The following is a 57,671-nucleotide window of genomic DNA, read 5'->3' on the forward strand; positions in this document are numbered from 1 at the left end:
GGACCACCAACCTGCGGGGCTTCCATACGCCTTGAACTCTAGGACCGCCCCGGAACCCCGGCCAGAGCATCGGAGTCAACTATGTGGGTATCCGCAGGATCCATGTGGGTCCGCCATGTGCCGCCCACCCCCGCACTGACCTGCCGTTACGCCCGTCTATTAGGCCGGCGTGCGGAAGAACGTCCGGGTGACCGTGGCCAGCCGGTGCGGGTCCTCGACCCCGCACAGCTCGCGCGCCGAGTGCATCGAGAGCAGGGGCACCCCGACGTCGACCGTCCGGATCCCCAGCCGGGTGGCCGTCAGGGGGCCGATCGTGGAGCCGCACGGCATCACGTTGTTGGAGACGAATTCCTGGTACGGGATGCCGGCGTCGGTGCACAGCCGCGCCCAGAGGGCGGCCCCGGCGGCGTCGGTGGCATAGCGCTGGTTAGCGTTGATCTTCAGTAAGGGGCCGCCGTTCAGGACCGGCCGGTTGGCGGGGTCGTGCCGTTCCGGGTAGTTCGGGTGGACGGCATGGCCGGCGTCCGCGGAGACACAGAACGACGCCGCAAAGGCCTGCCGCCGCTGGCTCGCCGAAGCCCCGAGCCCGTCGGAGATCCGCACCAGAATGTCTTCAAGGACCGGGCCGCAGGCGCCGGAGCGTGATGCGGAGCCGATCTCTTCGTGGTCGAAAGCTGCCAGCACGGCGATCGGTGCACCCTCCGGCAGGGGCGTGCCGGAGTGGGCGATCAGCGCCGTGAGCCCGGCGTGCGTCGCGGAGAGGTTATCGAGCCGGCCGGAGGCGAAGAATTCGCGTTTCGCGCCGAACACCGCGGGGGCCTGGGTGTCCGCGATGACGACGTCGTACCCGCCGATCTGCGCCGGATCCACTGCGGCATCCGTGACCTTCGCCGCGAGGAGGCCAAGCAAGTCCTCGGCGGCGGGATCGCCCAGCCCGAACACCGGATTCATGTGCTGCTGCTTGTCCAGGGCCAGTCCTTCGTTCACGGCCCGGTCCAGGTGGATGGCGAGCTGCGGGAAGCGCAGCAGCGGACCGGTGGCCGTAAGGTGCTGCGTGCCGTCGCGCATGACGAGCCGGCCGGCGAGCTGGAGTTCGCGGTCCAGCCAGGAGTTCAGGAGGGGGCCGCCGTAGACCTCGACGCCGGCCTGCAGCCAGCCGAACTTGCCCGTGGTGGGCTTGGGCTTGAGTTTGAACGACGGCGAATCCGTGTGGGCGCCGAGGATATTGAATCCCGTGGTCGGTCCGGCGCCCGGGGGCACCACCCAGGCGATGAGGGCGCCGTCGCGCATCACGTAGAACTTGCCGGCCGTGGCGGCGGGTGCCGCCCAGGGCTGCAGCTCGTCGAGGCCGGTGAAGCCTGCCTCGTCCAGCCGGCGCGCGGCCTCGTGGACGGCGTGGAAGCTCGACGGCGACGCGCTGACGTAGGCGCCGAGGTCCTGGATGTGGTCTGCGGCAGAGCTCGGTGTTGGCATGGTTTCGAGTCTAGCCCGAGCTGCGCGGGGCGCTGGGGCGACCGCGTTGGTGCACACGGACATGCCCTCCCTTAGCGCCAAGGAATGGACATGAAGGCATTATGTCCACTGATGGGCGCCGGGGGAGGGCATGTCCGGTGGTCCGGGACCGCTGCGGGAGCGGGGGGAGCCTACGACGTCGGGCGGGCGCCCACTGTTGCTTCCTCGGTCGCAGCTCCGGCAGGAGCCGATGATTCCCCGGCAGGAGTCCCGGCAAGATTCACCGTGGCGTTGTCGGCCGGGACCTCGGCTATGCCGGGGACGGTGGCCTTGGCGCCGTTCTTGCGGTAGCGGAAGACTCCGAGTCCCACGACGACGGCGGCGAGTGCCAGCGAGAGGACCAGTGATTCCCGCGTGGATTCCAGGATTACCATGCCGATCAGGAGCGCGACGATGCTGACGATGGCCGCCCAGGTCAGGTACGGGAAGAGCCACATCTTCAGCTGGAGGTCCTTGACGGCGGCGCCCATGCGGCGGCGCAGGATCAGCTGGGAGACGGCGATCACGAGCCACACGAACAGTGCGATGGCGCCGGAGGTGTTAACCAGGAACAGGAAGACAGTGTCCGGGGCGATGTAGTTCAGGCCGACTGTGACGAAGCCGACCACCGTGGAGGCCAGCACGGCGGAGGAGGGCACGCCGGTCTTGGAGATCCGCATCCAGGACCGGGGCGCGTCCCCGCGCCGCGACAGCGAGAACAGCATGCGGCTGGCGGTGTAGAGGCCCGAGTTCAGGCAGGAGAGTACCGAGGTCAGCACCACGATGTCCATGATGGTGCCGGCTCCGGGGATCCCGAACAGTTCGATGACTGCAACGTAGGGGCTCTTGGCGACGGAGGCGGAGTTCCAGGGAAGCAGGGTGACCACGATCGCGATGGATCCGATGTAGAAGACGAGGATGCGCCAGACGGTGGATTTCACGGCCTTCTTGACGGCGTCGACCGGGTTCTCGGATTCGCCGGCGGCGATGGTGGCAATTTCAGCCCCGAAGAAGGAGAAGACGACGACGAGGATGCCGGCCAGGACGGCGCCGGGTCCGTTGGGCATAAACCCGCCGTGACCGATCAGGTTGTCCAGCCCGGGTGCCGGGACGCCCGGGATGAGGCCCAGGATCGCGGCGACACCGAAGAGCAGGAAGAGCACGATTGCCGCGACTTTGATGGACGCGAACCAGAATTCGAACTCGCCGTAAGACTTCACGGAGCCGAGGTTGGTTAGCGTCAGCAGCACCATCAGGGCAAGCGCCCAAACCCACTGGTCAATACCGGGTACCCAGCGGTGCATGATGGCCGCCCCCGCCGTGGCTTCGATGCCGAGGACAATGATCCAGAACCATGCGTAGAGCCAGCCGATGCTGAACCCTGCCCACCGGCCCAGCGCCTTGTCCGCGTAGGTCGAGAATGAGCCGGTTTCCGGGTTGGCCGCAGCCATTTCGCCGAGCATGCGCATGACGAGGATGACGACGAGTCCCGCCGCGGCGTAGGCCACCAGGATGCCGGGGCCGGCCTGCTGGATCGCGGCGCCCGAACCGACAAACAGTCCGGCGCCGATCACGCCGGCGATGGCGATCATGGATAGATGCCTGGGTTTCAGTGATTTTGAGAGCTGCTGGTCAGCGTGCATGGAAGCGCCGTCCTTCGTGGGGGGTCCGGGCCCGTTCTTATGCCGGCAATGCATGGGTTCCATACTGTGCGGCGGGCCACAATGTCGTTTCACCCTAGACCGCCTCGCGGACGGCCCGTCTTGTGCAGTCCTACAAATGACGCGGGGTCGGACCGGGCCATGACCCAACAAAGAGGTGTAAGAAGCAACCAAAGTTGCCTCAAGGGCAATTTGGTAATGTGCCTGAAACCACTGCTTCAAAACTACCGGCCGGTAACCAGGTCGACTGTCCCGCCAGCCGTCGGGCAGGCGCCCGTCCGAGGGGGTGCTTCCGCCAGTCGTCCGCTTCGGCTAGCAGTCGCTAGTAATCCGCGTTGCTCGGCACCACGAGCCCGGTCTCGTAGGCGTACACAACCGCCTGGACGCGGTCGCGGAGGTGCAGCTTGGTCAGGATCCGGCGCACGTGAGTCTTGACCGTGGCCTCGGACAGGAAGTACCTGTGCGCGATTTCGGCGTTGGAGAGACCCTCCGCCATCGCCCCGAGCATCTCGGTTTCGCGCGGGGTCAGACCCTCCAGCAGGGGATCCCTGGCGGGACGCGCCGGATTACCGGCCGGGCCGCCGCCGTCCACCCCGGACGGGGCCGCCCCCGCCGGGGCGGCGCCGCGGACATAGGTCTCCAGCAGCCGCTGCGTGACACGCGGAGCCACCACGGCGTCGCCGCTGGCCACGACCCGCACGGCACTGATCAGTTCGGCAGGGGCGACGTCCTTGAGCAGGAACGCCGAGGCCCCGGCCTGCAGCCCGGCAAAGGCGTATTCATCGAGGTCAAAGGTGGTCAGGATGATGATCTTGGCGCGGGGCGCCGAGGCCGCAATGGCCCGGGTCGCCTCGATCCCGTCCAGCACCGGCATCCGGACGTCCATCAGGACGACGTCGGGCACGAGCTCCCGGGCTTGCCGCACCGCTTCGGCGCCGTCGGACGCCTCGCCGACGATGCACAAGTCATCTTCGCCCTCGAGGATGAGACGGAACCCCATCCGAAGCAGCGGCTGGTCATCCACCAGCAGAACGCGTATGGGTTCTTTGTCGGCCACTGTTTCCCCTTGTTTGTGTTGCGGCTGTTGGTATTAGAGCTGTTGGTGTTGCGGCTGGTGGAGTTGCCGTGTCTTCATTGCAGTTCAGTTCAGCGTGCACCCGCCAGCCGCCGTTGCCGGTGCGCCCCGCCTGCACCGTGCCTGCGTAGATCTTGGCCCGCTCCCGCATCCCGGCAATTCCCTGGCCGGTGCCGAGCGATTCCCGTGAATCGGCGTGCGCGCCGGCCCCCGGACCGCCGAATTCCACGGTTCCGCGGCCGTCGTCGGCCACGTCAATGGTCACGAGCGAACCGTTCCGGACGATGCCCACGTCCACGCGGCTCAGCGCACGCCCGTAGCGCAGCACATTTGTCAGCGACTCCTGCACGATCCTGTAGACGGTCAGCTGGAACGCTGCATCGCCGGGCAGCGCCGGACCGGTGTGCGTGTAATGCAGCGGCAGGCCTGCGGTGCGGAAGCCTTCAAGCAGTTTGGCGAGGCTGCCGCCGTCCACGAGCGGTTCCCGCGGAGCATGTCCCGCGCCGGAATCGTCGCGCAGCACGCCGAGGACGCGCCGCATGTCGGCCAGCGCGGTCCGCCCTGTCCGGGAGAGTTCCTCCAAAACGCCGGCGGCGCGCTGCGGATCCTTCTTGACCACGACGGCGGCGCCATCCGACAGGCTGATCATGACGGTCAGCGAGTGCGCCACGACGTCGTGCATTTCGCGTGCGATCCGGTTGCGTTCGGTGGCCGAGCCGAGCTGCTGGGCGCGGGCCGCCCAGGCGGCTATCTCGTGCTCGTGCTCGCGCCGTTGCCGCACCGAGATCCCGATCCCCGTGGCGATCACGTTGGAAAGGGTGATGCTGATGGCGGCCGCGATGCTCGTGATCAGCTGGAAGTTCTCCGGCGTGCTGACGGCCATGTCCGGGAGCCGCCCATCCAGCGGGCCAACCGCGAGCATGAAGTACAGGAGCACGAGCGGGGCCGTCGTCACGGCGAGGGCCGCCAGGGCGAAACGCCGGTTGCGGACCACCGCCACCGCGTACAGCGCAAACCAGAGCCCGGCGGAGACATTGGAACCCCACGGATGCAGGAACGTGACGGCCAGTTCCAGCGCCCCCACGGCCGCCGTTACCTGCACCGGGCGGGAGCGCCGGAAAAGCAGGACGGGAGCGGCCGCCGCGAGCAGCACGGTGACCTGCCATTCGCCGTGAACGAGTGACTCGACCGCCGTGGGCGTGACCAGGAGCAGGTAGCAGAGCACCACCAGGACATCCATGACCCGCGGACGGGCCAACAGGTAGCGGCGGAGCCAACCGCGCCGGCGTGCGGTGATTTCGGCGAAGGACGCGTCGGCCGGAGCGGCTGACGCGTCCTTCACGGGCACAGCATCGATCATGCTCTGAGCCTAGACTGTGGGATCTGCAGGCCTAGACATCCCGCCTCTTGAGCATGACGCCGGCGAGGAGCACGGGAACAACAACCCAGGCGCCCAGGACCAGGCCGGCCTGCCAGGCTTCCAGGGTGTCCGGGACGTGGTCCAAAGCTGTGAGCGGATCCACCGTGTTGCCCGGCAGGTACTTGCGGGCCTCCACGAAGAAGTCACCCGGAATGAGCTGGAAGGCGATGGGTGCCACGAAGAACAGGCCCACCAGGCTCATGATGCCGCCCGCCGAGTTGCGGATCAGGGTTCCCAGGGCCAGGCCGATCGCCGCGACGGCTGCCACGTAGATGCTGTTGACGATGAGCATCTTGACCGACTGCGAGCTGCCCAGGTCAAGGCCAAGGCCGTAGTTGTCCAGGATCGGCACCGAGACGAAACCGGCGGCCAAGGTGGACGCGGCCGTGACCACGAAGGACGTCAGCACTACCACCACGAGCTTGGCCGCGAACGCCGGGATGCGCTTGGGCACGGCCGCGAACGTGGACCGGGCCATGCCGGTGGTGAATTCCGAGCTCATCAGCAGCACGCCGAGGGAGCCGAGGATGAGCTGGGCGAAGGCGATGCCGGAGGTGGGGACGCCGACGGCGAGGTCCCCTCCCTGCGCCGCGATCCTGGCGGCCGCCTGCGGGTCCCGCGCCGCGGCCTCGGAGAACTGCCCCGTTCCCCAGGCTGAGAGTGCCCCAAACCCCACCATCACCACAATCGTGGACCCGAGCAGGATCAGGGTGGAGAGCAGGGTGCGGAACTTGATGAATTCGGAGTTGAGGACCCGCGGGAAGCTGGGTCCGGGCCCGGAACTGGTGCCGTCTCCGGACCGCTGGGGGCCGGCGTCGGCACCGCGGGGCGAGGGCGTGGATTCAACGGTAGTGGAACTCATGGCTTACTTGCCTCCGGCTTCGACGGGATCGGCGCCCGTGGTGATCAGCGAGTGGTATTCGACCTCATCCTTGGTCAGTTCCATGTAGGCCTCCTCGAGGCTGGCCTGGAGCGGCGTGAGTTCGTAGATCATGACCTGGTGTTCCAGCGCGGCGGTGGCGATCTGCCGGGGGTCCAGCCCCTTGACTTCCAGGAGCTCGCGTTCCTGGACCTCCACCGAGACGCCGGTTCCGGCCAGCAGCTGCATGAGCCGGTCCGGCTGGTCGGTCCGGACCCGCGTGCGGCCCTGGCCCTTGCCGGTGATGATCTCCTGGATCGGGGCGTCGGCGATGATCCTCCCGCGGCCGATCACGATCAGGTGGTCCGCCGTGACGGCCATTTCACTCATGAGGTGGCTGGAGAGGAAGACCGTGCGCCCCTCGGAGGCCAGGTACTTCACCAGGTTGCGGACCCACACCACCCCCTCCGGGTCGAGACCGTTGACGGGCTCGTCGAGGATGACGGTCTGCGGGTCACCCAGGAGGGCCGCGGCGATGCCCAGCCGCTGGCCCATGCCGAGCGAGAAGCCGCCGACCTTTTTCCTGGCCACTTCGGCCAGTCCGGTCATCTCGATCACGTCGTGGACGCGCTTCTTGGGGATGCTGTGCGTCGCGGCCATGGCCAGCAGGTGGTTGTAGGCGGAGCGGCTCGTGTGGACGGCTTTGGCGTCCAGCAGCGCGCCGACGTCCCGCAGCGGGGCGGCGTGCTTGGTGAGCGGCGATCCGTTGACGGTCACGGAGCCCGACGTCGGCCGGTCCAGTCCCATGATCATGCGCATGGTGGTGGATTTTCCGGCCCCGTTCGGGCCCAGGAAGCCGGTGACCCGGCCGGCTTCGACGGTGAAGTTGACGCCGGCGACGGCGGTCTTGTCGCCGTAAACCTTGGTCAGGCCTCGTGCTTCGATCATGGAAGCGTTCCTTTACGTAGCGGGCTGTTGTCCGGGGCGCCGCAGTCACGGGCCCGTCTGCACACCACGCTACCGACGCCGGGGGCGTATTTCGCCGGTCTCAGGGATGATTCAGGGGCGAATCAGGGTAGTCCGGGAGGATGACAAGGCCGCCCGCGGGCAGGGGCGGCACGAGCGTGATTCAGTCGAGCGGCGAATAGTACGTCAGCGCGCCGCGGCGGACCGCGAACTCCACGCTCCGCACGCCGGGCATGACCTCACCGTCAACGGCCAGGACCATGGGCCCGTCCCCTGGTTCCACCGTGATCCGGTCCGTTTCGGTGAGGTGGGTGATCCCGGAGGTGGCCACGGTGCCGGTCAGCACGGCCCAGAGCAGCCGCAGCCGGGCGAACGGCTCGTCGGCGGTGATCATCCGCAGGTCCAGGACTCCGTCGGCCAGCACGGGGCGTACCAGCGGCGCGTGGTCGCGGGGGTAGTAGCGGCCGCGGCCGATGTAGAGGATCCACAGCCGGTGCCGCACCCCGTTGACGATCAGCGTGGTGGGGGTGCCGGCCGCGAAGGTCCGGAACATGGCCACCACACCGGCAAGGGGTTTGCCGAGTGCCGGCTGGAGCTGTTCGCGCCGGCGGACCAGGTTCGGGTAGAGGCCGATGCTGGCGGTGTTGAGCATGCTCAGTTCGAGGTGCTCGGGGCTGTCGGGGAGCCCTCGCTCAACGCTCACGTGGCCGACGTCGGCCACGGCCGCCTCGCCGCGCGATGCCGCCCGGACGGCCGCCTCCAGGGTGGGTGTCCCGGCGTCGCGGGCGAAGTGATTGAGCGTTCCGCCGGGAAGCACCAGCAGCGGGAGCGAATGTTCGACAGCGGTGGCCGCCGCGGTGCCGACGGTTCCGTCACCGCCCCAGACGCCGAGGGCCACAATCCCCGGGCGGGTCGCGACGCCGGCTATTTCCGCCGCGATGTCCTCGCCCTGGCCGATTTCCTGTATATACGCTTTGGGGAATATTTTCTGGAGGGCGTCTGCGGTCTCGTCGGCATAGGAGCCGCCGAGGGCGTTAATCGCGATGCCGAGGCCATGACCCTCCGGAAGGTCAGGAGCCCGGAGGGCGCTGCGGCGGGTCTCCGGGAACGGCGGCCGGACAGGCCACCATTTCCGCGTCACCATGGCCGCCCCGGCGCCGATCGCGGAGCCGAACAGCACGTCCGAGGGCCAGTGGGCCCCCGTGTGGACCCGCGAGTAGGCCACCCCGGCCGCGACAGGGGCCAGCGCCGCTCCGAGTCCCGGCCGGACCATGCCGACGCCCAGCGCAAAGGCAACCGCGGAGGCCGAGTGGCCCGACGGCATCGACGAACTCGTGGGCTGGGGGTTGACGAAGCGGAAGACCGGCAGGTGTTCGGGCAGGGGGCGCCTCCGGGGCAGGAGCGTCTTGAACACCACGTTGGTGACGGCCGACGCCACGCCTTGCGCAATGAGCCCGTGCACGGCTGCCCGCCGCGTCTTTCCAGGCACGAGGGCCATGACTCCGGCGATGCCGAACCAGAGCTTGCCTTTGTTGGCGGCTGCGGACAAGCCGCGGAAAAACTCATCGTGGCCACCGCCCGGCAGCTTGGACACGGCGCGCACAAGTTTGCGGTCGAGGCTCGACAGGCGGCCGGGAGCTTTCCTCAGCATGGTTCGCATCTGACCACCATACTGCCGGACCCGGAGCGCCGCAGGCAGGGCCCCGCGGCAGGCTATCAGCCTCGCAGGGCTCCCTACTTGGCGGGCAGCGGCTTCGCGGCGCCGGCGAGCAGCAGGGCCACGAGAATGGGAATCCCGATCGCCAGCAGTGCGGTCCTGATCCCCGTCGCATCGCCCAGGAAGCCCAGCAGGGGCGGCCCGGCGAGGAACGCGATGTAGCCCAGCGTGGACACCACGGACACCCGTGCGGCCGCCTTCCGGGGGTCATCCGCCGCGGCGGACATCCCGATCGGAAACGCAAGGGCAGCCCCCACGCCCCAGAGCACGGCACCGGCCGCGGCCAGCCAGATGGTGCCGGCGAACACGAAGAGGCAGAGGCCCGCAGCCGCTGCGGCCATGCTGGCGCGGAGTACGGCCACACGGCCGTAGGCGTCGATCGCGCGGCCGCCGAAGAAACGCATGGCCGTCATGGCGAGCACGAAGGCGGCGAACATGAGCGCGCCCGTGGACTGTTCAGCGCCGAGACCGTCGACCGCAGCCTTGGCAATCCAGTCGTTGCCGGCGCCTTCGGTCAGGGTGGCGCCCAGAACGACGACGCCGATCAGGAGCGTGCGGCCGTCCCGCCAGGCGGAGACGGCCTTGCCACGGCCCGTTTCTCCGGCGGCGGACCCGGCGTCGGCCTGATGGGGCAGGAAGTAGCGCGGGGCCACGGTGGTCAGGACGGCGACGATCGCGGCGACGACCAGCAGGTGCTCCGGAAGCCCGACCCCCAGGGTGGACAGTCCGGCGCCGATGAGGGCTCCGACGAACGCTCCGCCGCTGTAGGCGGCGTGGAACTGCGGCATGATGGTGCGCCCAAGCCGGTGTTCGACGTCAGCGCCTTCGATGTTCTGCGAAACATCCCACAACCCGACGCCGATCCCGAAGAGGAACAGGGAAGCGGCAGTCCCCGGCACGGAGGCCGCCATCAGGGACAGCGCCACGCCGACACCGGCCGCCGCGGCAAACAGCCCTGCACTGCGGACCGTATTGGCGGTGCCGATCCGGCCCACGACGAATCCGGCCGTGGGCAGGGCGATCAGCGAGCCGACCGCCAGGCACAGCAGTAGTGTTCCCATCTGCCCCGAGGTAATGTGCAGGATTTCCGTCACCGCGGGGATGCGGGCGGCCCAACTGGCGAAGACCAGTCCGTTGATCCCGAAGACCAGGAACGTGGCCCCGGCGGCGGCCTTCAGTTGCGGCTGGGTTGCGGTGCTGGTCATACGATCACTGCTTCCACTGAGTGTTGCGCGAGTTGGGCATGTTCTTCCTGACTGAGCCGCCGGTCCGTCACGATGGCATCCACGGCGTCCAGGGATGCCACGAGGGCGACGGCGCTGGCATCCCACTTGGATCCTGCGCAGGCGACGATCACCCTGCCGGCGGATTCGAGGCCGGCGCGCTTCACGGCGGCGTCGTCAAGATCGTGAGCCAACAGCCCGTCCTTGAAGTTCAGGGCGCAGGGAGTGACCACGGCGGTGTCGAAGCGCAGCGAGCGGATGTTCGATTCCGTCATCGGTCCGCGGAAGGACATCTCGCCGGGGATGAGGCTGCCGCCGGGCATCAGGAGCTCGGGACGCCGACCCGCGGGCGCATCCTCAGGGGACAGTATGCTGACGGCCCGCAACGACATGGGCATGATGGTCATGTCGCGCTGGCGCAGCTGGCGGGCGATCTCGGTCGCCGTGGTGCCACTGTCCAGCCAGATGTGGCCCCGGTCCTGGAGCATGGCCGCCACGCCGGCGGCAATCCGGACCTTGACGGCGTGGTCCTCCAGCTCGCGCTGGCCGTAGGCAGGGTTTTCTCCCCGCAGCACCAGGCTTCGGGCGCCGCCGTGCACCCTGCGGAGGACGCCATGGAGCGCCAGGACGTCGAGATCGCGCCGGATGGTGGCCCCGGACGCGCCGCAGGCGGTCATCAGTTCGTCCACGGTCATCTGGTCCCGATGCCTCAGCAGCTCGCCGATCAGGCGATGCCGCTCATCAGTATTCATGAAGAAATGATAGCACTCGGTGATCATTTGATCATCGAAATGCGCAAATGCGATCACACCGTATGGGACGGGAGGGCAGCTATGTCCCTACGGCAACGTGGGGAAGTGCAGGACGTGAGGGAGGGTCTACCTTAGCGGGCGCGCTCGACGCGCTTTTCGTCCCAGACCGGCTCGGCCGATTCATAGACCTTGCCGTCCGAGCCAAAGACCAGGAAGCGGTCGAAGGTGCGGGCGAACCAGCGGTCGTGGGTGACCGCCAGGACGGTGCCCTCGAAGTGGTCGATCGCCCGTTCCAGGGCCTCGGCCGAATGCAGGTCCAGGTTGTCCGTCGGCTCGTCGAGCAGCAGCAGCGTGGCGCCGGAGAGCTGGAGGAGCAGGATCTGGAAGCGGGCCTGCTGGCCACCGGAGAGCGATTCGTACTTCTGCTCGGACTGCCCGGCGAGGCCGTAGCCGTCCAGGGCGCCGGCGGCGGCTTCGCGGCCGAGCCCGGAGCGGTGCTCGTCGCCGCGATGCAGGATCTCCAGCAGGGTTTTGCCCAACAGATCGGGCCGGACGTGGGTCTGGGCGAAGAAGCCAGGCCGGATCCGGGCGCCGAGTTTCACGGTGCCTTCGTGCGGAACCTCCGCAATCTCGACGTCGGACACCGGCAGGTGCTCCCGTTCGGGGTCGGTGCCGCCGGTGGCGAGCAGGCGCAGGAAGTGACTCTTGCCCGAACCGTTGGACCCGAGGACGCCCACGCGGTCTCCGAACCAGATCTCCGTCGAGAAGGGCTTCATGAGGCCGGTCAGCTCAAGCTTTTCGGCCACGATGGCGCGCTTGGCGGTGCGTCCGCCCTTGAGCCGCATCTGCACGTTTTGCTCGATCGGCAGAGCCTCGGGCGGGCCGGCCTCGAGGAACTTCGCCAGGCGGGTCTGCGCGGCGTGGTACCGGTTGGCCATGTCTGAGCGGAATGCCGCCTTGTTCTTGTACATGTTGACGAGTTCCTTGAGCTTCACGTGCTCCTCATCCCAGCGCTTGCGCAGCTCCTCAAAGCGTGCGTTCCGGTCCGCGCGGGCGTCCACGTAGGACCCGAAGCCGCCGCCGTGGATCCACGCACCGGCACCGTTGATGCCCGGTTCCAGCGTGACGATGCGTCCCGCGGCGTTGTTGAGCAGTTCACGGTCGTGGCTGATGAAGAACACGGTCTTCTTCGAGTCATTCAGCTTCGCTTCGAGCCAGCGCTTGCCCGGGACATCGAGGTAGTTGTCGGGTTCGTCGAGGAGCAGCAGTTCATCGGGGCCGGCAAAAAGAGCCTCGAGCACCAGCCGCTTCTGCTCGCCTCCGGAGAGGCTCGACGCCGGGCGGTGCTGCGCACGGTCAAACGGCAGGCCGAGGGCCGCCATGCACACCTCGTCCCAGACGGTCTCGACGTCGTAGCCGCCGGCATCGCCCCAGTCCACGATGGCCTGGGCATAGTTCATCTGCGTGGGCTCGTCGTCGTGCTCCAACATGGCCAATTCTGCCTCGTCCACGGCGCGCGCAGCAGCCGCCAGCGCCGGCGGGGCGGCTGACACCAGGAGGTCCCGGACCGTGGAGTCGTCGCGGACTTGGCCCACGAACTGGCGCATGATGCCCATGTTCCCGGAGCGGCCAATCACGCCTTCGTCCGGGACGAGGTCACCGGAAATGATCCGGAACAGCGTGGTCTTACCGGTTCCGTTCGGCCCGATCAGCGCGGTCTTGGTGCCGTCCGGGACCTTGAAGGTCACCCCGTTGAGCAGCTGGGTGCCGTCGGAGAGGAAGTAATCGATGCCGGAAACGTCAATATGAGCCACGCCTTCAATCTTCCCACGGCCGCGCGGGACTCCCGGCGGACGCCCCCGCAGGACGTGAGGGAGCGGCCGGGTCAGCTGGCCCGGGTGAGGAACTCCTTGAGCAGCGGACCCGACGTGGTGGCCCCGAGGCCGCCGTCCTCCACGAAGACGGCGACGGCCAGATCACCGTGCACGGCGACGATCCAGGCGTGGGTCTTGGGCGGGGTGTCATTGCCGAACTCGGCCGTTCCGGTCTTTGCTCCGACGGGCTCGCCCGGGACGGACGCCAGGAACCCGGCGTGCCCGCTGGTCACGACGGCGCGCATCATGTCAGCCAGTGACGCCGCCTCCGCCGCAGTAATCGGCGCCCCGGCGGCCGTGGCCGGTGCCGCAGCAGCGGATGTCGTCGCGTCACCGGACGGCGGCGCTGCCGGCGCCGTGCCGGAGGCTCCGGTGCCGGCCGTGGGCGTGCTCCCGGCGCCCGGTGAAGTGACGCCCGCATTTGGATTCAGCACCAGCTGGGCTGCCACCGGGGCACCCTTGGCCACGGAGCCGGCCATGATGGCGGCGGCCAGCGGGGACAGGAGTACCTTGCCCTGGCCGATCATGGACGCGGCGTGCTCGGTGCCGGCGGCTTCACCGGGGACTGAGCCAAGGAACGCGGCCGCTCCCAGCGCGGGCGCATCGACGGCCACGCCGAGGGAGGTCGCGGCCGATTCGAGCTGCGCCTGGCTCACGGAGTCCCGGGCGTTGATGAAGGCGGTGTTGCAGGAGTGCGCGAAGGCATCGCGCAGCGTCACGGAACCCAGGGAGGACGCGGGGTACCCCTCGGCGTTCTTGAAGGTGCGGCCGTCCACCGTGAGGGTGGGCGGGCAGTCCACCTTGGAGTCCGGGGTCATTCCGTTGCGGAACATGGCCAGGGAATCGACCATCTTGAAGATCGAGCCGGGGGCGTACTGGCCCAGCATTGCCGTGTCATAGCCGTTGCTGCCCGGGCCGGAGGCCGCTGCCAGGACGGCGCCGCTGGAGGGCCGGAGCGCCACGATGGCCGACGCCGGGCCGACGTTGCCGAGGATGTCCTCCGCGAGCTGCTGTAACTTCGGGTCCAGGGTGGTTTTCAGCGCGGTTCCGGGCTTCATCCCGGTCTGGAAGAGCACCCGCCGCGGATCCGGGGAGGTCGCCTGGATTTCCGCGGCGGTAAGGCCGGCTTTCTGCGCGCGGATCACGATGCCGTCGGTTCCCCGCAGCTGCGCGTCATACTGCTGTTGCAGGCCTCCGTTTCCGGTGGTGTCGCCGGGCTTGAGTGCGCCGCCGGACTTTTCGATCTGCTCCGCGTTGGCCTCGGAGACGGTACCCAGCAGGGCCCGTGCAAACGTCCGGGTGGGGGCCAGCGGCAAGGTGTCCGGGATGGTTCGGGCGCCCGGGATGGCCGAGATTTGCTCGTCGGTGACGGTCCGGGAGCCGTCTTCGCGCAGGGTGATGGCCGGGACGAATGCCTCAGGACCTGTCGCGGCGACCTGCTGGGCGTAGGCGGCCGGGTCGACGCCGACGAGTTGGGCAAGCTTCGTGGCGGAGTCAGCGGGGTCCGCGCCGCCGAGTGCGGGCTTGTCGATGCCAATGTTGACCACGGGCCGGTACGTGACCAGAGGGACGTCGCCGGCGCCCAGAATGTCGGCCCGCTGCGGCGTCTCGGTGGCGCGGGTGACAACCTCCCCGTCAGCGAGGTCCGGGACAAGGATGGCCGGTTTCCATACGGTGAGCCATTTGTCGCCGGACTTCTTTAGCTGCGCGGAAACGGTATATTTCCATTCCTCCGCCCCGACCTTCCAGATGTAGTTGAGCGGAAATGTGGCCGTGTCCGCGTCGAATGCAAGATCTCCGGCCTGCACGGCCGGTTTGTCCGGATCAAGTCCCTTGAAAATTTCCTTGAGCTGGTCGTTTGCGGCGCCCGAGTCCTTGCCCTCAAAGGCGACGGATCCGACGTCGAGCGCGGATACTGCGGTGGCCAGCTGCTTGGCAGCATCTTGCGCGCCGGTCCGGCCGTCGCCGCAGGCGGCCAGCGAGCCGCTAAGAACAAGGCCCACAAGGGCCAGTGCAAGTTTTGGTGAGTTCCCCATGGCGACATTATGCCCCGGGCCACGGACAACGCCCTTGTCACACAACGCAGTCACACAACGCGATCGCACCGCAGGACCGCACCGCACAGCCGCTCAACTTCCCCGCATGACGCCGGCTAGGGCCTCCGGATGATGCGCCGCTGCGTGGCCACGGCGATTGCGGCGGTGCGGTTGTCCACGCCGAGCTTGCCGTAGATGTGGACCAGGTGGGTCTTGACCGTTGCCTCGGAGATGAAGAGCTGCTTCGCGATCGCCCGGTTTCCCATGCCCGTGGCCAGCAGTTCCAGCAACTGGATCTCGCGGGCGGACAGGGCCGGCTCCGGGTTCCGGATCCGGCCCATCAGCCGGGCCGCGACCTCGGGGGCCAGCGCCGTTCCGCCCGCGGCGGCGGACAGTACCGCCTGGCGGATCTGCTCGGGCGGGGCGTCCTTGAGCATGTAGCCGCTGGCGCCGGCCTCGACGGCGGCGAGGATGTCGGCATCGGAGTCGTAGGTGGTAAGGATGAGCACCGGCGGCGCGGGCTGGCCGGTTTCTCCGGCCTTGATCCTGCCGGTGGCGGTGACCCCGTCCATGCCCGCGCCCATCTGCAGATCCATGAGCACCACGTCCGCGGGCTCGCCCAGGGTGTGGAGCCTGGCCAGTCCGGCCAGGGCGGCGCCGCCGTCTGCTGCCTCGGCCACGACGGTGATGCCCTCCAGATCACCGAGCATGGCGCGCAGCCCGGCACGGACCACGGGGTGGTCGTCCACGAGGAACACGCGGATGTTGTTCACTGCCATCGCTCCTTGACGGGCGCGGGCCCGGCGGCGGAACGGTTGGCTTCGCCCAGGGGCAGCCGGATGGCCACCACGGTTCCCTCTCCCGGGGCGGATTCGATGTCCAACCGGCCGTGCAGGGCCGCCACGCGCTCCCGCAGCGACGTCAATCCATAGCCGGAACCGTCCGGGCGGGCGGTCAGCGCCGCGGGATCGAACCCGGTGCCGTCGTCGTAGATGTCCATGGCCACGTCCGATCCCAGGAAGGACAGGGTGACGACGGCGGTACTCGCCTTCGCATGAACCCCGACATTGGCCAGGCTCGCTTGTGCGGCGCGGAGCAGGGCGGTCTGCAGCGCTGCGGGAAGGTCCACAGGCGCACCCTCGACGTCGAGGCGGCAGGACAGGCTCGCGCCGCGGGCGGCGGCTTCCGCTTCAGTCTTTTCACACAGCCGAAGGAGACTGGCCACGAGGGAACCGTCCTCAAGATCGGGGGATTGGAGGGCCCGGACGAAGTTGCGGGCCTCTGCAAGGTTGGCAGCGGCCGTGTCCTGGACTATACGGAGCCTTTCCCGGGCCACGGCGGGTTCGCCGTCGTCCAGGGCCTTCTCGGCCGCGCGCCCCATCAGCACGATGCTCGACAGGCCCTGGGCGAGGGTGTCATGGATTTCGCGGGCGAGCCGGCCGCGCTCGGCGAGCGTGCCGGCATCGTGCTGGGTCCGGGCAAGTTCGGCGCGCGTGCGGCGGAGCTCCTCCGCCGCCTGCCGCTGGTTATCCGCCTCCAGGAACAGCGCCCGGTAGGCCAGGCCCGTGACCACAGCGAAGGCTGCGCCGAACGCCGGCCCGAGCACCATGGGCAGCTGCAGCGCCATGCCGGCCGGCTCCGCACCGGCCTGCTCCGAAGGTGCGATACCGCCGTTGTGGAACCAGAGCGCCGCAATGACCAGAAGGGTGCTTAGGGCGATCGCCGGCAGCGCCAGCCGCCGCCGGAGCACGTGCAGTTGCAGGAAGAACAGCGGGAAAGCCAACCAGACGAAGTCGGCGCTGGTCCAGATCAGCAGGAGCCACAGGAGGCTGACACCGCCCAGCCACCAGCCGGAATAGGGCCTCGGATCGAACCGGGAACGCCCGGCGGCATGCCGCTTCTCCAGGATGGTACCCACGAGATAGAAAGCGGCGAGCAACAGGGCCAGCAGCAGGGTGATCCAGCCCGGGCCCGTGATTCCGCCGGCCACCAGCCGGACCAGCGCCACCAGGAGCAGCACAGCGAAACCGACGTGAAGGCTCACCCGCAGAACGCGCAGAATGACGGCCGCCCCGGTGGACTCGGTCTGACCGCTGTGACGTGTGCCGTCGTGGACCGTGTTGCCGGCGTCGCCCTCCATGCTTCCAGCCTAGTGCCGGGCGGGCGGCCAGCCTGCGGAAAACGGCGCGGCGACGGCGGAATCAACCATTTGGTTGATCGCAGAGCCGTCCTCACGGTGCGGCCGGTCCAGCCGGGCGGCCGATGTCCGGGAGCCGGGCGAAGGGAAGGCTGGAAGCAACGCCTCCTTCCTCACGAAAAAGGACAACCATGTATCTCGCCATCCGCGATATCCGCTTCGCCAAGGGGCGGTTTGCCCTCATGGGGGCGGTCGTCGCCCTCATCACGCTCCTGCTCGTCATGCTCTCCGGGCTCACCGCCGGACTCGGCAACCAGTCGACGTCGGCCCTCGCCGCCCTCCCGGCCGACCAGCTGGTCTTCGGCGCCCCGGCCGGGAGCGCACCCAAGGCCTCGTTCACCGAATCCGAAGTCACGCGCGCCCAACAGGCCGAGTGGGCGGCACGCGACGGCGTCGCCCGCGCCGACGCCGTGGGAATCAGCCAAAGCCGATTCCAGGCGCTGGGCGCAGGAGGCGTACCGGCACGCACAGCCAGTGTCGCGGTCTTCGGCACCGAGCCGGGCACCGGCCTGGCGCCCGCCGAACTGACGGAGGGAAGTGTCGCCGTCGGAGCCGTCCTGGCGAAGGAACTGGACCTCAGCGTCGGCAGCCGCGCCTCGTTGGGCGGCACCGAGCTCGTCGTGACGGCCGTCGTTCCGGAGCAGTGGTATTCGCACACCGGCGTCGTCTGGACCACGTTGGCCGACTGGCAGAAGCTCGCCCACGTCCCCGACCGGGGCGCCGCAACGGTGCTCGCCGTGACGTTTGGCCCAGGAAACTCTGCTGCCGGCGCCGGCGTGGATCTTGACGCCGCCAACGCGGCGGCGGGAACCGTCAGCACCACCGTGGACGGATCCTTCCAGGCCCTCGGCTCCTACAAGAGCGAGAACGGCTCGCTCCTGCTCATGCAGGCGTTCCTGTACGGCATCTCTGCCCTCGTGATTGTTGCCTTCCTGACGGTCTGGACGGTCCAGCGCACCCGGGATATCGCCGTCCTGAAAGCGCTGGGAGGGTCCGCCCGCTACATCCTCCGGGATGCCATGGCCCAGGCGGCCCTGGTGCTGCTGGCCGGCGCCGCGGCGGGAGGCCTGGCCGGGATGGCCGGCGGGGTCCTCGCATCCCGGGCCGCCCCGTTCCTCCTCACGCCGTGGACAACGCTGCTGCCGATCGCCGGAATCGTGCTCCTGGGCCTGGCCGGGGCTGCCCTCGCCGTCCGCAGCGTTGCGCGTGTGGATCCGCTCATCGCCCTCGGCGGCAACTGACCTGCCCACGCCCCGGCCCGTTATATTCCCAGAAAGGCATATCTGATGCATTCCACCCTGAACAACCCTGTCCGGAACAATACCGCCCTGAACCTTGTCAACGTCACACTGGAGTATCCGGACGGAGACGGCACCCTCAAGGCCCTGGATGATGTGAGCCTCAAGGTTCACGCGGGGGAGTTTGTCTCCTTGATTGGCCCGTCGGGGTCCGGCAAATCGTCCCTGCTGGCCGTCGCCGCCACCCTGGTCCGGCCCTCCGCCGGCCTGGTGGTGATCGACGGACAGGATGCGGGCGGGCTCTCCGACGCCGGACGGACGTCACTGCGCCGGGACAAGATCGGCATCGTCTTCCAGCAGCCCAATCTCCTGCCCTCCCTCACCGCGGTGGAACAACTGGTGATCACCCAGCGTCTCCGCGGCGGGGCCGCCCGCGCGGGGGCCGACCGCGCCGCGGGACTCCTGGAACGCGTCGGTCTCGGACAGGCCCTCGCGAAGCGGCCCCACCAGCTATCCGGCGGGCAGCGCCAGCGCGTCAACATTGCCCGGGCGCTCATGGGAAGCCCTGCCGTGTTGCTCGTAGACGAGCCGACGGCGGCCCTGGACCACGATCGCAGCGAGGCGATTGTCCGGCTGCTGCGGGAGGTTACGGACGAGTTCGGCGTGGCGACCGTCATGGTCACGCACGACACCGACTTCGTGCCGTTCACGGATGCCGTGGCGAGCATGCGCGACGGACGGCTTTCGGCCCCGCGCCCGGCGGCGGAAAACACGGCGACGAGTGTGGAGGACGCTGCGGCCGTGGAGGTGCCGCACTTGGGCTAGCGCCTCGTGTGGGCCGGGTTAACCGGGTTGGGGTTAGGGGACCCGGTGGCCGAGGTCCGGGACGCCTAGCCCGAACATGTCTTTCAGCGCATGGCTCGCCGCGTGGAAGCCGGGCATCCCGGTGACCCCGGGGCCCGGCGGGGTGGAAGACGAGCACAGGTACAGGCCGGGCAGCGGTGTCCGCCAGGGAACGCGGCTCAGCACGGGCCGGCGCAACATGCCGCGAAGGTCCATGCGGCCGGCACTGAAGTCCCCGCCGACGTAGTTCTCGTCATACGCTGCCAGCCCGGCGGCGGTCGTCACCTTGAACTGAATCACCAAGTCGCGGAATCCGGGCGCGAAGCGCTCCAGCTGCGCCATCACAGCCTCGCTCATGTCCACCGTGGAGCCCGACGGAACGTGGCAATAGGTCCAGAGGATGTGCCGGCCGGCCGGAGCGCGGCCGGCATCGAAGCGTGAGGGCTGGGAGACCAGCACGTACGGCCGGTCAGGATGCCGGCCGGACGCAACCTGGTTCTCCGCGTCGGCAGTCTCCGCCCGGGTGCCCCCCACATGGACCGTCCCGGCATCGGCAAGGCCGCCAGCCGCCCACGGAACCGGCCCGGAGAGAATGAAGTCCACCTTGCAGGCCGCGTTCCCGAAGCGGAAGGCCTCCAGGGCACGCCGGTAGCCCGCCGGGAACATGTCCCCGGCCAGGCCCAGCAGCGCGGGGGGCGCCACATCCAGCAGGGTGGCCCGGGCCGGGGGCAGCTCGGCGAGCGAACTGATCCGCGTCCCGGTCTCGATAACTCCGCCGTGGGCTTCGATGTCGGCGGTCAGCGCCCGGGCAATCGCGGCCGATCCGCCGCGCGGAACGGGCCAGCCGCCGACGTGCCCCAGGGCACCCAGCATCAGGCCGGCGCCGGCGGCGGTCACCGAGGGCAGCGGTGCCACGGCGTGCGCGGCGGCGCCGCTGAGCAGGGCCGGGGCCAGGTCCTCCCGGAACCTCGCATTCCACAGCCGCGACCCCTGTTCGAGCGTCCGGAAGCCGAACGCGGCGGCTGCCGCGGGGTGCCGCGGAATCCGCAGCAGCTGGTTCAGGGTCAGATCGGCCACTCCCTCCACCCCGCGCACAAGCGGGGCCATGAGGCGGCGGTAGGTGGCGCCGTCGCGGCCGAGTTCAGTAGCCGTGCGCTCCAAGGAGCGGTATGCCAGCGCCGCGCGGCCGCCGTCGAGCGGGGACCCGTAGGAGACGTCCGGTACCGCGAGGGTCACCCGCCGGGACAGCTCGAACCGGCGGAAGAACGGCGAGGCCAGGACCATCGGATGCACGGCCGAACAGACGTCATGGAAGTGGCCCGGTTCCATGAGTTCGGCGGTGCGCAGTCCGCCGCCGGGGGTGGGCGCGGCCTCGAACACCCGGACCTTGAGCCCGGCCCGCGCCATGGTCACCGCCGCTGCCAGCCCGTTAGGACCGGCACCGACGACGGCGACGTCAGTCACCTGCTGCGGCCTTCTGCCACGGCAGCAGGGACGCCGCGGGTCGGCGGAGATCCAGCCGCAGCCAGTCCGGGGCGCCGTTGAAGGGGCCGCCGTGGGGATCATCCACGCGAAGCCGCCGGATGACATCCGAGGACGGATCCCAGATGTCCCAAGCGACCCGAACCATCAGGTAACCGGTGGCAAGCATGTGGGCAACCACCGCCAGGACGTAGTACGGCATATCGATGTTGTGCTGGGTGGAGCCGCCGCTGGTGGCCTGCCCGAGGTACATCCAGATGGCGCCCCAGTGCAGGGCTTCGATGGCCTGCCAGATCAGGAAGTCCCGCCAGCGGGGCCGTGCGAGGGCGATCAGCGGGATCAGCCACAAAACGAACTGGGGCGAGTAGACCTTATTCGTAAGGATGAAGGCCGCCACGATCAGGAATGCCAGTTGCGCGATCCGCGGCCGCCGCGGTGCTGTCAGGGCAAGTACCGCGATCAGGACGCAGGCCACGAGGAACAGGTCCAATGCGAGGGAGTTGATGGCTTCGGCCTGTAGCTGGTTCCAGCCCAGGCGGCCGGCCACCAGGTTGAAGGCAAACCACGGTGAGCTGTAGCCGGCCGGACGCTCCTGCGTGAATTGGTAGAAGTATTTCCAGCCGTCCGGATTCGCGGCGGCCACGGGAACGTTGACCACCAGCCAGGCTGCGATCGCGGCACCGGCAGTGATCATGAGCGCCCGGATGCGCCCGGTCCGCAGTGCAAGCAGCAGGACGGCGCCGAGAATCAACACCGGGTAGAGCTTGGTGGCCGTGCCCAGGCCGATGAAGACTCCGGCGAGGATCAGCTTGTTGCGGGAAAAGAAATACATGCCAAGGGCCAGCAGGCACACGGCCCACATGTCCCAGTTGATGACGCCCGCCAGGACTATGCCGGGGGCCAGGGCAACCATCGCCGCGTCCCAGGACCGCCGCCGGTTCGTCCGTGCCGTGGCCAGGACCGTGATGATCCAGACGGCGGCGATCAGGGTGGCGTTGACGTCGAAGTACCCCAGGACCCTCGGGTTCCCCGTACCGGCGCCGGGTACCAGGAGCGCCGTGGCGCCTGCGATGAGTCCCATCAGCACGGGGTACTCAAAGAGAGCCCCCTGGGTGATGAACGGGAAAGCGCCGTCGCCAAGGCCCCGATTGCGGAACAGCTCCGGAAAATCCGAGTAGCACGTGGCGTAGAACTGTCCGGGGGTTTCCCAGCCGTTGGTGCGGCAGTAGTTCTTGAGGACAATGCCGGTCATGGCGGCGATGACGGTGAGGATCACGAGCACGCGGTCCACCGTGAAGAATCCGGGCGAAACGATCCCCGGCGCCGAGCGGTGGCCCAACGGGCCGCCTACCAGTTCCGTGAAGTTTCGGAGAAAAGGGTCGCTGCGGCTCGGGATGACCAATCGGACCCGTTTGCGGTGTTCCGGCGCCTTTGTCTCCTGCATGACCTTGAGCTTACCGGGGGCCGTTGCCGCTCGCCGCGCTCCGGCCCGGCCGGCACGTCGGTTCACTGCCAGAGCCGCGCCGGAGGCGCCCGCGGAGGGGCTTAAATGAGAGAGCCCGTGCGTCGCCGCACGGGCTCCCCGGGGTTGGGTTCCGATGTCAGCCATCAGCCCCTCCTTCGCTGCAGACAGTCCTGCCGGTCCGTGACTTCATCCCGGCGATTTCGTCCCTGTACGGGACCGCGGCGGAAGCGTCCGGTGTTCATCCGGGGCTTAGCGGAAGAGGCCGGCCTGGTGAATGGCGAGGAAGACGTCGTCGCGCTTCTGGTCAAGGAGTTGCCCGTTGAAGCGTGTTGACTCCTTGCGGGTCGGCTTCCTGGTCAGAAACAGGGCCTTGTAGAGCTTGGTCATCATGGTGGTCACCTCCTCTCGAGGGCTTGATCGGTGCGGCGGACTGGGGCGGTGGTTGCTGTGGTCACGGAGACCCTTCTGTCGGGGAACCGCCGGCCGGCCGGGGCGTCACGGAAATGACCGGGCCAAACTGACGGGCGGCAGTTCTTGGGCACAACAAATAAAGCCATATGTGCATTGAATTCGAATGGCACCGTCCGGGCACAACAATTAAGCGTGAAATTCCGGGGCTTTAATTTAAGTCGGAATTCCCCGGGTGCGGAGAGATATTCGATGGAGAATGGCCCTGGACGCGGTAGTGCCGCAACCCCAACAAGAAGCTGGGTTCCGAACTATGGGGGCGCTGCGCAACCGCGTGGTTCCGCCTGTTCAGGCTGAGGTCAAAAGGCTTCCCTCAGGGAAGCCCGCTGCCGCCGTCCCCAGGCTGCGTTACCTGGGAGGGATGGGCGGTTAGGAGACGGTCAGTCCAAAATTTGGGCGCGGTACAGCGAACGAGGCCGGGGTGGCGGTGGTGGAGTACATCCATCCGCTAGTCAAAGTAATCATCATTTTCCCAACCTCCTTTTCTGTCCTGCCGTGACTCCGGCTGACTGGCCGGGCGACGCGCGCCGTGACCCTGGCAAGTCGCTCTGGGGTCATGAATAAAAATACACTACGAATGCGGCAGTTGCCTACCGAATTCATAAAGTTTCTTGAAGTTTATTTTGTTAGGTGAATTTAGAGGCCCCAGCGCACGATTGCCGGCGTCTTCTTGTCCCATCCCAGCGTGCAAACTTTGGCGGTCCCCAACACGAAATGCCGTCCCTCGTGGGGGTCCAGTCCGAGCCAGCGGGCGGTCAGGATGCGGGAGAAGTGTCCGTGCGCGACGATCAGCACGTTATCCAGGCCCGATTCCAGCACGCGGGCCACGATCTTGTCCGCGCGGGCGGCGACGTCGTCAAGCGCCTCTCCGTTGGGGACGCCGTGCGTCCAGATCAGGTAGTCGGGGTTGTCCTTGCGGATGAGGTCCGAGCTGATGCCCTCGTAGTCGCCGTAGTCCCATTCGACCGCCAGCGGCTCCAGTTGGGCGTCGGGGTAGCCGGCGAGTTCGGCGGTCCGGCGTGCCCGGCGCAGCGGCGAGGTAAGCACGAGGTCAAAGTCGACAGTCTCGAGCACCCTGCGCGCCTCCACGGCCTGCTGCTCGCCTTCCACCGTGAGGGGCATGTCGGTGAGCCCGGTGTACTGACCGCTTTTGGACCACTCGGTTTCCCCGTGCCGCAGGATCCACAGTTGGGGGCGGGGGCCGTTGGAAGGTGCAATCACTTAGGACTCCTCGGTGGTGTAAGGTTCGGCGCCGGCGGGCGCCGCCTCGGGCTGGGCCGCCCACCATTCCCGCAAGCGGGATTCGGCGACGGCGGGATCGAGCGGACCGTGCTCCATGCGTTCTTCCAGCAGGAATTTGTAGGCGCGTCCCACAACCGGGCCGGGCCTGAGCCCGAGCAGGGCCATGATCTGGCCGCCGTCCAGGTCCGGGCGGACGGCGTCGAGGGATTCCTGTTCCCGCAGCGCCGCAATCCGGTCCTCGAGGTCGTCGTAGGCGAAGGACAGCCGGTCCGCCTTGCGCTGGTTCCGGGTGGTGACGTCGGAGCGGGTGAGCCGGTGCAGGCGTTCCAGCAGGGGCCCGGCGTCGGTGACATAGCGGCGGACGGCGGAATCGCTCCAGCCGGCCTCGCCGTAGCCGTAGAAGCGCATGTGCAGCTCGACGAGCCTGGCGACGGCCTTGATGGTGTCGTTGTCGAAGCGGAGCGCCTTCATGCGCTTGGCGGTCAGCTTGGCGCCCACCATGTCGTGGTGGCGGAAGCTCACGGCGCCGCCCGGTTCAAAACGGCGCGTGGCCGGTTTTCCGACGTCGTGCATGAGAGCGGCGAACCGCAGCACAAAATCCGGGCCGGGAACCGGGCCGTCTGTCCCCGTCTCCAAGGCTGCGGCCTGTTCCAGCACCTGGAGCGAGTGCTGGTAGACGTCCTTGTGGCGGTGGTGTTCGTCCGATTCAAGGCGCAGGGCCGCGACTTCAGGCAGCACGAGGTCGGCGAGTCCGGTGTCCACCAGCAGGTCCACGCCGGCCCGCGGGTGTGCCGCGCAAATGAGCTTGGTCAGTTCATCACGCACACGCTCGGCCGAGATGATGCTGATCCGCTCCGCCATCCGGGCCATCGCCTCGCGGACGTCCGGGTGCACCGAGACTCCGAGCTGGGCCGCGAACCTGGCGGCGCGCATCATGCGCAAGGGGTCGTCGGAGAAGGACGTTTCCGGGGGTCCCGGTGTGTCGAGGACGGAGGCGTGCAGGTCGCGGACGCCGCCGAACGGATCCACGAGCTCCAGCATGGGCAGCCGCAGCGCCATCGCGTTGATCGTGAAGTCCCGCCGCAGCAGGTCATCCGTGAGCGACGTTCCGAAGGCCACCACGGGCTTCCGGGATTCAGGATCGTAGGCGTCGGCCCGGTAGGTGGTGATTTCAATCTGGAAATCGCCCTTGCGCATTCCGATGGTGCCGAAGGCGCGCCCGATCTCCCAGTAGTTGTCTGCCCATTTCTTGATCAGGGCGACGGTCTGGTCCGGCGTGGCGTCGGTAGTGAAGTCCAGGTCGGGGGAGATCCGGCCGAGAAACAGGTCACGGACGGGCCCTCCCACGAGCGACAGTTCGTGGCCGGCGTCGACGAAGCGCTGCCCAAGCTCCAGAACCACCGGATCCACCTGGAAGGCAACGGTGTGGGAGTCAGTCTTGTGATGTGCGTGCGCCATAGTTACTTAAGCTTGTCAGAAATCCGCGCCAGCACCACACCGGAGCCTTCCGGGATCCGGCTGGTTCGTCACGATTGCGGACGAAGCACCGCAAGCCCAGTTTTCCGGCAGTCCATTTTCCGGCCATGTTTAGGTCATCAACAGCGGGCAAGAGTCGTTAGAGTGGACATCATGGCCCATCCCGTACCGAGCGCTCCCGGCAGGAGGACAAACGCACCGTTGCCGTCGGCAATAGGTGCCAATGTCGCGCCCGTCCAGCACTCGGGCCAGGCTTCCCTTCCCACCGTGGAGGAAATCTCCGCCGGCGGCGTCGTGGTGGACATGTCCGACGCCGAACTCCGGGTCGCGATTATCGCCCGCCTCAACCGCGGCGGCCGGCTCGAATGGTGCCTGCCCAAAGGGCACCCGGAAGGCAAGGAAAGCAACGAGGAAGCTGCCGTCCGCGAGATCGCCGAGGAAACCGGGATCGAAGGGAAAATTCTGGCGCCGCTGGGAAGCATCGACTACTGGTTCACCGTGAGCGGGCACCGTGTCCACAAGACTGTGCACCACTACCTCCTGCGCGCCACGGGCGGGGAACTGACCATAGAAAACGATCCGGACAAGGAAGCGGTGGACGTCGCCTGGGTTCCCATCCAGGAACTGGCGCGCAAGCTGTCCTTCCCTAATGAGCGCCGCATCGCGGATCTGGCCAGGGAAGTCCTCCCGGCGGACCGCTGAGGTTCCCGAGCGGCCGGTCACGGCCCCGGATAGCGACTAATGCCCCGCGCGGGTGAGACGATGAAGACGATGTCATCAGCCAAACCCGCCCCCGTTCCCTCCGGCCCCGCCGATTCCAAAGCTGTCCAGTCCGGAGAAGCCCGTTCCAGCGCCATCATGGCCGCGGGAACGCTCGTTTCGCGTTTTCTGGGCTTCGCCAAGACGTGGATGCTGGCGGCCGCCCTGGGTCTGGGTTCCACCGTCAATGACACCTTCATCAACGCCAACAATCTCCCCAACCTGATCTTCCTGCTGGTGGCGGGCGGGGTCTTCAACGCTGTTCTGGTGCCGCAGATCATCAAGGCCAGCAAGGCGCCGGACAAGGGAGCGGACTATATCAGCCGGCTGCTGACCCTGGCGGTGCTGGTGCTGCTGGTCCTCACGCTGGCGATCACGCTGCTGGCGCCGTCGGTCATTCAACTGACCACCCAGGGCTACTCGCCGCAGCAGAAGGCCCTCGCGGTGTCGTTCGCGTTCTGGTGCCTCCCGCAGATCTTCTTTTACGGCCTGTACGCCCTGCTGACCCAGGTCCTCAACGCGCACGGCGCCTTCGGGCCCGCGATGTGGGCGCCGATCGTTAACAACATCGTGGCGATCGCCGGGCTGGGCATGTTCATCGCCATCATGGGGGCGAACGCCGTCAACCCCCACACGGTCGACAACTGGGGGTCCTCCCAGACCTTGCTGGTGGCCGGGTTCTCCACCATCGGCGTCGTCGCGCAGACCGCCATCCTGCTCATTCCCGTGTTCCGGCTGCGCCTGGGCCTGCGGCCGCGCTTTGGCTGGCGCGGGGTCGGGCTGGGCCATGCCGCGAAGCTGAGCGTCTGGACCCTGGCGACGGCCGCCGTCGGGCAGTTGGCGTTCCTTTACGTCATGCGCATCGCAACGATTCCGGGCGGGGAACGGCTCCGCCTGGCACAGGCCGGGGACCCCGCGGCGGAAAGCATCCCCGGCAACGCCGTGCTGGAGGTGGCCAGCCAGCTGTATCTGCTGCCGCACTCCATCATTGCGCTGTCCCTTGCCACGGTGTTGTTCAACCGGATGACCCGGGCGTCGCAGGACGGCGACCGGGCTGCTTTGCGCAGCGCGCTCTCCCACGGTCTGCGGACCATGGCCGTGGCGACCGTCTTCGGCGCCCTGGCGCTCTTCGCGCTGGCCGGGCCGCTGGGCATGTTCTTCTCCGGCGGGGTGCGTCAGGACGGCGTCATGCTGGCCCAAACGCTCACCATCTTGGCTCTCAGCACCCCCTTCATGAGCGCCAACTTCATGATGTCGCGGGTCTTCTACGCCAACGAGGACGCCCGGACACCCTTCTTCATCCAGCTGGTCCTGGCGCTGGTCAACGTGGTGGCCGCGTTCGTTATCCAGTTCCTGCCGTTTGATCAGATCATCTTCGCCATCGCCATCCTCTATACCGGCGGCAATATCCTCTCGGTGATCGTCAGCGCGATCTTCCTGCGCCGGCTCCTGGGCCATCTGGACGGCCCCCGCATCGCCAGCTCCTACATCCGCATGGGCTACGCGGCCCTGGGGTCCGCCCTGGCCGGAGCCGTGGCCCTGTGGCTGCTGGGCAGTTACAACCCGGACGGCTTCGCCTGGAGCGACCGGATCGCCGCTCTGGTGACGATCGTCGTCGTCGGCCCCGTCATGCTGGCCGTATACTTCCTGTTGCTGAAAATGTTCCGTGTGACCGAGCTCCAGGACCTCCTGCAGCCGCTCCTTGGACGGCTCCGGCGCCGGGCAGCCCCGGCAGAGCAGGGCACCGAGCCCCGCGCCCAAGGGGCGGCGGAGGTGCGGAGGGTGCCGGAGCGGGCCACCGTCTCGGTGGACACCGGCCTGATTCCGCGAATTTCCGGCGAGTTCGATGCCGCGTCCTTCCGGGCCGGTCCCGACATCCCGGATGAAGATACGTTCCCCTACAGCCGCCAAGCCGGTCCGGAAGGCGGCTACCTGCCGGCCGAAGACCTGCCCAGCACCGCGCAAGGCGGTTTGGGCCGGGGCGACGTTCCCCTGCCGGGGCGCCGGACCTATCAGGGACCGGCCGGTCACAACCCCTATTTCCCGTTCAACCGGAAAAAGAAAAAATGAGCCCGGCTCCGTTTCAAACCGCCGTGCTCACGCGGCCCGGACAGAGCATCGGCTAGGATCGAAGACTAACAAGGGGAGTTGCGGACCAGCGGTCAACCGGCTTGCCGGAGGGCACAGGGTCGCTCACAGAGTGACCACGTCGGCAGGTCCCGGACAGTCTAGGAGGAGCCCGTGTCCCACCCGATCGATGTCGGATCAGTACTCGGTGGCCGCTACAAGGTCACTGCCACTGTACTGACCTCACATGACCAGGATCTGGTGCTGGACGGTGTGGACCAGGTGCTCAACCGTCCCGTGAGCATCCTCGTCGCCGGACCGGGCAACGCCGAGCAGGTGGCCCAGAGCGCCCGCGAAGTCGCCACGGGCGAACGGCCGGGCAGCGTTCAGATCCTTGACCTCGGCGTCAGCGATGCCACCACGTATCTGATCACCAACCACACCTCCGCGGCGGATCTGCTGGACCTTGTGGTGTCCTCCAACCCGCCGTACATCGAGCCCTTCTTCACCGATACCCTGGGCAGCGAGATCTTCGGGCAGGCACGCTCCCACGAACCCGAAACGTATGACGGACTCTACGACGACGAGGAAGTCGACGCCGGGTACATCAATTACGGGCACACCCAGCCGGTCGCAGGACACCAGCCGGCGCCCCCGGCCGCCCCGGCCGCCGGAATGCCGTCCCGCCCCGCGTCCGCACCCTCGTCCGGCGCTGCAGCAGCGGCAGCCGCCGGAGCCGCGGCCGCGGCTGCCAGGGCTCCCAAGGCCCCAAAGACTGCACCGCAGGAGACTGCTGCACACCACGCCAAAGAAACAACGGCGCCCCAGCCCGTCCAGGAGAGCGCAGCTCCCCGCCCGGCCGAGCCGGCAGCGCCGCAGCCCCCAACTGCCGCGGCTCCCAAGGTCTCCTTGTGGTCCGACGACGACTACGCCGGTACCGATCAGCAGGGCAACGGAATTCAGCAAGGCGTCGAAGACCACCAAGACAGCGGTGATCACCACGGCGCCGCCGCAGCCGCCTCCGCCGGACTGGCCGGATCCGGATTCAACAGCGCGGACCGCGCTCCTGGCAACTTCCCCGCCTCCGCCCGGTCCGCCGTGGACGAGGACGAGTACGTGGAGTACGACGACGAGCCGCGCCGGGAGCCTCGCTCCATGCGGTGGCTGGTTGGCGGCCTACTGGCTGTCGTCCTGGTGGTGGTACTCATCTTTGCGGTCACCAGTCTCGGCAGCCTTTTCAAGAGCAGCCCCCAGTCGAACGCCGGGTCCTCCTCCTCGTCGTCGACCAGCGCGCCGGAACAGTCAACGGGACAACCGTCGTCGACCGCCAGCGAGGCGCCCGCGGCCGGGCCGCCCGTCATTCAGGACGTGACGCGACTGGGCAACTTCGACTTCGCCGGAAACTACGACTCCGACCTCGTGAAAACCTTCGACGGGAACGGCGCGAGTTACTGGTCCGACATGGAATTCGCCACGGAGGACTGGGGTGGCCTTGCCTCCGAGGTTCCGCTCGTCGTCAAGCTGAAGGGCCCTTCCAAGGTCTCTTCCGTCACTCTGAGCCAGCTTGGTGCGTCCGGCGGCAACATCAGCGTCTACACCAACGACCGTCCTTCCCTGGATGGCGCGAAGCAGGTCGGCAGCAACAGCTTCACCTCGCCGGACCTGACGATGCCGCTGCCGGAACCGGTCACGGCGCAATACGTGATCGTGTCCATCAAGACGCTTCCCAAGCTCGCCGCTCCCAAGACCCGTTATGGCTACGGTCTCCGCCTGGCCGAGATCAAGGTGCAGTAGCGGACACTGTGCACTAGCGGGTGCAGTGCACTAGGGGACACCGTTCACTCGGGGACAGCGTGCAGTAGCGGGCCTGTCATCCGGGCGCCTTCTCCGGCCTCGGCCTCGCCAAACCGGTACCCTGAGTAGTGGCGTCGCTCCGTGACGCCCATGTCGGCCGGAATATTCAATGCCCGGCAATAGTTGTGCCATGTGGCCGGCCATCGAGGCGGGCGCATCGACAAAGGAAGAGGTTCACCGTTCAGTGAGCAACGCAGAAAACACTGCCTCCGAAGTACGTGATGTCATCATCGTCGGCTCCGGCCCGGCGGGCTACACCGCAGCGGTGTACACGGCGCGCGCGAACCTGAAGCCGCTGCTCCTGGCAGGCTCGGTCACCGCCGGCGGCGAACTGATGAACACCACGGACGTGGAGAACTACCCTGGATTCCCCGAAGGCATCATGGGCCCGGACCTCATGGAGAACTTCGAGAAGCAGGCTGCCCGCTTCGGCACGGAGATCCAGTTCGAGGACGTCACCGAGCTGGACCTCGACGGCGAGATCAAGACGGTGACCATCGGCACGGGGGAGACCTTCAAGGCCCGTTCCATCATCCTTTCCACCGGCTCCGCCTACCGCGAGCTCGGGCTGCCGAACGAGAAGCGGCTGTCCGGCCACGGCGTTAGCTGGTGTGCAACCTGCGACGGTTTCTTCTTCAAGGATCAGGACATCGCGGTCATCGGCGGCGGCGACTCCGCCATGGAAGAGGCTCTGTTCCTCACCAAGTTCGCCAAGTCCGTCACTGTGGTGCACCGCCGCGACGCCCTCCGCGCTTCAAAGATCATGGCCGACCGTGCCCTGGCCCACGAGAAGATCAACTTCGTGTGGAATACCGCAGTCGAAGACGTCCTTGGACAGGACAAAGTCACCGGATTGCGGTTGAAGAACCTGGTAGACGGCACGGAAACTGAACTGGCCGTGACCGGCGTGTTCGTGGCAATCGGGAACGACCCCCGAACGGACCTCGTCAAGGGCAAGCTCGAGTTGACCGGAGAGGGAACCATCGCCGTCGACGGCCGCACCTCGAAGACCAGCATCCAGGGTGTTTTCGCTGCCGGCGACGTCATTGACCCGACCTACCGCCAGGCCATCACCGCCTCGGGTTCCGGCTGTGTGGCGGCTCTCGACGTCGAGCACTACCTGGCAGATTTTCACGCCTAAGACGGCGCGCAGCAACCAACCGAAGAGAGAGACAAAGGTCATGAGCAACGCAAAAGACGTAACAGACGCCAGCTTCAGCACCGACGTACTGGCCTCCGACAAGCCGGTCATTGTGGACTTCTGGGCCGAATGGTGCGGCCCCTGCCGCAAGCTCGGCCCGATTCTCGACGAAATCTCTGTGGAGTACAGCGAAAAGGTTGATGTAGTCAAGGTAAACGTTGACGACAACCCAGCCATCGCCGCCGAGTACGGCATCACGTCAATCCCGGCTGTGTACCTGTTCCAGGGCGGCGAGGTCAAGAGCACCGTCATCGGCGCCCGACCCAAGCAGTTCTTCGAGAAGGAATTCGCGGACGTCCTGTCCTAATTCCGGCTCGGCTTCACCGGTAGTTTCGCAACTAGCTTTTTGATGGACTTGCTGAGGCCCGAGCATCTCGGGGCGTAGTGTCCGGTTGGCTGGTGGTGACCCCCGCTTCTGGCGGGGGTCACTTTTTTGCCCGGGTGCCGGTCACGGCTCTGGTCCCTTGCCATGGCTGCCGCTGGCCGAGGGGAGTGGGCTCGGAGGGACGAGTGGGTGCGCCCGGCCGATTGGGATGTTCTCGATTGAGAGAGGCGTCCGCCTTGGGGTTTCATCAGTCTTATTGAGTTGCCCAATCCTTTAGTTTTTCAGGAAGCGGGCCCTCTTCACCGGGGATCGGAAAACCGTGATCGAGAGGGGTCCGGTGGCGGAATTCCGGCCCATCATCGGCCACGCGAATTCTTGGAAACCGGCATTTCGGGGAACGTCGACGGGCCTCCTGGGAATGCGTCTGTGTTTCACGTGAAACATTGGCTGCGCGCGTGCCGGCGCGTGGCCATCGCATACTCCCTCGTGACTCCGTCCGCAGCGTCCTATACACTCACCAATCGCAACAGGTGATTCTGCCAAATTTCCAGCCACTCGGGACCCGGAACGGAAGCTCGTCAGGAGCGCGGCTGTTTCACGTGAAACGTCGAGTGCCCGCAAGAGGCTCCGAGTTGATCATCGTGGCCGGATTATGCCCACGGCCCGCATTCCACGAACGGCGATGTAGTGCATGTGGATGATGCCTTTGAACCTCGCCGAGTTTGGGCGATGTTCTCTGCGGAAAACAGATTCCCCCTGACAGCACCGGTTGAGGGCGATTTGCTCGAAGATGCGCCGCGGGGAAGGTGCACTGAGCGGCAGTGCGCCCGCTTCGGCAGTACAGCCACAACGTAGCCCTGACGGAGGCACAGCCGGCTCGTCAGGTGCTGCCCGCACAAACCGTGGCGCTAGGTACGACCGCCGGCGCGCCCGCAGGCGAGTTCGTCAGCCGTGACGACCCTCCTGGCCACCGCTAGCCAACCGCCACCCTTTCAATCGGTGCTGCCCTATCAGCCGGCGCTGACAGTGTTTCACGTGAAACATCCGTGAGGAAGGTTTCAGTCTCTCGAGGCAGGCTGTTCCGCCGTACTATTCAAGGGGCCGAATCCATCCGAGCGTATGGTCTGGACCGAATAGAGGCGCCAAGCTAAGAAGGGCAGGCGTCATGTTTCACGTGAAACAACTAGGAAGAACATCGACACCCCTACATAAATGATTGTAGACTATTACTTACATCCCCGGCTGCCCCTTTCATCCGTGCGCTGAAGTTCGCCGGGGCCGTGCTTGTCGTCGTCTGTCTTTCGCCGTCTGACACACTCATGAGAGCGTCGAGAATTCGGTCTCGCTGTCGGCCAGGCTCCGACGGGATGGGGGACAGGCGTCTCTGGAGCACCTGGGCTCCTCGCTGAATCCCGGTTGGCCCTCATCCAGCCCAAGCCTGATGGGCCCCGGTTCGAGATTCCACGCGAAGCCGTGGCTGCAAATTACCCTGTTGGCGGCGCACTGGTCTAGCCACATGGTTTCCTAACGGCCCGGCGGCCTTGGCGTCGCCGTTTCACGTGAAACATTCTGCACACACCGCGCGACAGGCTGACTCAGCCCGGGCGGCAGCGCCCGCTGGCGCGCAACGTCGCGGCCGCGAAAATCGCGGTCTCAGACTTGCCGGCCGCGCGAGGGAGGAACCAATCCCGGACAGAGGATAGCGGGGGAGCGATTCAGCTCCGCAGACGGTATCTCAGCAGCGCCTCCGCCTACGCAGTCCCGACAGTGGCAGACGTACTCCCGAGCCGGCCCGCGAGACTTGTCGCGCACAATCCCCCGATTGGCTCCTCAGGAGCCGAAGGGACCGAGGACGTGAAGCCCGGTTCCCATGCCACGAAGAACGCCAGGGCAAAAGCCCGATCCGCAGCAGGGCGTAAGCCATTCAGCCGCAAACTCAAATCGGGGCCCACAGACTTCAGTCGCAAGGACTCGTCAACCCAGCCTCGGTACTGGCCCGGGGCCGGATTCCTAAGTGGTTCTCGACGGCGCCAGCGAGTCCTCGCTTCCGGCCCGTTCCAGCGTGGAGCTCAGCCCGATGGTACTCCCTTCAGTTCAGGACAAGACTCTACGAGCAGGCACTGCGCAGTTCTTTACTCAGCTCACGCCGCGTGCATCCAAGTGCCCTTCAATGCCCCCTGAGCTCCCCGTAATCGGCACTCCACATGCTTGGTTAGCCTCGATAGCCGGCCTCGCGAATCTGATGAGGAACCCGACGATGCGGTAGACCGCGCGAGGTCCCCACGTGCCGTCCTCCGACCCACAGGGGAGGGTTCGCTCCATCCTGGACTCCGCACTACTGACTCGGCGAATCGGGGCCGTCTCGAATCCATGTTGGAGATTTCCACGGCATCTCGAGACGTCACGAATCCTCTGTCGGCTTACGCCGTGAGACTCCATCAGTGTCACTTGGAGTGTGTCCGGGCGCCGTCAGTATTCGATCCAATAGCCTTCGGCGGGGTTGGTGACGGCCCGCACTGGTGCTACCAGTCAATGTTCACAGACCCTCCGCGGCTGGCTCGGACCGGCGACAAGCGGGAGCAGCGACTGCCCTCTTGTGGGATGACTGGTTCCTCCGGCCAGTGATCTGCTCTGTCTTATCGTCTGTCTCCACCAGGTTCTCCACAGAAGTTATTCACATGGTTATCCACAGGTGCTGAGAGATTATTCACACCGCATGATGCACACCACAGAGCCGGGTCGAACTGCGAACACGTAATGACGCCTGCGGTATCCCGGGCTCGATATTGGTCTCCGCGGAGCCGGACGGCTGGCTCTTGTCACAGTCAAGAAATGCCCACCAGAGATGGCTAAAATCCCTGGAAAATTAACCATTCCACTGCGAATTGATAGGTGCGGCGTGTTGCCTTAAGCAGCCCGACCATCGACGGAGATTATGTTTCACGTGAAACTCTTCTCCACGATCCTGGCCGAGCAGCGGCGCCGGACAGCCGCTGCCGCCTCACCTTCATCCACTCTGGCGGACGGGATTCCTCGCAGACTAATCCACAAAGTTATCCACAGTAATATCCACCGATGTATCCACCGTGGATTGGGAGTGTCTGCTGTCTCCGTGGTGCCCCTTAGATCATCTGGGGAGTGCCACGTCGACAATCCATCCAGCTGGTGCCTCACGGCTGATTCGCCAGTAGCGCTATAGCTCCAGATCACAATGTCGGTGGCATCACGATCCGCCGGCGCCATTCCCCACCGGGTTGCGCCTCCGTGCGGCACCGAAGGCCAGCCCTCCCAGGAGGTGCGCCGCCTTGCATTTGGCCGCGCCATCGAAGAAGAAGCCGTGGAACCAACGTGAACGGCCACGGGCGGAATAGTTCAGCTGAAGAGCTACGCATTCCTTCCAGGTTCCGTCTGTTGACCCCGTCCAATATTGTCGCTCGAAGCTCGCATGCCGGACAGAAACTCGTTCGCTGCCTCTCTGGTCTGTACCGGTCTTCGAGAGCGGCAGCCCTGCCACGGGCTACCTTTGACCGCACACGACGGAGACAGAGCGGGTAACGTCGGCGTGACCGCCAGGCCAGAGCCGAGGGCTGGCCAAAGGAAGAATTGGTGCAACGGGCCTACTACCGCCAGCGGCGGGGGGAGTGCGATGGGCGTCAGCCTGGCGGGAAGGCGGCCAGGAGGGCGGACTGAGGGAGGCCTCAGGATGACCGGCAAGCCACTGCCATGGACGGAGGCAGCGGGAGCGACAGCGCGCGCCGCAGACCCCCGCTCGGAAGGAGCCGGACGAGCACGGCCGCTGCCGGTCGGACACATGGTACGGGCACTGCGGAGGGCTTCCAGATCGGCACAGCCGCTGGACGCGAGGTAGGGGCATTCAAGCCGAATCACGTCCCGCTGTTGGGCAGTCGGAGTTCGCGCGGACCAGTTCATGGATCACAACTCTGGCCAGCCATCCAAGCGCCGGGAGTCGGCATCGTTTCACGTGAAACATCCGCGCTCTTGCCAGATGGATCGAGTTCGCGCCGTCTTGTCCGCCGACGAACGCCTCGCTCACGGGGTGAAGCTCTACCGTCCCTGTGAACGTCCCTGCCCCTGCCGTGGGCCATAGACGTGACTTACGCGGCGCTGGTCCGCATCGGCATCGGCATTGGCATTGGCATTGGCATCGGCGAACAATGCCAGCATCTGCACTAGGCGGCGACCATGCCGCTGGCGGGAAAGTCCGAGCCAACGCGATCGAGGGAGCGCTTGCTGCCCCTAACGGGGGAGAGCCGTTGGCGCCCTCTTGTACGACACATAGGGGCTGGCTTGCGCACGGAGAAATACCAGAGACGGAGCTCGGACAAAAGGTAGGCGACCAGGCAAATGACCGGGGGAGCCGGGGAGCGCGATCGTCTAGGGCAGTCACACTACTGCTCCTACGCGGGGGATTCCGACTCAGCCGCGACGAAGACGGCCACATTGCTGGCGGTCGCCGTAGACACAGCTAGGAGGTCCGGGCTTGTGGCCCCGCACCCACATACCCTCACCCGCACCCACAGGACCCGGGCCCACGCCCACGCCCACGCCCACGCCCGCACCCACAGACCCGAGCCCACGCTGATGATGGCACACCCCCAGGCTTGGTCCGGGGCTCCCGCACCTCGCGCTTGGGCTGGTGCAGTCCATCGACGTCGTGACGGAATACTTTCGCTGTAGCGGATTGCCATCGTGGTCGGGGACAGACAGCCCGAGTCACCGCCGCCGCTATTCGCCGCGACGCAGTGAGGACATGGCATTGGAGACAACAGGTGCCGGCCTCTTGCCGCAAACCGGCGCCCCAGAGTGTGTCCTGTCCAAGAGTCTTCCGCCGTCTGGGCTGAGGTCCGGCTGAAGGGCAGTGAATCCAACGGCACGCGCTGGGCTATCCCGTGCGGGCAGCGGCGTGTGACCCAAAGGGTCGGCTGTGCCTTCCTCCCGGCTGCCCCATCCCCTCATGATCGGAGCGACATTCTCATCCGGGGAGTTCAGTCGGCCAGAGGCACCGAATGATGTCCACTACTCCCTATTTTTCTTGTCGTGCGAGTGGGATTTGCCCGCTTCCGGTCCGCCTTGAGAAGTCGAGGCGCCCTGCCGGCACTGGCCAGAATTCCGAGGTGCGGGCGACTCTCGGGCCCCCGTCGCCCTGCCGGCGCCCAATCGCCAGGGCCGAGTCGGATTCCCGAGATCCAGTTGCCGAGATCGAATTGCCGCCGGCAGGCACTACTGCCCGCGTCCGTCCTGTTTGGAGAACCCTTGTACCAGGCTTCCAGGCCTTGGTATGCACGCTCCGGCCTCGGATCGGCTGGCGCTGTTTCACGTGAAACAGGAGCCGCGCGTTCCGGATGTCACACGGTGCACGGGTACCGCGTACCGGGAGCCGGCGTCGGGGCGTCATTTCTGCCCCGGCTACTTGCGTTAGTCATGGATCTGGATCCAGGCGGTCATCACGCCACCGAGTCATTTCTGTCCAAACGGAATCCGGCCGATGTCCCCAGGGGCCACCGGTGGGCCCCATGACTTCGCTGCGAACACAACCTCATGATCCGCACGCGCAGGCGAGCGGCGATCCGTCGTGGACGCAGTCAGCAACTGTAGAGCCGACCACCTGCTGTCCATCCGCGAGAGCCTCGCCGCCTGGAGGCGAACCAGTGCGTGTGCTGTCACGTGCACGGACAACCACTAGTCCGGTACTCCATGTCATGACCATAAGCGGCGAATGGCGGACACCCGGTGACCAGGGCACCTGCGTCCACCCCGGTTAGCCAAGTGAACACGGTGTTCCTCCCGTCGCGCCGCTGACCCCTGATAAGGAGTCGTGTCCGGCGGTGCGAGTCCACACGCGGAGCAGGCCGGCATTGGGCTTTGGAAGGCGGCATTGGGATTTAGAGGAGAAGAGAACTGCGACCGCGGGAGCTTGCCTTGCGTTGTGGACCCGGGGGAACATCCATTGCGGGCTCTGCAGGATCCACCACCCAGTCGGAAGACGGAGCCAGCCGCCGCCTGCCGCACCAATCTACGCATCGCGGGCAAGTAGCTTACCGCCACCACCCGGCCTCCAACCACGTTCAGGGCGGCACGGACGCATCTCACCAATTTCCCCAAGCGCCACGATGGACTACTGCCGGATGCGGCGGCGGCATCAGCCAGGCAGGGTGTACCTAATGCGCCGCTGGCAGTGAGACGATTCGGCCTCCACCCCCGCAGCGGCAAACGAGGGCATAAAGGCAAGGCATTAAAAGAAGGTGGGTCTGTTTCACGTGAAACAGACCCACCCCAAACGACTTGGCGACTTTAGCCGGAAGCCCCAGGAGTCAAGACGTCCATGATCCGGTTTAGGTCCTCGACGCTGGCGAACTCGATGCTGACACGACCCTTGCGGGCACCAAGCGAGATCTTGACGTTGGTATCCAGCCGGTCGGACAGCGACGACGCCAAGTAGTCGAGCCTTTCGTGGCGTGCTCCCGGACGTGGAATGTTGTTCTTGGCCGGTGTCGCGGGGCTTTGGTAGAGGGTCACTGCTTCCTCGGTCGCGCGGACCGACATGCCTTCTGAGACAATTTTCTGCGCCAGGCGTTCCATGGCCGCGGCGTCCGGGAGGGCCAGCAAGGCGCGGGCATGACCTGCCGAAATCACGTTGGCGGCCACGCGCCGCTGAACCAGGGGCGGAAGCTTCAGCAGTCGGAGGGTGTTGGACACCTGAGGGCGGGAACGTCCGATCCTGTCGGCGAGCTGCTCATGGGTGGTTCCGAAGTCTTCAAGGAGTTGCTGGTAGGCTGCGGCCTCTTCGAGCGGATTCAGCTGGCTGCGGTGCAGGTTCTCCAGCAGGGCATCGCGCAGGAGGTCGTCATCGGTCGTATCACGGACAATCGCCGGGATAGTTTCCAGGCCTGCGGCCTGCACTGCCCGCCAGCGCCTTTCACCCATGACGAGTTCATAGGGTTCGCCACCTTCTTCGGTTGAAGTGCGGACCACAATTGGCTGGAGGACGCCGATTTCGCGCACGGAGTGCACCAGCTCCGCCATGTCGTCCTCGTCGAAGACAGACCGGGGCTGTTTGCGGTTGGGATGAATGTCCGTGACCGGGATTTCGGCGAACCTGACACCGGGCACGGCCACGAGTTCGATGCCGCCGTCGTCATCGTGCTCGGGAGTGGAATCAAAGGCCAACTGCTCCCCGGCGGCCGCCTCTTTGGCAGCGGTAGTTGAAGCCTTCAGCGCGGGCGTATTCCGGGCGGGTGCCCTCTTGGTGCCCGCCACACCGGGCGTGGTGCCAGCCCTCGCAGCAGCATCGACACCACCGGATGAAACCGAATCAGGAACAGAAGCCGGGACGTCGGCGGAGTCGTCGGACGTTGCGGCCGCAGCCGGTGACGCCTTGGTTTTCGGGGCGGGGACGTCCAGGAGAGTTTCTGTCTCGGACTCGGAAGTCTTCTTCCGGGCTTCGGGAAAGAAGAGGTCCACGGGCCGGGATGGAGCAGCACCGTTTCCGGAGGCGTTAGCCGCGGCGGAACTTGGAATGAGTGCGCCAAGTCCACGGCCGAGGCCGCGTCGCTTATCGCTCATGGATAAATCCCTCCAGTGGAAGAGCCGGGACTCACCTGGCTCTGGCTAGTGCAATTTTTGAAAAGATTCTAACGTTCAGCGATTTCCGCTGCGGCTTCCAGGTAGGACAAGGCGCCGCTGGAAGAAGGATCGTATGTCATGACAGTCTGCTGGTAACTCGGAGCCTCGGAAATACGGACGGACCTCGGCACCACAGCCCCCAGCACCTGTTGCGGGAAGTGCTCCCGTACCTCCGCCGCAACCTGCGCCGCGAGGTTGGTGCGGCCGTCGTACATGGTCAGGAGAATCGTGGAAACAACCAGATCGGCGTTCAGGTGCTTCTGGATCATCTCGATGTTCTTCAGGAGCTGACTCAGTCCCTCAAGGGCGTAGTACTCGCACTGGATCGGGATCAGGACTTCACCGGCCGCGCAGAAGGCATTCACTGTCAGGAGCCCCAAGCTCGGCGGGCAGTCGATGAAGATGTAGTCCAGCCGCTCCTCGCCGTTCTTGGCGCGCTCCTTGGAATACACATCGATTGCACGGCGCAGCCGCTGCTCGCGGGCCACCAGGCTCACGAGTTCGATTTCCGCGCCGGCAAGGTGGATGGTGGCGGGAGCACAGATGAGGTTGTCGATGTCGGGGCACGGGGCCACAACGTCCTTCAGGGGGACGTCGTTGATCAGGACATCGTAGATGCTGTCGACGTCGGCGTGGTGCTCGATGCCCAGGGCCGTCGAAGCGTTTCCCTGCGGATCGATATCGATCACAAGCACGTTCAGGCCGGCTGCCGCCAGGGCAGCCGCGATGTTGACGGTGGTCGTCGTCTTGCCGACGCCGCCCTTCTGGTTGGACACGGTGAAGATGCGGGTCTTTTCCGGCTTGGGCAGCTGCCGTCCCAACAGCCGTTCGCGGCGCTTGTTCTCGTGCGCGAGCTCGCGGGCGATGGGGCTGGAATCATCGATGGAGTCCAGCACGTTGCCCGTGTGAGGAAGGGATGTTTCACGTGAAACACCGGCCATTCCCGTTGCCCTAGCAACCGAACCCGTATGAGTTCCGGAGTAGTCATGAGCGACTGCGGGAGCCGTAAACGCACGTGCGGACCCCAGGGACATAAACGGCGGGATCCGCTGTGTGGAGGCTTCGCTACTGCTCACTATGACACGCTCACTCTCATTCGGCTTTTACTGCCGGTTACTAGCCTAACCTCTTCCCCTCAGACTCCCCGGGCACCGGGGCCGATGCTAGGCAATCTTTTGAGGCTTGTTTACTACGATTCGGACCACTGTGGTGGGTTCTTCGAGCAGGTCTTCGCCCACCACCACCACAGACGTCTCAATGCCACCCAGCTTGCGGATAACCTTGGCTGCCTTTTCAATTTCCTCGCCGGCGCTGCGGCCCTTGATGGCCACGACTTCGCCCTTGCCGGCCAGGAGCGGAATGGTCAGTCCCGCGAGATTGGAGAGCGCGGATACCGCGCGGGCCGTAACGACGTCGGCGTTCACGAGCCCGACGGCGAGCTCGGCGCGCGTGCGCATGATCGTGACGTTCTCGAGCCCGAGATCATCCACCACTTCCTGGAGCCAGATGACCCGGCGCTCCAGCGGCTCGATAAGGGTCAGTTCCAGGTCCGGCCGGGCAATGGCCAGGCACAGGCCGGGCAGGCCGGCGCCGCTGCCTACGTCGGCAACATGGCTTCCGTGGGCAATCTGGCTTTCGATGACGGCACAGTTGAGCACGTGCCGGCTCCACAGCCGCGGCACTTCGCGGGGGCCAATGAGGCCCCGTTCGGTGCCGGAGGTCGCCAGGTGCTCGACGTAGCGCTTAGCCAGGTCCAGGCGGTCGCCGAAGATCGACTGTGCTGCCTTGAGTTCGGGTGCGGTAATTTCAACCATCAAGCTAGTCAACGGTTCAGTCTGCGGAGACAACGATGTGCCGGTCGGCGCCTTCGCCTTCGGACTCGCTCACGAGCCCCAAATCGGCGACGGCGTCGTGCACGATCTTGCGCTCGTAGGCGCTCATCGGAGCCAGGGCAACGGCCTCGCCGGATTCCTTGACCGTGGCAACGGCGTCTTCAGCGATCTTCTGCAGGTCTCCGGCACGCTCGGCACGGTACCCGTTGATGTCCAGCACCAAGCGGGACCGGTTCTCCGTGGCGGACAGGACGGCCAGCCGGGTCAGTTCCTGGAGCGCCTCAAGGACTTCGCCGTCACGGCCGACAAGGCTTTCCAGCCCGGCGGATTCTTCCTCGGCAACGATTGAGATGTAGGTGCGGCCGTTACGGACCTCGATGTCGATGTCGCCGTCGATGTCGGCGATGTCCAGCAGTTCTTCGAGGTAATCAGCGGCCACGTCCCCCTCTTCTTCGAGGCGGCTTGCGGAAACACCCTTGACGGGGCTGGTTCCCGTGTCCTGTGACGCATCGTGGGATGCCTCCTGGGCATCGTCCCGCTCGTCGTCAAACTCGGCGGAAATAGCGTGTTCGGTGCTCTCGGCGGACATTACTTCCTCTTCCTGTTTTTACGTTGCGGCTGGACGCGCTGGGCCTTGGCCTCCACTGCGGCAGCGGCGGAAGCCTCGGCTTCCTCGGCGTCGGCCTTTTTGCCGCCCAGAAGGGGCATGGCGGGCAGGCCCTTGGCTGCCCGGCGCTCGGCCAGAGCCTTCGCGGCCGGTGATCCGGGCGTAGGCATCCGGCGGATCACGAAGAACTGCTGTCCCATGGTCCAGAGGTTGGTGGTGGTCCAGTAGATGAGGACACCGATGGGGAAGTTGATGCCGCCCACACCGAAGACGACCGGCAGGATGTAGAGCATCATCTTCTGCTGGCGCATGAACGGGCTGGCCAGGGCCTCTTCGGACATGTTCTTGGCCATGATCTGCTTCTGCGTGATGAACTGCGAGGCCGTCATGGCCAGGATCATCACGATGGAGAGGATCCACACGGCGGTCTGGTTGCCGCCGCCGCCATGGAGCAGGGACGCGGACAGCGGGGCGCCGAAAATGGTGGACTCATCGAACTGCTTGACCTGCTCGGCGCTCATGGCGCCGATGCCCTGGCCGCTGACTTTGGCGCTGCTGATACCCGAGAGCACCTGGAAGAGCGCGAAGAAGAACGGCATCTGGATCAGCATGGGCAGGCAGGCCGAGAACGGGTTGGTGCCGTGCTTCTTGTACAGCGCCATCTGTTCCTGCGCCATGGCCTGGCGGGAGAGCTGGTCGGTCTTGCCCTTGTACTTGTCCTGCATCTTCTTCAGGTCCGGCTGCAGCAGCTGCATGCCGCGCTGGGCCTTGATCTGCTTGACGAAGACGGGAATCAGGGCGGCACGAATGACCAGCACGAGCCCGATGATGGACAGGGTCCACGTCCAGCCGTTGGCCGGCGACATGCCGATGGCGCTGAGGCCGTCATGGAAGCCCACCATGATGGCTGAGACCAGCCATTTAAATGGGGCCAGGATTGTTCCAAAGATGTCCATACGATTCCCTATTCGTCAGGCCGCAGGGCGGCCTTCTCCATCAGGCTGAGCAGCCAAGTACTTGTCCGGATTGTTCAGCACAACAATTGTGGGGGTGTGGTCGGCCGGCCACTCCCGGTGCCCGGCGGGGACATGGTCCACACCGCCGGCATTCCATGGGTGGCAGCGCAACAGGCGCCGGGCAGCCAGCCAGCTTCCCTTCACGGCACCGTGTACCGTGATTGCCTCAAGGGCATAGGCCGAACAGCTGGGAAAAAAGCGGCACACCTGGCCGTACAGCGGCGAGACCACCTTGCGGTAGGCCATCAGCAGCAGGATGAGAATGTTGCGGGGCAGGTTCCAGACCACCTTGCCCAACCAGCGCAGTGCAGATCCGAGAGTCACAACGCTCAGACGGGGGACGACGGCGGCAGTTGAGTTACGCACGCGGGGGTCCCTTCCTGTGTTGTCTCGTAAGAACCTGATGAAGCAGCCTTTGGAAGGCGGTTGCCCAGCCGCTTCATGGTTGTTTCCAAAGCGGCGTCATAGTCTGCGAGCAGCTGGTCCCAGCTGGCCCCCGCCGCGGCGGGCAACGCCCGGACCACGATGGCGAACCCGCTGCCGTATTTCTGCAACGACAAGGCGCCGGCTTCTCTCAGTCTCCTCTTAACGAGGTTTCTGACAACAGCGTTCCCGACACTCTTGGAAACGATGAATCCGATCCGGCTTGGTTCATCGGCAGCGAGAGCTGCCGTATATAACACTACGTTCCGGCGTCCATTGCGGACACCGGAACGTACAGTTGTTGAAAAATCGGTTGATGTCCGCAGACGGTTCCTGGTGGCTAGCACCGTTAAACTCGCACAGGGATGTGGACCGACGAGTCAGTTATTTAGGCCGACAGTTCGGTGCGGCCCTTGCCACGACGGGCTGCCAGGATGGCACGGCCGGCACGGGTACGCATACGAAGGCGGAAGCCGTGCTTCTTGGCTCGACGGCGGTTATTCGGCTGAAAAGTCCGCTTGCTCACGTTAGTTACTCCAGTGGATCAAAGGTGCGCCCACCCGATCAAGGGGAAGAACTGGCCGACGCTAAGTTTTGTATGTGCCGCTTCCCTCGTAACTCGCACGGCGCAGGGCGTCGAGAAAGAATCAAATGAGGCGAAAAGCGTACACATGGGACTTCACAACGTTAGGGCTTGCCAGCCTCCGGAGTCAAACCGAGGGTCGGCTCGCTGCCTTTCCCCAGCTGTGGCTAACTGCCGTCGCAGCCTGTGGATGAAGTGCGTCACGCGCCCCGTTCGAGAACCACAACGGTGTAATTATCCACAGGAGAGAACCCAGCTATCTTCTAGCGTTTTCATCCCCTACAGTGTCTCAGTAACCCCTTATCCACGGACTGTGCATAACCCTGTGGATTGAGCCGGGCCGGCGCGCAGCTCCGGACCGCGTGGATGCACGTAATGCAGGCCAGCAAGTTTGAGGAACTGATTGATGACAGTAGACGAAGCCAACCAAGCCAACACTGTCGGAAGTTCCTGGCGGCGGGTTGTGAGCCTTCTGGAGAACGACCACCGTGTCTCTCCCCGGCAGCGCGGCTTCGTCATCCTGGCCCAGGCGCAGGGCCTGATCGGTTCCACCCTTCTGGTGGCTGTCCCCAACGAGCTCACCCGCGAAGTCCTGCAGACCCAGGTCAAGGAAGCCCTGGATGACGCCCTCCGGAGCGTTTTCTCCGACGAAATCCGCTGCGCGATCGACGTCGACACGGATCTGGTGCCGCTGCACACGGAACCCGAACCCGCCGTCGAGCTTTCCCTCGCCGCCGATCCGACTGTGGAGTTGAAGCCGCAGCCGATGCTGCCGAGCACCTCACACGAATTCGGCCGGCTCAACCCGAAGTATGTCTTTGACACCTTCGTCATCGGGTCCTCCAACCGGTTCGCCCATGCGGCTGCCGTGGCTGTGGCGGAGGCGCCGGCGAAGGCCTACAACCCGCTGTTCATCTACGGCGACTCGGGACTGGGCAAAACCCACCTGCTCCATGCGATCGGCCACTACGCACGCCGGCTCTACAGCGGAATCCGGGTCCGGTACGTCAACTCCGAGGAATTCACCAACGACTTCATCAACTCCATCCGTGACGATGAAGGCACCAGCTTCAAGACCACGTACCGCAACGTGGATGTCCTGCTGATCGACGACATTCAGTTCCTCGCCGGCAAGGATCGGACGCTGGAGGAGTTCTTCCACACGTTCAACGCCCTGCACAACAACAACAAGCAGGTGGTCATCACCTCCGACCAGCCGCCAAAGCTGCTCGCCGGATTCGAAGACCGCATGAAGTCACGCTTCGAGTGGGGCCTGCTGACCGATATCCAGCCCCCGGAACTCGAAACCCGCATCGCGATCCTTCGGAAGAAGGCCCTCAGCGAAGGCCTCTCCGCCCCGGATGACGCCCTCGAATACATCGCGTCGAAGATTTCCAGCAACATCCGCGAACTTGAAGGCGCCCTCATCCGCGTGACGGCCTTCGCCAGCCTGAACCGGCAGCCGGTGGATGTGGCCCTGGCCGAGATGGTGCTCAAGGACCTCATCACCGACGACGGTGCGCAGGAAATCACTTCGGCCCAGATCCTCACCCAGACGGCCGACTACTTCAAGCTCAGCATGGAAGAGCTCTGCAGCAAGTCGCGCACCCGCACGCTGGTGACCGCACGGCAGATCGCAATGTACCTGTGCCGGGAGCTCACGGACATGTCCCTGCCCAAGATCGGCCAGGAGCTCGGCGGCCGCGACCACACCACCGTGATCCACGCCGACCGGAAGATCCGCGAACTGATGGCCGAGCGCCGGGTCATCTACAACCAGGTGACCGAGCTGACCAACCGGATCAAGCAGCAGCAGCGCAATTCCTGAGCTGAATCCTGTCCTGACCGGACGCGCACTCTTACCTTATTAACAGGGGCCTGTGGACAACCCTGTGGATACTTAAGGGGACAACCGCGGTTAATGGGCTTAAAACCCTTAAGCCGCCTGTGGATCAGCCAAACGGCGAAAAATCTTATCCCCATCCACACCCTGTTTAAAACCTCCGCCGCCCACAGTCCATGAACAGGGCTTAACCGCGGAATCGCACGGCGAGATCGAGTTATCCACAGTTTCCACAGCAGTTATTAACACTACTAATCCCAAGAAAATGAAATTCCCTCAAACAACAATCTCCTTCCGCCTCCCCGCAGCGCCCAGGCCCGTTCCGGACCGGCGCCGGAGACCGGCCCCGTGAACCACACTCGTGTAAGCCGGGGATGGGAGAAACGCTCACCTTGGGGCTAAGCTGTCTGCAGTGCGTCCGTCCCGGACATCTTTTGTGGTTCCCACCGGGCCATGGAGCCGGGGAGGGCGGACGCTTCCCTTGTTGACGGAGTTCGGCAGTCCTGCCGGGGTCCGCGGCAGCTTGAGATGTTTTAGCGATTTTCAGCACTGACAGCAGCAATGAAAGGCGGCACCCTTCCGTGAAGTTCAGAGTCGAACGGGACGTCCTGGCAGAAGCCGTGACATGGACCGCCCGGTCGTTGTCTCCGCGGCCGCCCGTTCCCGTACTTTCAGGCCTGCTCCTGAAGGCTGAAGCCGGTACCGTCAGCCTCTCGAGCTTCGATTACGAGACCTCCGCCAGGCTCGAAATCCCTGCTGACATCAGCACCGAAGGCACCATCCTGGTGTCCGGACGCCTGCTCGCGGACATCTGCCGCAGCCTGCCCTCCGCCCCCGTCGAAGTCGAAACCGACGGCAACAAGGTGACACTGACGTGCCGCCGAAGCAGCTTCCACTTAGCCACGATGCCCGAGGCCGAATACCCGCCCCTGCCGGCCCTGCCCACCATCAGCGGCACCGTTCCGGGCGATTCGTTTGCCCAGGCGGTATCTCAAGTGATCATCGCGGCAAGCAAGGATGACACCTTGCCGATCCTGACCGGTGTGCGGATGGAGATCGAGGACGATCTCATCACCCTCCTGGCCACCGACCGCTACCGCCTGGCCATGCGGGAAGTCCCGTGGAAGCCCGTGACTCCCGGCATCTCCACGAGCGCCTTGGTCAAGGCCAAGACACTGAACGAAGTGGCAAAAACGCTGGGCAGCAGCGGCGACATCAACATCGCCCTTGCCGACGACGACAGCCGGCTGATCGGTTTCGAGAGCGGCGGCAGGACCACCACCTCGCTCCTGGTGGACGGTGACTACCCCAAGATCCGTTCGCTCTTCCCGGAATCCACGCCCATCCACGCCACCGTGCAGACCCAGGAACTGGTCGAGGCCGTGCGCCGGGTCTCGCTGGTCGCCGAACGGAACACCCCTGTCCGCCTCGCCTTCACCCAGGGCCAGCTGCATCTGGATGCCGGCACCGGCGAAGACGCGCAGGCCTCGGAGGAACTCGAAGCCCAGCTGACCGGTGAGGACATCACGGTGGCCTTCAACCCGCACTACCTGATCGAAGGCCTGAGCGTCATCGAAACCAAATTCGTGCGCTTTTCCTTCACCACCGCGCCCAAACCGGCCATGATCACGGCCCAGCAGGACGCCGAGGGTGAAGACCAGGGCGATTACCGCTACCTCGTCATGCCCGTCCGGCTCCCCAACTAGCTAACAGATCTGGCCGTTTTGACCCCTCAAAACGGCCACAACTGCCAGTCAGCTCGGTGACGTCACCAACGAAGCACCCCCAGCGCAGAAAAGAGTTCATCCCGTGCACATCGGACTAATCGGCCTTGGAAAAATGGGCTTCAACATGCGCGAACGCCTGCGCAACGGCGGCATCGAGGTCACCGGTCTTGACCGGAACCCGGACATTACCGACGTCGCCACCGTGGACGAGCTCATCGCCGCCGTTCCGGCTCCGCGCCTCATCTGGGTCATGGTCCCCTCGGGCGACATCACCGACGCCGTGATCACCGAACTGGGCAACAAGCTCGACGCCGGCGACCTCGTCATTGACGGCGGCAACTCGCGGTTCACTGAAGACCAGAAACACGGTGCCGCGCTGGCCGAAAAGGGCATCAGCTTTGCAGATTGTGGCGTCTCGGGTGGAGTATGGGGCCTCCAGAACGGCTACGGCCTCATGGCGGGCGGCGATGCTGCCGACATCGAGCGCGCCCTCCCCGTCTTCGATGCCCTCCGTCCTGCCGGCGAACGCGCCGACAGCTTCGTCCACGTGGGCGGCATCGGCGCCGGCCACTACGCCAAGATGGTCCACAACGGGATCGAATACGGCCTGATGCAGGCCTACGCGGAAGGGTACGAACTCCTGGCCGCGAAGGACATCGTGGCCGATCTTCCCGGGACCTTCCGGGCCTGGCAGAAGGGCACGGTTGTCCGCTCCTGGCTCCTGGACCTCATGGTCAAGGCCCTCGACGAGGACCCCGGACTGGAATCGATCTCAGACTACGTCGAGGATTCGGGCGAAGGCCGCTGGACTGTCGAGGAAGCGATCGCCAACGCCGTGCCTGCACCGGCCATCACGGCTGCGTTGTTCGCCAGGTTCTCCTCCCGCGAGGACAACTCGCCGGCCATGAAGATGGTGTCCGCGCTGCGCCACCAGTTCGGCGGCCACGCGACCCGGCCGGCCAAGTAATCCTGCCCGTGAGGTCCTGAATCCCGCGTGTACCTAGAAAAGCTCTCGCTCACAGATTTTCGCAGCTACGCCCAGGTTGATCTCAGCCTGGAGCCCGGAGTCACCGTCCTGGTGGGGTCCAACGGCATCGGCAAGACCAACCTGATGGAAGCCATCGGGTATCTGGCCACGCTCAACTCGCACCGGGTCAGCACGGATGCGCCGCTGCTGCGGTTCGGCACCGAGCGGGCGATGATCAGGGCCAAGCTGGTCCGCGGCGAGCAGGCCACCGTCCTGGAACTGGAAATCAACGCCTCCCGGGCCAACCGCGGACGGATCAACCGCAGCAATCCGGTCCGCGCCCGGGATCTTCTCGGCATCTGCCAGACGGTGCTCTTTGCGCCGGAAGACCTGGCGCTGGTCAAGGGTGATCCGTCGAACCGCCGCCGGTTTCTGGACGAACTCCTGGTCAGCCTCATGCCGCGGCACGCCGCCACCAGAAGTGACTACGACCGGGTCCTGAAGCAGCGCAACGCCCTGCTCAAATCTGCACGGGCCGGAAAATTCACGGCCGGGCATGAGGCAACGCTGGATGTCTGGGACCAGCACATGGCGCGGGCCGGGGCCGAACTCCTGCATGCCCGCCTTGAGCTTGTCGACCGCCTGCAGCCGCACCTGAAAAACGCCTACGCGCAGCTCACCGACGGCTCAAAGGAAGCGTCCGCGGTGTACCGGTCCACGCTCCAGGACATCCTAGACGACGACGGCGCCGCATCGCGGCCCGCGGGAGACTCCGGAAACGGAGCCGAGGCCGGGGCCGCCGCGCCCGCGGAAGACCTGCGCCTGCTCGACGTCGGGCAGCTCACCGACCGCTACATCCAGGCCTTTGCCGCGTCCCGCCGCAGGGAACTGGAACGGGGTATCTCATTGGTGGGACCGCACCGCGATGAGCTGGAGCTCGTGTTGGGATCGGCCCCGGCCAAGGGCTACGCCTCGCATGGTGAAACCTGGTCCATGTGCCTGTCGCTGCGCCTGGCCTCGTACTACGTCATGCTTGACGATGCCCGCACCGGCGGATCGCCTCCGATCCTGATCCTGGACGACGTTTTTGCCGAGCTTGACGTCCAGCGGCGGCGTAAACTGGCCGCAATAGTATCCGGCGCCGAGCAAGTGCTGGTCACTGCCGCCGTCGAGGACGATATCCCGGCGGAACTGACCGGACGGCGGGTGAAGGTCATCCCGGGAGGAATCGATGAGCAGGACAATCGATGAATAAGGATACCGACGGCGGCCTGCAGCCGGGCCGCGACCCCGACGACATCGATGCGGCCCAGGCCGCCCTGAACAGGATGCGCGACGCCGCCGCAGCCCGCGGCGAGATCCGGCGTGCGGTCCCGCGCTCCGGCACCGGAACCCAAAAACCTGCCCGCAGCGCGCGCGGAACCCGCGGGTTCACCCAATTCCACGGCACCGGCCGGGATCCGCTGGGCCTGGGCAAGGTCGTGGGACGCCTTGTGGCCGAACGCGGCTGGACCTCGCCGGTGGCCGTCGGATCCGTCATGGCACAGTGGGCCGTCCTGGTGGGGCCGGAAATCTCCGCCCACTGCACCCCCGAGAGCTTCACGGACACCACCTTGCATGTGCGGACCGATTCAACGGCGTGGGCAACCCAGCTGCGGCTGCTGAGCAGCAGCCTGCTGGAAAAATTCCGCACCGAGCTCGGCGACGGCGTCGTGACCAGCATTCAAGTGCTTGGACCGGCCGCACCAAGCTGGCGCAAGGGCCTCCGGACCGTCAACGGCCGAGGACCCCGTGACACGTACGGATAGCCCCGGAAGGCACGGCGCGCGCCGGATCTGAAGCACTTCTTGCAAAAACCCTTGAAAAATCCCCGAACGGCGTGTAGGGCGCTCGAACGCCCCGGAGTCGTATAGGCACCCTAGGGCTGGACCCCGAAAGCCTTGCAGGGGGAGCCAGCGGCCTCTCAGCGGCACTTTCCCGCCCGTTTGGCGCCCTGGAATGCGGGTTTGCGCCCTATAACACGATAGAATCGTTGAAGATAACTGGGCGCCGGTGAAACGTTGACTGAGTCCGTTTCCGACGCAATTTCAGCGTGCGGCGGACGGATTCCCAAGTCGGCGTAACCCCGGAGCCGTCAGTGACGTGCCTGTTGGCAGGAGCCCTTTCCACGGTAGAGGCAAGGGCCGGCCTTCAACGAACATAGAGGAGTCGAAAGCGCCTGTGGCTAACGACAATGCAGACATCCGGTCAGCGGAAGATGTAGTGGAAGACGTAGTGAAAGAGGCGGCGGTAGCGGGGTCGTCCGGGACCGCGACTTCGCACGAATACGGCGCCAGCGACATCACGGTACTTGAAGGCCTGGAGGCAGTCCGGAAGCGTCCGGGCATGTACATCGGTTCCACCGGTCCCCGCGGCCTGCACCACCTGGTCTACGAAGTCGTCGACAACTCAGTTGATGAGGCATTGGCCGGCTACTGCACCCACATCGAAATCGTGCTGCAGGCCGACGGCGGCGTCAAAGTGGTGGACAACGGCCGCGGCATCCCGGTCGATATGCACCCGACCGAACACAAGCCCACTGTGGAAGTCGTCATGACCATCCTGCACGCCGGCGGCAAGTTCGGCGGCGGCGGCTACGCGGTCTCCGGCGGCCTGCATGGCGTCGGCATCTCGGTGGTCAACGCGCTCTCCAGCAGGGTCAACACCGAAGTCCGACGCCAGGGGCACGTCTGGCGGATGTCCTTCGCCGACGGCGGAAAGCCGCAGGGCGGCCTGGTCCAGGGCGAGGAAACCTCCGAGACCGGAACCACCCAGACGTTCTACCCGGACGCCGGCATCTTCGAGACCACGGAATTCGATTTCGAGACGCTCCGCGCACGTTTCCAGCAGATGGCGTTCCTGAACAAGGGGCTACGGATCACCCTGACCGACGAACGCCGCGCCCCGGAAGAGCCGTCCGATGACGCGGACCTCGATCTGGACGCCGTTGCCGTCGAGGGCGAAGTCCCCGCGGAGTTCCACACCGTCGTCTACCAGTACGACGACGGCCTGCTGGACTACGTCAAGCACCTGAACTCCGGCAAGAAGGTCGATGTGGTCCATGAGGACGTCATCGCCTTCGAGACCGAGGACACGGAACGGCACATCGCCCTGGAAATGGCGATGCAGTGGACCAACGCGTACTCCGAGAGCGTCCACACCTACGCCAACACCATCAACACGCATGAGGGCGGCACCCACGAAGAAGGCTTCCGTGCCGCGATGACGTCGCTCATCAACCGCTACGCGCGCGAGAAGAACATCATCAAGGAAAAGGATGACAACCTCACCGGTGACGACATCCGCGAAGGCCTGACGGCCGTCATTTCCGTGAAGCTCTCTGAGCCGCAGTTCGAAGGCCAGACCAAGACGAAGCTCGGCAACTCCGAGGTCAAGGGCTTTGTCCAGCGGGTTGTCACCGACGGGCTGGGCGACTGGCTCGAGCGCAACCCCGGCCCCGCCCGGGACGTCATCCGCAAAGCGATCTCGGCCGCCCAGGCGCGCATGGCGGCCCGGAAGGCCCGCGACAACGCCCGCCGCAAGAGCCCGCTGGAATCCTTCGGCATGCCCGGCAAGCTCTCCGACTGCTCCTCCAAGAACCCGGAGAAGTGCGAGGTCTACATCGTGGAGGGTGACTCGGCCGGCGGTTCGGCCAAACGCGGCCGCAACCCTGAGACCCAAGCCATCCTGCCGCTCCGCGGCAAGATCCTGAACGTGGAACGGGCCCGCCTGGACAAGGCACTCGGCAATGCCGAGGTCCAGTCCATGATCACGGCCTTCGGCACCGGCATTGGCGAGGACTTCGACCTTGCCAAGCTGCGGTACCACAAGATCGTACTCATGGCCGATGCCGACGTCGACGGCCAGCACATCACGACGCTGCTGATGACACTGCTGTTCCGCTACATGCGCCCGCTGATCGAAAACGGCTTCGTCTATCTCGCCCAGCCGCCGCTGTACCGGATCAAGTGGTCCAACGCACCGCACGATTACGTCTACAGCGACCGTGAACGGGACGCGAAGCTGCTCTCCGGGCAGGCCGCCGGCCGCCGGATCCCCAAGGACAACGGCATCCAGCGCTACAAGGGCCTCGGCGAAATGGACTACACGGAGCTGTGGGACACCACCATGGACCCGGACCACCGGACCCTCTTGCAGGTGACGATGGACGACGCCCTGGCAGCGGACCAGATCTTCTCCGTCCTGATGGGCGAGGACGTGGAATCGCGCCGGAACTTCATTCAGCAGAACGCCAAGGACGTTCGGTTCCTGGATATCTAGCGGCGAAAACCCCCTAATATTCCAGAGCTGATATATACCTGAAACGGAAAATATAGACTATGAGTGACGAAACACCCGAGGTGCCGGTCGGTTCGACCGGCTCCGAGCCCGTCCTTGAAGGCGCCATCCTCGACGGCGACGTGCTGACCGACCGCGTCGAGCAGGTGGACCTGCAGACCGAAATGCAGCGCTCCTACCTCGACTACGCCATGGCCGTCATCGTGGGCCGGGCCCTGCCCGATGTCCGCGACGGCCTCAAACCGGTCCACCGCCGCGTGCTGTACGCGATGTTCGACGGCGGCTACCGCCCGGAGCGCTCGTTCAACAAATGCGCCCGTGTGGTGGGCGAGGTCATGGGCCAGTACCACCCGCACGGCGACACCGCGATCTACGACGCCCTGGTGCGCCTGATCCAGGACTGGACCATGCGCTACCCGCTGGCGCTGGGCCAGGGGAACTTCGGCTCGCCCGGCAACGACGGCGCCGCCGCCCCGCGGTACACCGAAACCAAGATGGCGCCGCTGGCCATGGAGATGGTCCGGGACATCGATGAGGAAACCGTCGACTTCCAGGACAACTACGACGGCAAGAACCAGGAACCCACCATCCTGCCGGCGCGGTTCCCGAACCTTCTGGTGAACGGTTCCTCCGGCATCGCCGTCGGCATGGCAACCAACATCCCGCCGCACAACCTCCGCGAGGTCGCCGACGGTGTGCAGTGGTACTTGGCCAACCCGACCGCTAGCCGCGAAGAATTGCTCGAAGAGCTGATCCAGCGCATCAAGGGACCGGACTTCCCGACCGGCGCCACGATCCTGGGCCACAAGGGCATCGAGGACGCGTACCGCACGGGCCGCGGCTCCATCACCATGCGTGCCGTGGTCAACGTCGAGGAACTCCAGGGCCGCACCTGCCTGGTGGTCACCGAACTGCCGTACCAGGCCAACCCGGACAACCTGGCCATCAAGATCGCCGAGCTGGTCAAGGACGGCAAGATCTCCGGCATCGCCGATCTCCGAGACGAGACCTCGGGCCGCACCGGCCAGCGCCTGGTGATTGTGCTCAAGCGCGACGCCGTGGCCAAGGTGGTGCTGAACAACCTGTACAAGCACACCCAGCTGCAGGACAACTTCGCCGCCAACATGCTCGCGATCGTCGACGGCGTGCCGCGCACGCTCAGCCTCGACGCCTTCATCCGGCACTGGGTCACGCACCAGATGGACGTCATCGCCCGCCGCACCCGGTACCGGCTGCGGAAGGCGGAGGAGGAAGCGCACATCCTGCGGGCCCTTCTCAAGGCGCTGGATGCGCTCGATGAGGTCATTGCCCTGATCCGTGCGTCCACCACCACCGAGGCCGCCCGCGACGGGCTGATGGAGCTGCTGGACATCGACGAGGTGCAGGCCCGGGCCATCCTGGATATGCAGCTGCGCCGGCTCGCCGCCCTGGAACGCCAGAGGATCCAGGACAAGCATGCCGAACTCGAGTCCATGATCGCCGAGTACAACTCGATCCTGGCCTCCGAGGAGCGCCAGCGCGAGATCATCAGCACCGAACTCGCCGAAATCGTCGCCAAGCACGGCGATGACCGCCGCACCAAGGTCCTGCTGGGTTACGACGGCGACATGTCCATCGAGGACCTGATCCCCGAAGAGGAAATGGTCGTCACCATTACCCGCGGCGGCTACGTCAAGCGCACCCGCAGCGATAACTACCGCTCGCAGCAGCGCGGCGGCAAGGGCATCAAGGGCGCGCAGCTGCGTGGAGACGACGTCGTCGAGCACTTCTTCGTCACCACCACCCACCACTGGCTGCTGTTCTTTACCAACTTGGGCCGGGTCTACCGCGCCAAGGCGTACGAGCTCGTGGAAGCCGGACGCGATGCCAAGGGCCAGCACGTGGCAAACCTGATGGCGTTCCAGCCGGACGAGCACATCGCCCAGGTGCTGGATCTGCGCGACTATCAGCACGCCCCGTACCTGGTGCTCGCCACCAAGCGCGGCCTGGTCAAGAAGACCCGCCTGGAGGACTACGACACCAACCGGTCCGCCGGCGTGATCGCCATCAACCTGCGCGACGGCGATGAGCTTGTCTCGGCCCAACTGGTGTCCGAAACCGATGACCTCATGCTCGTCTCCCGCAAGGGACAGTCCATCCGCTTCACCGCGACGGATGAGGCGCTGCGCCCGATGGGCCGCGCCACCTCCGGCGTTACCGGCATGAAGTTCCGTGAGGACGACGAACTGCTCGCAGCCGACGTCGTGAAGGACGGCTCGTTCGTGTTCATCGTGACCGAAGGCGGCTTCGCCAAGCGGACCGCGGTAGAGGAATACCGGCTTCAGGGCCGCGGCGGCCTCGGCATCAAGGTCGGCAAATACCAGGAGGAGCGCGGTCACTTGGTCGGCGCCCTCATCGTCCAGGAAGAGGACGAGGTCCTGGTGGTCATGGAGGGCGGCAAGGTGGTCCGCTCCTCGGTCAGCGGTGTGCCGGCCAAGGGCCGGGACACGATGGGCGTGATCTTCGCCAAGCCGGACAAAAACGACCGCATCATCGCCGTTGCGCGCAACAGCGAACGCGGGCTGGAAGGCGACGAGCCCACCGACGGTGAAGATACCGGCGAAGAGGCCGGCGGCGACGCTCAAACTCGGGCTTCCTCGCCGGATGACGTAACGTTGGCTGAAGATGGCGGATTGCACGAGAGGTCCGCAGCGGCAGAATCAGTACCGGCCCCGGAGTCAGATGAGTCATCAGGCAATGCCGAGCTGGACGAAGACAACACCGGAGGTAACGAGTGAGTAATTCCGACTCATATCCCAAACCGAGCAGCGGCGTGCCGGGCGGAGTGCGGCAACCTGCCGCAGCACCGCGTGTGGGCGCTCCCTCGCGTCCGCAGCAGCGCCCCGGCGTGTCCGGCGCGGCCACGGCTGCAGGCCAGCGGCCGCCGGCCCCCGGCCAGCGCCCCGCCGTGCCCGGTCAGCGCCCCGCCGTGCCGGGACAGCGCCCCGCTCAGTCCGGCGGGCAGAACTCGGCCGGATTGATCAAGCCTGCCCCCAAGGCGAAGGTACGTCGGGCCAGACTGCTGATCAGCAAGGTGGACCCCTGGTCCGTGCTGAAAATGGCCTTCCTGCTCTCCGTAGCCTTGGGCATCGTCACGGTCGTGGCGGCAATCGTGCTTTGGACCGTCCTGGACCTGACCGGGATCTTCGACCAGGTGGACAGCCTGCTCGGGACCCTCGCGGGCTCCGAAGGCGGTGGCTTCGAACTGAAAAAGGTGGCATCCCTGGGGCAGGTGGCGTCGTTCGCCACCATCATCGCCGTGATCAACGTGGTGCTGCTGACGGCCCTGTCCATGCTTTCCGCGGTGCTGTACAACATCGCGGCGACGCTCGTGGGCGGCATCGGTGTGACCCTCACGGACGACTAAACCCGTATTTTTCCGCGGAATCCTGCGGAGAAGTGCCTCGATTTGAGATCGGGCCGGGATGTGCTGTACAGTCATATCTCGGCCCGATGAGGCATCGGGGCGTATAGCTCAGGCGGTTAGAGCGCTTCGCTGATAACGAAGAGGTCCCAGGTTCAAGTCCTGGTACGCCCACGGAACCTGTACTGGTTCTGATAGAGGTTAGTGAAGGTTCGTCGATGACTGAACCGGAACGGGGTGCGTGTGAAGAAGCTGTTGGTTATCGCAGCCACGGTCGCAGGCGTCTTCCTCTACCGGAAGGTGCAGGAATCCGAAGCCCGGAAAGTAGTTTGGAGTAACTCAACCGATACGGTTGATTAGCCCGGACCCAGGGATGGAAGCTGCATTAGCTCTTCGGAACTAGGGTATGATTGACGGGTTGCTTCTTATGGGGGCATGGCGCAATTGGTAGCGCACCTGCTTTGCAAGCAGGGGGTTCGGGGTTCGAGTCCCCGTGCCTCCACCATGAGAAAAGTCCCGGATCGCGGAAACGCGGTCCGGGACTTTTTGCATATCCGGGCAAGGGCGCCTGCCTGCAGACTCACTCCTTCGGTTTGGCGTAGTCCGACATCCCTTGCCAGTCGATGTACACATAGGGTTCGTCGCCGAGGACCCAAGCGTCGTGACCCGGCGGGATGACCCCGAAGTCGCCGGGACCGAATTCGATTTCTTCGCCGTCGTCCATGACGACTTTTAGACGGCCCGAGACGGTGTAGCCCTTGTGGGCAACCATGCAGCTCTCCGTTTGGGCGATCGGCTTGACGTGCTGGGACCACTTCCAGCCCGGCAGGAAGGTCGCTCGCGCCACCGGTCCGGCGTCGAGGTTGACGAGGTCCACCTGACCCATGCCTTCGGCAACGGGGCGTGTTTCTTCCGGCTGGTCCAGGCTCTTGCGGATCATTGACGCCATGTTGGTCTCCTTCTTTGGTGATGGTGAGACCGGACTGTGAGACCGCGATTTAAGACTGGCACCGCGGTATGTACGGGTCAAGGAGTAGCGGACGGAAGGGCCGCCGCCGTCGGTCCCACTAGTGTGGGAGCGTGAACTTTTTACTTGCTGCCGTCGGGGTGCTTGGTGTGGCTTCGTCGGGGCCGCTCATTGCCGCCACGCTGGGTGCCACATCGGTCAGTGCCCTCGCCATCGCCTTCTGGCGCAACGCGATTGGGGCCGTCGTCATGGCTGGTCCCGTGCTGGTCCGCAACCCGCGCCAGTTCGGCAGAGTGACCGGAGCTGAGTTCCGCTGGTCGCTCGCCGCGGCGGTGGCTCTGGCGCTGCATTTTGCCTGCTTCATCACCTCGCTGCAGCTGACATCGGTTGCGGCGGCGACGGCGCTGGTGTGCCTGCAATCGGGCTGGATCGCAGTTTTCCAGATGTTCCGGGGCGTTCGGCACCCGTGGCCGGTCCTCGTGGGGCTGGGGATCGCGTTCGCCGGCGTCGTGACGATTACCGGCTTCGACATGGGCACCTCTCCGCAGGCGCTCCTGGGCGATCTCCTGGCAGTGGCCGGCGGCGCCCTGGCGGGCATGTACACGCTTGCCGGAGGCAAAGCCCGGCAGA

The 57,671-nt window shown here is 65.8% G+C and carries 44 protein-coding genes and 2 tRNA genes (1 of these 46 running past the window's edge); 19 read left to right on the forward strand and 27 right to left on the reverse strand.

All coding sequences use genetic code 11. The annotated features are described in order from the left end of the window. Nucleotides 1-159 precede the first annotated feature (159 nt). The 13 genes from C9424_RS07695 to C9424_RS07755 form a co-directional block, all read right to left on the reverse strand. The gene (locus tag C9424_RS07695) at nt 160-1,473 is read right to left on the reverse strand and encodes a M18 family aminopeptidase (RefSeq protein WP_116766310.1); all 1,314 of its coding nucleotides are present in this window, start codon (nt 1,471-1,473) and stop codon (nt 160-162) included. 170 nt (nt 1,474-1,643) lie between these two features. Further along, complete coding sequence (locus C9424_RS07700; RefSeq protein WP_116766311.1) at nt 1,644-3,134, reverse strand: amino acid permease; 1,491 nt, start codon at nt 3,132-3,134, stop codon at nt 1,644-1,646. A gap of 340 nt (nt 3,135-3,474) precedes the next feature. Next, nucleotides 3,475-4,152 carry a response regulator gene (locus C9424_RS07705; RefSeq protein WP_442862021.1) on the reverse strand — a complete coding sequence of 226 codons (678 nt, stop codon included), beginning with the start codon at nt 4,150-4,152 and terminating at the stop codon, nt 3,475-3,477. Nucleotides 4,153-4,168: 16 nt separating this feature from the next. Next, entirely contained in the window at nt 4,169-5,587 is a 1,419-nt protein-coding gene (locus C9424_RS07710) for a sensor histidine kinase (RefSeq protein ID WP_116766313.1), read from the reverse strand. Nucleotides 5,588-5,618: 31 nt separating this feature from the next. Next, a complete protein-coding gene (locus C9424_RS07715; protein WP_116766314.1) occupies nt 5,619-6,509 on the reverse strand; it encodes an ABC transporter permease in 891 nt (296 codons plus the stop codon). 3 nt (nt 6,510-6,512) lie between these two features. Next, complete coding sequence (locus tag C9424_RS07720; RefSeq protein WP_091248496.1) at nt 6,513-7,454, reverse strand: ABC transporter ATP-binding protein; 942 nt, start codon at nt 7,452-7,454, stop codon at nt 6,513-6,515. A 181-nt stretch (nt 7,455-7,635) separates the two neighbouring features. After that, entirely contained in the window at nt 7,636-9,132 is a 1,497-nt protein-coding gene (locus C9424_RS07725) for a bifunctional phosphatase PAP2/diacylglycerol kinase family protein (protein ID WP_116766315.1), read from the reverse strand. A gap of 74 nt (nt 9,133-9,206) precedes the next feature. Then, nucleotides 9,207-10,394 carry an MFS transporter gene (locus C9424_RS07730; protein ID WP_116766316.1) on the reverse strand — a complete coding sequence of 396 codons (1,188 nt, stop codon included), beginning with the start codon at nt 10,392-10,394 and terminating at the stop codon, nt 9,207-9,209. Continuing rightward, complete coding sequence (locus tag C9424_RS07735; protein WP_116766465.1) at nt 10,391-11,164, reverse strand: DeoR/GlpR family DNA-binding transcription regulator; 774 nt, start codon at nt 11,162-11,164, stop codon at nt 10,391-10,393. Before C9424_RS07735 ends, C9424_RS07730 begins: the two co-directional genes overlap by 4 nt. Nucleotides 11,165-11,295: 131 nt before the next feature. Next, a complete protein-coding gene (locus tag C9424_RS07740) occupies nt 11,296-12,978 on the reverse strand; it encodes an ABC-F family ATP-binding cassette domain-containing protein (protein ID WP_116766317.1) in 1,683 nt (560 codons plus the stop codon). A gap of 71 nt (nt 12,979-13,049) precedes the next feature. After that, a complete protein-coding gene (locus tag C9424_RS07745) occupies nt 13,050-15,074 on the reverse strand; it encodes a penicillin-binding transpeptidase domain-containing protein (protein ID WP_116766318.1) in 2,025 nt (674 codons plus the stop codon). A gap of 116 nt (nt 15,075-15,190) precedes the next feature. After that, complete coding sequence (locus C9424_RS07750; RefSeq protein ID WP_116766466.1) at nt 15,191-15,847, reverse strand: response regulator; 657 nt, start codon at nt 15,845-15,847, stop codon at nt 15,191-15,193. After that, nucleotides 15,844-17,214, reverse strand: coding sequence for a sensor histidine kinase (locus tag C9424_RS07755; RefSeq protein ID WP_116766319.1), 1,371 nt, complete (start codon nt 17,212-17,214; stop codon nt 15,844-15,846). Before C9424_RS07755 ends, C9424_RS07750 begins: the two co-directional genes overlap by 4 nt. Before the next feature lie 188 nt (nt 17,215-17,402). Between C9424_RS07755 and C9424_RS07760 the strand changes: the two genes are divergently transcribed. After that, nucleotides 17,403-18,512 (forward strand): ABC transporter permease, encoded by a 1,110-nt coding sequence (locus C9424_RS07760; protein WP_116766320.1) that lies wholly within the window; start codon nt 17,403-17,405, stop codon nt 18,510-18,512. Nucleotides 18,513-18,557: 45 nt separating this feature from the next. After that, nucleotides 18,558-19,334: an ABC transporter ATP-binding protein gene (locus C9424_RS07765; RefSeq protein WP_116766321.1), complete on the forward strand. Its 777-nt coding sequence runs from the start codon at nt 18,558-18,560 to the stop codon at nt 19,332-19,334. Between the two features lie 33 nt (nt 19,335-19,367). Here C9424_RS07765 and C9424_RS07770 read toward each other — a convergent pair whose 3' ends face one another. The 5 genes from C9424_RS07770 to C9424_RS07785 all read right to left on the reverse strand — a co-directional run bounded on the left by C9424_RS07770 (nt 19,368) and on the right by C9424_RS07785 (nt 25,467). Beyond that, entirely contained in the window at nt 19,368-20,816 is a 1,449-nt protein-coding gene (locus C9424_RS07770; protein WP_116766322.1) for a phytoene desaturase family protein, read from the reverse strand. Further along, entirely contained in the window at nt 20,809-22,278 is a 1,470-nt protein-coding gene (locus tag C9424_RS07775) for a glycosyltransferase family 87 protein (RefSeq protein ID WP_116766323.1), read from the reverse strand. Before C9424_RS07775 ends, C9424_RS07770 begins: the two co-directional genes overlap by 8 nt. Nucleotides 22,279-22,548: 270 nt before the next feature. Further along, entirely contained in the window at nt 22,549-22,689 is a 141-nt protein-coding gene (locus C9424_RS21645; protein WP_202615810.1) for a hypothetical protein, read from the reverse strand. Between the two features lie 714 nt (nt 22,690-23,403). Continuing rightward, entirely contained in the window at nt 23,404-23,988 is a 585-nt protein-coding gene (locus C9424_RS07780; protein ID WP_175460367.1) for a histidine phosphatase family protein, read from the reverse strand. Further along, entirely contained in the window at nt 23,989-25,467 is a 1,479-nt protein-coding gene (locus tag C9424_RS07785; protein ID WP_116766324.1) for a CCA tRNA nucleotidyltransferase, read from the reverse strand. A 171-nt stretch (nt 25,468-25,638) separates the two neighbouring features. Between C9424_RS07785 and C9424_RS07790 the strand changes: the two genes are divergently transcribed. The 5 genes from C9424_RS07790 to trxA all read left to right on the forward strand — a co-directional run bounded on the left by C9424_RS07790 (nt 25,639) and on the right by trxA (nt 31,673). After that, on the forward strand, nt 25,639-26,187 hold the full coding sequence (locus tag C9424_RS07790; protein WP_237563354.1) for an NUDIX hydrolase: 549 nt from the start codon (nt 25,639-25,641) through the stop codon (nt 26,185-26,187). 60 nt (nt 26,188-26,247) lie between these two features. Beyond that, nucleotides 26,248-28,314: a murein biosynthesis integral membrane protein MurJ gene (murJ, locus tag C9424_RS07795; RefSeq protein ID WP_116766467.1), complete on the forward strand. Its 2,067-nt coding sequence runs from the start codon at nt 26,248-26,250 to the stop codon at nt 28,312-28,314. Nucleotides 28,315-28,485: 171 nt separating this feature from the next. Beyond that, the gene (locus tag C9424_RS07800; protein ID WP_116766326.1) at nt 28,486-30,105 is read left to right on the forward strand and encodes an ABC transporter substrate-binding protein; all 1,620 of its coding nucleotides are present in this window, start codon (nt 28,486-28,488) and stop codon (nt 30,103-30,105) included. Between the two features lie 244 nt (nt 30,106-30,349). Further along, complete coding sequence (gene trxB / locus C9424_RS07805) at nt 30,350-31,306, forward strand: thioredoxin-disulfide reductase (RefSeq protein ID WP_116766468.1); 957 nt, start codon at nt 30,350-30,352, stop codon at nt 31,304-31,306. A gap of 40 nt (nt 31,307-31,346) precedes the next feature. After that, nucleotides 31,347-31,673: a thioredoxin gene (gene trxA, locus C9424_RS07810; protein ID WP_091248528.1), complete on the forward strand. Its 327-nt coding sequence runs from the start codon at nt 31,347-31,349 to the stop codon at nt 31,671-31,673. A 6,330-nt stretch (nt 31,674-38,003) separates the two neighbouring features. Here trxA and C9424_RS07815 read toward each other — a convergent pair. The 8 genes from C9424_RS07815 to rpmH form a co-directional block, all read right to left on the reverse strand. Continuing rightward, a complete protein-coding gene (locus C9424_RS07815) occupies nt 38,004-39,275 on the reverse strand; it encodes a ParB/RepB/Spo0J family partition protein (protein WP_116766327.1) in 1,272 nt (423 codons plus the stop codon). Between the two features lie 68 nt (nt 39,276-39,343). After that, nucleotides 39,344-40,411, reverse strand: coding sequence for a ParA family protein (locus tag C9424_RS07820; RefSeq protein ID WP_272914142.1), 1,068 nt, complete (start codon nt 40,409-40,411; stop codon nt 39,344-39,346). 87 nt (nt 40,412-40,498) lie between these two features. Next, the gene (rsmG, locus tag C9424_RS07825; RefSeq protein WP_116766328.1) at nt 40,499-41,149 is read right to left on the reverse strand and encodes a 16S rRNA (guanine(527)-N(7))-methyltransferase RsmG; all 651 of its coding nucleotides are present in this window, start codon (nt 41,147-41,149) and stop codon (nt 40,499-40,501) included. A 16-nt stretch (nt 41,150-41,165) separates the two neighbouring features. Then, nucleotides 41,166-41,756, reverse strand: a complete 591-nt coding sequence (locus C9424_RS07830; protein ID WP_116766329.1) for a Jag family protein — start codon at nt 41,754-41,756, stop codon at nt 41,166-41,168. Then, nucleotides 41,756-42,730 (reverse strand): membrane protein insertase YidC, encoded by a 975-nt coding sequence (gene yidC, locus C9424_RS07835; protein WP_116766330.1) that lies wholly within the window; start codon nt 42,728-42,730, stop codon nt 41,756-41,758. Before yidC ends, C9424_RS07830 begins: the two co-directional genes overlap by 1 nt. Nucleotides 42,731-42,745: 15 nt before the next feature. Beyond that, entirely contained in the window at nt 42,746-43,156 is a 411-nt protein-coding gene (gene yidD / locus C9424_RS07840) for a membrane protein insertion efficiency factor YidD (protein WP_425547167.1), read from the reverse strand. Continuing rightward, complete coding sequence (rnpA, locus tag C9424_RS07845; protein ID WP_116766331.1) at nt 43,120-43,560, reverse strand: ribonuclease P protein component; 441 nt, start codon at nt 43,558-43,560, stop codon at nt 43,120-43,122. Before rnpA ends, yidD begins: the two co-directional genes overlap by 37 nt. Before the next feature lie 41 nt (nt 43,561-43,601). Further along, on the reverse strand, nt 43,602-43,739 hold the full coding sequence (gene rpmH / locus C9424_RS07850) for a 50S ribosomal protein L34 (RefSeq protein ID WP_003800212.1): 138 nt from the start codon (nt 43,737-43,739) through the stop codon (nt 43,602-43,604). A gap of 463 nt (nt 43,740-44,202) precedes the next feature. Between rpmH and dnaA the strand changes: the two genes are divergently transcribed. The 11 genes from dnaA to C9424_RS07900 all read left to right on the forward strand — a co-directional run bounded on the left by dnaA (nt 44,203) and on the right by C9424_RS07900 (nt 56,579). Beyond that, nucleotides 44,203-45,624, forward strand: coding sequence for a chromosomal replication initiator protein DnaA (dnaA, locus tag C9424_RS07855; protein WP_018775671.1), 1,422 nt, complete (start codon nt 44,203-44,205; stop codon nt 45,622-45,624). A 596-nt stretch (nt 45,625-46,220) separates the two neighbouring features. Beyond that, nucleotides 46,221-47,345, forward strand: coding sequence for a DNA polymerase III subunit beta (dnaN, locus tag C9424_RS07860; RefSeq protein ID WP_091248545.1), 1,125 nt, complete (start codon nt 46,221-46,223; stop codon nt 47,343-47,345). Nucleotides 47,346-47,448: 103 nt separating this feature from the next. After that, nucleotides 47,449-48,333 carry a phosphogluconate dehydrogenase (NAD(+)-dependent, decarboxylating) gene (gene gnd / locus C9424_RS07865; RefSeq protein WP_116766332.1) on the forward strand — a complete coding sequence of 295 codons (885 nt, stop codon included), beginning with the start codon at nt 47,449-47,451 and terminating at the stop codon, nt 48,331-48,333. A 27-nt stretch (nt 48,334-48,360) separates the two neighbouring features. Next, nucleotides 48,361-49,584, forward strand: coding sequence for a DNA replication/repair protein RecF (gene recF / locus C9424_RS07870; protein ID WP_116766333.1), 1,224 nt, complete (start codon nt 48,361-48,363; stop codon nt 49,582-49,584). Then, on the forward strand, nt 49,581-50,141 hold the full coding sequence (locus tag C9424_RS07875; RefSeq protein WP_116766334.1) for a DUF721 domain-containing protein: 561 nt from the start codon (nt 49,581-49,583) through the stop codon (nt 50,139-50,141). Before recF ends, C9424_RS07875 begins: the two co-directional genes overlap by 4 nt. Before the next feature lie 454 nt (nt 50,142-50,595). Continuing rightward, entirely contained in the window at nt 50,596-52,653 is a 2,058-nt protein-coding gene (gene gyrB, locus C9424_RS07880) for a DNA topoisomerase (ATP-hydrolyzing) subunit B (protein WP_116766335.1), read from the forward strand. Nucleotides 52,654-52,712: 59 nt separating this feature from the next. Then, nucleotides 52,713-55,448, forward strand: coding sequence for a DNA gyrase subunit A (gene gyrA, locus C9424_RS07885; RefSeq protein WP_116766336.1), 2,736 nt, complete (start codon nt 52,713-52,715; stop codon nt 55,446-55,448). After that, nucleotides 55,445-56,077, forward strand: a complete 633-nt coding sequence (locus C9424_RS07890; protein WP_116766337.1) for a DUF3566 domain-containing protein — start codon at nt 55,445-55,447, stop codon at nt 56,075-56,077. The genes gyrA and C9424_RS07890 overlap by 4 nt, the downstream gene beginning before the upstream one ends. A gap of 97 nt (nt 56,078-56,174) precedes the next feature. Next, nucleotides 56,175-56,248 (forward strand) — tRNA-Ile (locus C9424_RS07895). A gap of 69 nt (nt 56,249-56,317) precedes the next feature. Further along, on the forward strand, nt 56,318-56,434 hold the full coding sequence (locus C9424_RS21880; RefSeq protein ID WP_217639728.1) for a DLW-39 family protein: 117 nt from the start codon (nt 56,318-56,320) through the stop codon (nt 56,432-56,434). A 69-nt stretch (nt 56,435-56,503) separates the two neighbouring features. Next, nucleotides 56,504-56,579 (forward strand) — tRNA-Ala (locus C9424_RS07900). A gap of 75 nt (nt 56,580-56,654) precedes the next feature. Here C9424_RS07900 and C9424_RS07905 read toward each other — a convergent pair. Continuing rightward, nucleotides 56,655-57,023, reverse strand: a complete 369-nt coding sequence (locus C9424_RS07905) for a cupin domain-containing protein (protein WP_116766338.1) — start codon at nt 57,021-57,023, stop codon at nt 56,655-56,657. 131 nt (nt 57,024-57,154) lie between these two features. On the opposite strand from C9424_RS07905, the gene C9424_RS07910 reads away from it, so the two are divergent. Continuing rightward, a protein-coding gene (locus C9424_RS07910) for a DMT family transporter (RefSeq protein WP_116766339.1) crosses the window boundary here: on the forward strand, nt 57,155-57,671 show its 5' portion. It continues 428 nt past the right edge of the window; 517 of the gene's 945 nt are visible here — the first part of the coding sequence; the start codon lies at nt 57,155-57,157; its stop codon lies beyond the right edge, outside the window.

The sequence above is a fragment of the Arthrobacter sp. H-02-3 genome (assembly GCF_003097355.1).
Taxonomy (GTDB): domain Bacteria; phylum Actinomycetota; class Actinomycetes; order Actinomycetales; family Micrococcaceae; genus Arthrobacter; species Arthrobacter humicola.

What these genes read in the sequence shown, in the direction of transcription:
- C9424_RS07695 (WP_116766310.1), bottom strand. Translation starts at nt 1,473, where the DNA reads ATGCCAACACCGAGCTCTGCCGCAGACCACATCCAGGACCTCGGCGCC.
- C9424_RS07700 (WP_116766311.1), bottom strand. Translation starts at nt 3,134, where the DNA reads ATGCACGCTGACCAGCAGCTCTCAAAATCACTGAAACCCAGGCATCTA.
- C9424_RS07705 (WP_442862021.1), bottom strand. Translation starts at nt 4,152, where the DNA reads ATGGGGTTCCGTCTCATCCTCGAGGGCGAAGATGACTTGTGCATCGTC.
- C9424_RS07710 (WP_116766313.1), bottom strand. Translation starts at nt 5,587, where the DNA reads ATGATCGATGCTGTGCCCGTGAAGGACGCGTCAGCCGCTCCGGCCGAC.
- C9424_RS07715 (WP_116766314.1), bottom strand. Translation starts at nt 6,509, where the DNA reads ATGAGTTCCACTACCGTTGAATCCACGCCCTCGCCCCGCGGTGCCGAC.
- C9424_RS07720 (WP_091248496.1), bottom strand. Translation starts at nt 7,454, where the DNA reads ATGATCGAAGCACGAGGCCTGACCAAGGTTTACGGCGACAAGACCGCC.
- C9424_RS07725 (WP_116766315.1), bottom strand. Translation starts at nt 9,132, where the DNA reads ATGCGAACCATGCTGAGGAAAGCTCCCGGCCGCCTGTCGAGCCTCGAC.
- C9424_RS07730 (WP_116766316.1), bottom strand. Translation starts at nt 10,394, where the DNA reads ATGACCAGCACCGCAACCCAGCCGCAACTGAAGGCCGCCGCCGGGGCC.
- C9424_RS07735 (WP_116766465.1), bottom strand. Translation starts at nt 11,164, where the DNA reads ATGAATACTGATGAGCGGCATCGCCTGATCGGCGAGCTGCTGAGGCAT.
- C9424_RS07745 (WP_116766318.1), bottom strand. Translation starts at nt 15,074, where the DNA reads ATGGGGAACTCACCAAAACTTGCACTGGCCCTTGTGGGCCTTGTTCTT.
- C9424_RS07755 (WP_116766319.1), bottom strand. Translation starts at nt 17,214, where the DNA reads ATGGAGGGCGACGCCGGCAACACGGTCCACGACGGCACACGTCACAGC.
- C9424_RS07760 (WP_116766320.1), top strand. Translation starts at nt 17,403, where the DNA reads ATGTATCTCGCCATCCGCGATATCCGCTTCGCCAAGGGGCGGTTTGCC.
- C9424_RS07765 (WP_116766321.1), top strand. Translation starts at nt 18,558, where the DNA reads ATGCATTCCACCCTGAACAACCCTGTCCGGAACAATACCGCCCTGAAC.
- C9424_RS07775 (WP_116766323.1), bottom strand. Translation starts at nt 22,278, where the DNA reads ATGCAGGAGACAAAGGCGCCGGAACACCGCAAACGGGTCCGATTGGTC.
- C9424_RS21645 (WP_202615810.1), bottom strand. Translation starts at nt 22,689, where the DNA reads ATGATGACCAAGCTCTACAAGGCCCTGTTTCTGACCAGGAAGCCGACC.
- C9424_RS07785 (WP_116766324.1), bottom strand. Translation starts at nt 25,467, where the DNA reads ATGGCGCACGCACATCACAAGACTGACTCCCACACCGTTGCCTTCCAG.
- C9424_RS07790 (WP_237563354.1), top strand. Translation starts at nt 25,639, where the DNA reads ATGGCCCATCCCGTACCGAGCGCTCCCGGCAGGAGGACAAACGCACCG.
- murJ (WP_116766467.1), top strand. Translation starts at nt 26,248, where the DNA reads ATGAAGACGATGTCATCAGCCAAACCCGCCCCCGTTCCCTCCGGCCCC.
- trxA (WP_091248528.1), top strand. Translation starts at nt 31,347, where the DNA reads ATGAGCAACGCAAAAGACGTAACAGACGCCAGCTTCAGCACCGACGTA.
- C9424_RS07815 (WP_116766327.1), bottom strand. Translation starts at nt 39,275, where the DNA reads ATGAGCGATAAGCGACGCGGCCTCGGCCGTGGACTTGGCGCACTCATT.
- rsmG (WP_116766328.1), bottom strand. Translation starts at nt 41,149, where the DNA reads ATGGTTGAAATTACCGCACCCGAACTCAAGGCAGCACAGTCGATCTTC.
- C9424_RS07830 (WP_116766329.1), bottom strand. Translation starts at nt 41,756, where the DNA reads ATGTCCGCCGAGAGCACCGAACACGCTATTTCCGCCGAGTTTGACGAC.
- yidC (WP_116766330.1), bottom strand. Translation starts at nt 42,730, where the DNA reads ATGGACATCTTTGGAACAATCCTGGCCCCATTTAAATGGCTGGTCTCA.
- dnaA (WP_018775671.1), top strand. Translation starts at nt 44,203, where the DNA reads ATGACAGTAGACGAAGCCAACCAAGCCAACACTGTCGGAAGTTCCTGG.
- C9424_RS07875 (WP_116766334.1), top strand. Translation starts at nt 49,581, where the DNA reads ATGAATAAGGATACCGACGGCGGCCTGCAGCCGGGCCGCGACCCCGAC.
- gyrA (WP_116766336.1), top strand. Translation starts at nt 52,713, where the DNA reads ATGAGTGACGAAACACCCGAGGTGCCGGTCGGTTCGACCGGCTCCGAG.
- C9424_RS07905 (WP_116766338.1), bottom strand. Translation starts at nt 57,023, where the DNA reads ATGGCGTCAATGATCCGCAAGAGCCTGGACCAGCCGGAAGAAACACGC.